Origin of the sequence: Vibrio caribbeanicus ATCC BAA-2122 (genome assembly GCF_000165125.1) — a bacterium.
GTDB lineage: Bacteria > Pseudomonadota > Gammaproteobacteria > Enterobacterales > Vibrionaceae > Vibrio > Vibrio caribbeanicus.
On record NZ_AEIU01000066.1, the window covers coordinates 1 to 53,637 of the forward strand.

49 protein-coding genes and 1 pseudogene are annotated in these 53,637 nt (G+C 42.8%); 34 read left to right on the plus strand and 16 right to left on the minus strand.

Translation table 11 applies throughout. The annotated features are described in order from the left end of the window. Positions 1–99: 99 nt before the first annotated feature. Positions 100–1,107, minus strand: coding sequence for a class II fructose-bisphosphatase (gene glpX, locus RH40_RS07600; protein ID WP_009600853.1), 1,008 nt, complete (start codon positions 1,105–1,107; stop codon positions 100–102). Between the two features lie 297 nt (positions 1,108–1,404). On the opposite strand from glpX, the gene zapB reads away from it, so the two are divergent. Beyond that, positions 1,405–1,647, plus strand: a complete 243-nt coding sequence (gene zapB / locus RH40_RS07605) for a cell division protein ZapB (RefSeq protein WP_009600854.1) — start codon at positions 1,405–1,407, stop codon at positions 1,645–1,647. A gap of 76 nt (positions 1,648–1,723) precedes the next feature. On the opposite strand, the gene metF is transcribed toward zapB, so the two are convergent. The 3 genes from metF to RH40_RS07620 form a co-directional block, all read right to left on the minus strand. Further along, entirely contained in the window at positions 1,724–2,611 is an 888-nt protein-coding gene (metF, locus tag RH40_RS07610) for a methylenetetrahydrofolate reductase (RefSeq protein ID WP_009600855.1), read from the minus strand. A 178-nt stretch (positions 2,612–2,789) separates the two neighbouring features. After that, positions 2,790–5,201: a bifunctional aspartate kinase/homoserine dehydrogenase II gene (locus RH40_RS07615; protein ID WP_009600856.1), complete on the minus strand. Its 2,412-nt coding sequence runs from the start codon at positions 5,199–5,201 to the stop codon at positions 2,790–2,792. Next, entirely contained in the window at positions 5,201–6,367 is a 1,167-nt protein-coding gene (locus RH40_RS07620; RefSeq protein WP_009600857.1) for an O-succinylhomoserine (thiol)-lyase, read from the minus strand. Before RH40_RS07620 ends, RH40_RS07615 begins: the two co-directional genes overlap by 1 nt. A 218-nt stretch (positions 6,368–6,585) precedes the next feature. Here RH40_RS07620 and metJ point away from each other — a divergent pair, with 218 nt between their 5' ends. After that, positions 6,586–6,903: a met regulon transcriptional regulator MetJ gene (gene metJ, locus RH40_RS07625; RefSeq protein ID WP_009600858.1), complete on the plus strand. Its 318-nt coding sequence runs from the start codon at positions 6,586–6,588 to the stop codon at positions 6,901–6,903. Between the two features lie 76 nt (positions 6,904–6,979). On the opposite strand, the gene RH40_RS07630 is transcribed toward metJ, so the two are convergent. Both RH40_RS07630 and rpmE read right to left on the minus strand, forming a co-directional pair. Beyond that, on the minus strand, positions 6,980–8,257 hold the full coding sequence (locus RH40_RS07630) for a malic enzyme-like NAD(P)-binding protein (protein WP_009600859.1): 1,278 nt from the start codon (positions 8,255–8,257) through the stop codon (positions 6,980–6,982). Between the two features lie 259 nt (positions 8,258–8,516). After that, positions 8,517–8,735: a 50S ribosomal protein L31 gene (gene rpmE, locus RH40_RS07635; protein ID WP_006963341.1), complete on the minus strand. Its 219-nt coding sequence runs from the start codon at positions 8,733–8,735 to the stop codon at positions 8,517–8,519. A gap of 262 nt (positions 8,736–8,997) precedes the next feature. Between rpmE and priA the strand changes: the two genes are divergently transcribed. The 10 genes and pseudogenes from priA to cysE all read left to right on the plus strand — a co-directional run bounded on the left by priA (position 8,998) and on the right by cysE (position 19,504). Beyond that, positions 8,998–11,199: a primosomal protein N' gene (gene priA / locus RH40_RS07640; protein ID WP_009600860.1), complete on the plus strand. Its 2,202-nt coding sequence runs from the start codon at positions 8,998–9,000 to the stop codon at positions 11,197–11,199. Positions 11,200–11,546: 347 nt separating this feature from the next. Next, positions 11,547–12,556: pseudogene (gene cytR, locus RH40_RS07645) on the plus strand (DNA-binding transcriptional regulator CytR). A 113-nt stretch (positions 12,557–12,669) separates the two neighbouring features. Beyond that, a complete protein-coding gene (locus RH40_RS07650) occupies positions 12,670–13,218 on the plus strand; it encodes an SPOR domain-containing protein (RefSeq protein ID WP_009600861.1) in 549 nt (182 codons plus the stop codon). A gap of 167 nt (positions 13,219–13,385) precedes the next feature. Next, entirely contained in the window at positions 13,386–13,934 is a 549-nt protein-coding gene (hslV, locus tag RH40_RS07655) for an ATP-dependent protease subunit HslV (RefSeq protein ID WP_009600862.1), read from the plus strand. Positions 13,935–13,962: 28 nt separating this feature from the next. Then, the gene (gene hslU, locus RH40_RS07660) at positions 13,963–15,297 is read left to right on the plus strand and encodes an ATP-dependent protease ATPase subunit HslU (RefSeq protein WP_009600863.1); all 1,335 of its coding nucleotides are present in this window, start codon (positions 13,963–13,965) and stop codon (positions 15,295–15,297) included. 109 nt (positions 15,298–15,406) lie between these two features. Beyond that, positions 15,407–16,378 carry an elongation factor P--(R)-beta-lysine ligase gene (gene epmA, locus RH40_RS07665; protein WP_009600864.1) on the plus strand — a complete coding sequence of 324 codons (972 nt, stop codon included), beginning with the start codon at positions 15,407–15,409 and terminating at the stop codon, positions 16,376–16,378. 130 nt (positions 16,379–16,508) lie between these two features. Continuing rightward, the gene (locus RH40_RS07670) at positions 16,509–16,943 is read left to right on the plus strand and encodes a rhodanese-like domain-containing protein (protein ID WP_009600865.1); all 435 of its coding nucleotides are present in this window, start codon (positions 16,509–16,511) and stop codon (positions 16,941–16,943) included. A 59-nt stretch (positions 16,944–17,002) separates the two neighbouring features. After that, positions 17,003–17,470 (plus strand): protein-export chaperone SecB, encoded by a 468-nt coding sequence (gene secB / locus RH40_RS07675; RefSeq protein ID WP_009600866.1) that lies wholly within the window; start codon positions 17,003–17,005, stop codon positions 17,468–17,470. Between the two features lie 124 nt (positions 17,471–17,594). Next, positions 17,595–18,626, plus strand: a complete 1,032-nt coding sequence (gene gpsA, locus RH40_RS07680; protein ID WP_009600867.1) for an NAD(P)H-dependent glycerol-3-phosphate dehydrogenase — start codon at positions 17,595–17,597, stop codon at positions 18,624–18,626. A 56-nt stretch (positions 18,627–18,682) separates the two neighbouring features. Continuing rightward, positions 18,683–19,504, plus strand: coding sequence for a serine O-acetyltransferase (gene cysE, locus RH40_RS07685; RefSeq protein ID WP_009600868.1), 822 nt, complete (start codon positions 18,683–18,685; stop codon positions 19,502–19,504). Positions 19,505–19,565: 61 nt separating this feature from the next. Here cysE and RH40_RS07690 read toward each other — a convergent pair whose 3' ends face one another. The 3 genes from RH40_RS07690 to argE form a co-directional block, all read right to left on the minus strand. Further along, positions 19,566–20,105: a PadR family transcriptional regulator gene (locus tag RH40_RS07690; protein WP_009600869.1), complete on the minus strand. Its 540-nt coding sequence runs from the start codon at positions 20,103–20,105 to the stop codon at positions 19,566–19,568. A 417-nt stretch (positions 20,106–20,522) separates the two neighbouring features. Continuing rightward, positions 20,523–23,156 carry a phosphoenolpyruvate carboxylase gene (gene ppc, locus RH40_RS07695; RefSeq protein ID WP_009600870.1) on the minus strand — a complete coding sequence of 878 codons (2,634 nt, stop codon included), beginning with the start codon at positions 23,154–23,156 and terminating at the stop codon, positions 20,523–20,525. A gap of 238 nt (positions 23,157–23,394) precedes the next feature. Continuing rightward, positions 23,395–24,531 carry an acetylornithine deacetylase gene (gene argE / locus RH40_RS07700; protein WP_039954430.1) on the minus strand — a complete coding sequence of 379 codons (1,137 nt, stop codon included), beginning with the start codon at positions 24,529–24,531 and terminating at the stop codon, positions 23,395–23,397. A gap of 144 nt (positions 24,532–24,675) precedes the next feature. Here argE and argC point away from each other — a divergent pair, with 144 nt between their 5' ends. From argC to argH, 4 genes are all read left to right on the plus strand, one after another. Then, a complete protein-coding gene (argC, locus tag RH40_RS07705) occupies positions 24,676–25,689 on the plus strand; it encodes an N-acetyl-gamma-glutamyl-phosphate reductase (protein ID WP_009600872.1) in 1,014 nt (337 codons plus the stop codon). Continuing rightward, positions 25,686–26,477, plus strand: a complete 792-nt coding sequence (argB, locus tag RH40_RS07710; RefSeq protein WP_009600873.1) for an acetylglutamate kinase — start codon at positions 25,686–25,688, stop codon at positions 26,475–26,477. Before argC ends, argB begins: the two co-directional genes overlap by 4 nt. An 82-nt stretch (positions 26,478–26,559) precedes the next feature. Beyond that, positions 26,560–27,771, plus strand: coding sequence for an argininosuccinate synthase (locus RH40_RS07715; protein WP_009600874.1), 1,212 nt, complete (start codon positions 26,560–26,562; stop codon positions 27,769–27,771). 218 nt (positions 27,772–27,989) lie between these two features. Continuing rightward, positions 27,990–29,864, plus strand: coding sequence for an argininosuccinate lyase (gene argH, locus RH40_RS07720; RefSeq protein ID WP_009600876.1), 1,875 nt, complete (start codon positions 27,990–27,992; stop codon positions 29,862–29,864). A gap of 185 nt (positions 29,865–30,049) precedes the next feature. Here the strand turns inward: argH and RH40_RS20310 are convergent, their stop codons facing one another. Then, complete coding sequence (locus tag RH40_RS20310) at positions 30,050–30,292, minus strand: DUF3624 domain-containing protein (RefSeq protein WP_009600877.1); 243 nt, start codon at positions 30,290–30,292, stop codon at positions 30,050–30,052. A gap of 64 nt (positions 30,293–30,356) precedes the next feature. On the opposite strand from RH40_RS20310, the gene RH40_RS07725 reads away from it, so the two are divergent. Then, positions 30,357–30,704, plus strand: coding sequence for a RidA family protein (locus RH40_RS07725; RefSeq protein WP_009600879.1), 348 nt, complete (start codon positions 30,357–30,359; stop codon positions 30,702–30,704). A 44-nt stretch (positions 30,705–30,748) separates the two neighbouring features. Here the strand turns inward: RH40_RS07725 and RH40_RS07730 are convergent, their stop codons facing one another. Then, positions 30,749–32,206, minus strand: coding sequence for a dihydrolipoyl dehydrogenase (locus tag RH40_RS07730; RefSeq protein WP_009600881.1), 1,458 nt, complete (start codon positions 32,204–32,206; stop codon positions 30,749–30,751). A 107-nt stretch (positions 32,207–32,313) separates the two neighbouring features. After that, positions 32,314–33,042, minus strand: a complete 729-nt coding sequence (locus tag RH40_RS07735; RefSeq protein ID WP_009600884.1) for a glutathione peroxidase — start codon at positions 33,040–33,042, stop codon at positions 32,314–32,316. A gap of 142 nt (positions 33,043–33,184) precedes the next feature. Here RH40_RS07735 and oxyR point away from each other — a divergent pair, with 142 nt between their 5' ends. Then, on the plus strand, positions 33,185–34,075 hold the full coding sequence (gene oxyR / locus RH40_RS07740) for a DNA-binding transcriptional regulator OxyR (protein WP_009600885.1): 891 nt from the start codon (positions 33,185–33,187) through the stop codon (positions 34,073–34,075). 32 nt (positions 34,076–34,107) lie between these two features. Here the strand turns inward: oxyR and RH40_RS07745 are convergent, their stop codons facing one another. Then, a complete protein-coding gene (locus tag RH40_RS07745; protein ID WP_009600886.1) occupies positions 34,108–36,636 on the minus strand; it encodes a penicillin-binding protein 1A in 2,529 nt (842 codons plus the stop codon). Between the two features lie 132 nt (positions 36,637–36,768). Between RH40_RS07745 and pilM the strand changes: the two genes are divergently transcribed. The 12 genes from pilM to trpS all read left to right on the plus strand — a co-directional run bounded on the left by pilM (position 36,769) and on the right by trpS (position 47,557). Next, on the plus strand, positions 36,769–37,725 hold the full coding sequence (gene pilM, locus RH40_RS07750; protein WP_009600887.1) for a pilus assembly protein PilM: 957 nt from the start codon (positions 36,769–36,771) through the stop codon (positions 37,723–37,725). Further along, positions 37,718–38,287 (plus strand): PilN domain-containing protein, encoded by a 570-nt coding sequence (locus RH40_RS07755; protein ID WP_009600888.1) that lies wholly within the window; start codon positions 37,718–37,720, stop codon positions 38,285–38,287. The genes pilM and RH40_RS07755 overlap by 8 nt, the downstream gene beginning before the upstream one ends. Further along, positions 38,268–38,843, plus strand: coding sequence for a type 4a pilus biogenesis protein PilO (locus tag RH40_RS07760; protein ID WP_009600889.1), 576 nt, complete (start codon positions 38,268–38,270; stop codon positions 38,841–38,843). The genes RH40_RS07755 and RH40_RS07760 overlap by 20 nt, the downstream gene beginning before the upstream one ends. Next, positions 38,836–39,333: a hypothetical protein gene (locus tag RH40_RS07765; RefSeq protein WP_009600890.1), complete on the plus strand. Its 498-nt coding sequence runs from the start codon at positions 38,836–38,838 to the stop codon at positions 39,331–39,333. Before RH40_RS07760 ends, RH40_RS07765 begins: the two co-directional genes overlap by 8 nt. A 12-nt stretch (positions 39,334–39,345) precedes the next feature. Beyond that, positions 39,346–40,689, plus strand: a complete 1,344-nt coding sequence (locus RH40_RS07770) for a type IV pilus secretin PilQ (protein WP_081454982.1) — start codon at positions 39,346–39,348, stop codon at positions 40,687–40,689. A gap of 181 nt (positions 40,690–40,870) precedes the next feature. Then, positions 40,871–41,389, plus strand: a complete 519-nt coding sequence (gene aroK / locus RH40_RS07775) for a shikimate kinase AroK (protein ID WP_009600892.1) — start codon at positions 40,871–40,873, stop codon at positions 41,387–41,389. A 25-nt stretch (positions 41,390–41,414) separates the two neighbouring features. Continuing rightward, on the plus strand, positions 41,415–42,503 hold the full coding sequence (gene aroB, locus RH40_RS07780) for a 3-dehydroquinate synthase (protein WP_009600893.1): 1,089 nt from the start codon (positions 41,415–41,417) through the stop codon (positions 42,501–42,503). Between the two features lie 83 nt (positions 42,504–42,586). Beyond that, complete coding sequence (locus RH40_RS07785; RefSeq protein ID WP_009600894.1) at positions 42,587–44,050, plus strand: AAA family ATPase; 1,464 nt, start codon at positions 42,587–42,589, stop codon at positions 44,048–44,050. Between the two features lie 94 nt (positions 44,051–44,144). Next, the gene (locus RH40_RS07790) at positions 44,145–44,975 is read left to right on the plus strand and encodes a Dam family site-specific DNA-(adenine-N6)-methyltransferase (RefSeq protein WP_009600895.1); all 831 of its coding nucleotides are present in this window, start codon (positions 44,145–44,147) and stop codon (positions 44,973–44,975) included. Positions 44,976–45,073: 98 nt separating this feature from the next. Continuing rightward, complete coding sequence (rpe, locus tag RH40_RS07795; protein ID WP_009600896.1) at positions 45,074–45,745, plus strand: ribulose-phosphate 3-epimerase; 672 nt, start codon at positions 45,074–45,076, stop codon at positions 45,743–45,745. A gap of 5 nt (positions 45,746–45,750) precedes the next feature. Further along, positions 45,751–46,455, plus strand: a complete 705-nt coding sequence (locus tag RH40_RS07800; protein ID WP_009600897.1) for a phosphoglycolate phosphatase — start codon at positions 45,751–45,753, stop codon at positions 46,453–46,455. Positions 46,456–46,540: 85 nt separating this feature from the next. Beyond that, positions 46,541–47,557 (plus strand): tryptophan--tRNA ligase, encoded by a 1,017-nt coding sequence (gene trpS / locus RH40_RS07805; protein WP_009600898.1) that lies wholly within the window; start codon positions 46,541–46,543, stop codon positions 47,555–47,557. Between the two features lie 36 nt (positions 47,558–47,593). Here trpS and trmL read toward each other — a convergent pair whose 3' ends face one another. Both trmL and RH40_RS07815 read right to left on the minus strand, forming a co-directional pair. Continuing rightward, positions 47,594–48,070, minus strand: a complete 477-nt coding sequence (gene trmL / locus RH40_RS07810) for a tRNA (uridine(34)/cytosine(34)/5-carboxymethylaminomethyluridine(34)-2'-O)-methyltransferase TrmL (protein WP_009600899.1) — start codon at positions 48,068–48,070, stop codon at positions 47,594–47,596. Between the two features lie 90 nt (positions 48,071–48,160). Beyond that, the gene (locus RH40_RS07815) at positions 48,161–48,772 is read right to left on the minus strand and encodes a superoxide dismutase (protein WP_009600900.1); all 612 of its coding nucleotides are present in this window, start codon (positions 48,770–48,772) and stop codon (positions 48,161–48,163) included. Positions 48,773–49,129: 357 nt separating this feature from the next. Here RH40_RS07815 and fieF point away from each other — a divergent pair, with 357 nt between their 5' ends. After that, on the plus strand, positions 49,130–50,023 hold the full coding sequence (fieF, locus tag RH40_RS07820) for a CDF family cation-efflux transporter FieF (protein ID WP_009600901.1): 894 nt from the start codon (positions 49,130–49,132) through the stop codon (positions 50,021–50,023). Between the two features lie 241 nt (positions 50,024–50,264). Next, the gene (gene pfkA, locus RH40_RS07825; protein WP_009600902.1) at positions 50,265–51,227 is read left to right on the plus strand and encodes a 6-phosphofructokinase; all 963 of its coding nucleotides are present in this window, start codon (positions 50,265–50,267) and stop codon (positions 51,225–51,227) included. 51 nt (positions 51,228–51,278) lie between these two features. On the opposite strand, the gene epmB is transcribed toward pfkA, so the two are convergent. Further along, complete coding sequence (gene epmB, locus RH40_RS07830) at positions 51,279–52,301, minus strand: EF-P beta-lysylation protein EpmB (RefSeq protein ID WP_009600903.1); 1,023 nt, start codon at positions 52,299–52,301, stop codon at positions 51,279–51,281. 32 nt (positions 52,302–52,333) lie between these two features. On the opposite strand from epmB, the gene efp reads away from it, so the two are divergent. Beyond that, positions 52,334–52,900 carry an elongation factor P gene (gene efp / locus RH40_RS07835; protein ID WP_009600904.1) on the plus strand — a complete coding sequence of 189 codons (567 nt, stop codon included), beginning with the start codon at positions 52,334–52,336 and terminating at the stop codon, positions 52,898–52,900. 190 nt (positions 52,901–53,090) lie between these two features. Further along, complete coding sequence (rraA, locus tag RH40_RS07840) at positions 53,091–53,603, plus strand: ribonuclease E activity regulator RraA (protein WP_009600905.1); 513 nt, start codon at positions 53,091–53,093, stop codon at positions 53,601–53,603. Positions 53,604–53,637: the final 34 nt, after the last annotated feature.

Here is a 53,637-nt window from a genome sequence, read left to right on the forward strand (position 1 = left end):
TAATGCTAGGGTTTTTTCGTTTATGCTATCTAACACATTGATCAAGTTGAACTTCTTTCAATAATGCCAACTTCAAGCTGGCATTGGGATTATTTTTTATTAAAGTACTATATCTCTAATTTCTGCGTCTACTTTGCATAAATCATGGGTAGATTTGATTCTCTGAATAGTACCGCAACGACCGTGAATAAGCAGCGTTTCTGTCGTTGCGAGATTACCATTCCTTTTTACGCCTTCGACTAGGTCTCCTTTAGTGATGCCCGTTGCAGAAAAAACAATATCATCAGAACTGACTAGATCATCAAGTCGAAGTACAGTATTTGGTATGACACCCATTGCCTCACAGCGTTGCTGTTCTTTTTGACTATGAAGCGTATTTTCCTTGTTACTACCTTTTACGTCTGATCTGAGTAACAAGCGAGCCTGCATATCTCCACCTAGTGCTCTTAGCGCAGCAGCGGAGATAACTCCCTCAGGTGCGCCGCCTGTACAATATAGGACGTCAATATCGCACTCTGGTAGGCAAGTCAGTATCGATGCGGCGACATCTCCATCAGGAACAGCAAATACACGTATGCCCATCGATTGCATCTTAAGAATAATATCATCGTGGCGTGGTTTGGCTAATGTGATCACTGTTACTTCATTGAGAGGCTTATTGAGCGCTTTTGCTGCGGCTCTCAAGTTGTCTTCAATTGATTTATTGAGGTCAATGATTCCTTTCAAAGACGGACCTACAGCGAGCTTTTCCATGTACATATCAGGTGCTTTGAGGAAGCTGTCTTTTTTTGCAGCAGCCAGTACACTGACAGCGTTTAGCTGTCCCATGGCTGTCATGCGAGTGCCTTCTATAGGATCAACAGCAATATCGATTGGTTCAGAGCCTGTGCCAAGCCGTTCGCCGATGTACAACATAGGTGCATCATCTATTTCGCCTTCACCTATGACAATCTCTCCACTGATATCAGCATGGTTTAATACATGGCGCATAGCTTCTACTGCGGCTTCATCAGCGGCGTTTTTGTCTCCTCTTCCTAACCACTTATGACCTGCGAGCGCGGCTACTTCGGTTACACGAGCGAAGTTCATGGCTAAATCGATTTTCATTAAGTACTCCAATCTTTGGGCTGTGGATATTAACTTTTTGCGAGTTTAACACAGTAAATTTAATTAACAGCCAAGATGGATTGGTGCGGAGGCAACAAACTTGTTGATATAAAAAGTCACTTTGTGCTTCTAAGTAAAACAATTGTCAAATTGCGCTGTTTTTTTCGTCGAATAGTACAAAAACTGCAAGATAGCGCGTGTTTCTCAGCGTCTTGCTGAGTAGAATGGAAGAAACGGGTCTGGTGGAGAATCCACTTGTTAGAATCCAAATCAGCATATTGAAATAGGTAGGCTAAAATGTCATTTGAAGTGTTAGAAAAACTAGAAGCAAAAATTCAAACTGCAGTAGATACTATTGCTTTGCTCCAAATGGAAGTTGAAGAACTTAAAGAAGAAAAGCAGAAGCTCGCATTTGAAGCAGATGAACTCCGTTCTGATCGCGAAGAGTTAGAACAAAAAGCTCAGCAGATGCAGCAAGAACATTCCGCTTGGCAGGAGCGTATTCGCAACCTGCTAGGTAAAATGGATGAAGTTGAATAAAATTTATAAAAGGAGGCTGAAACGGGTTTTTAGCTTCCTTTTGTTTTCAGCCAAACGAATGCAGTATTTTTAACCGTTATTTCGGCCTGACACCTAACGTATGGCATAGTGCGTATGTCATCTCCGCTCTGTTCAGTGTGTAAAAGTGAAAATCTTTTACTCCTTCTCTACTCAGAGTTCTCACCATATCAATTGCCTGACTGGCTCCAACTAATTGGCGTGTGACTGGGTCATCATCAAGTCCATCAAATTGTTGTGCCATCCATCCTGGAATTTTGACCGCATTTTGCTTTGCAAAACGAGCCGCTTGACGAAAATTAGAGACTGGCAATATGCCGGGGATAATCTCCACATCAATACCAGTGGCAACACAACGATCACGAAAACGCAGATAACTCTCTACATCGAAAAAGAACTGGGTAATTGCCCTACTGGCTCCAGCGTCAACTTTTCTCTTTAAGTTGAGTAAGTCGGCCTGAGCGCTTTTGGCTTCAGGATGGACCTCTGGGAATGCAGCTACCGAAATGTCGAAGTCGTGGCGTGCTTTTAATAGCTCAACTAAGTCAGAGGCATACATGTCTGGCTTTCCGCCATGTGGTGGAATATCTCCTCTCAAAGCCACAATGCTTCTAATACCATTTGACCAATAGTCATCAGAGATTTGCTCTAATTCTGTTCGAGATGCGTCAATACAAGTCAAATGCGGAGCGGCTACTAGGCCAGTTTCAGCCTGAATATCTTTGATAATAGAGTGAGTACGATCCCGTTCTCCAGAGTTTGCCCCATACGTTACCGAGATAAACGTCGGCTCCAATACCTTGAGTCGGTGAACCGAATTCCAAAGTGTGGTTTGCATCTGCTCGTTACTAGGCGGAAAAAATTCAAATGAAACCTTAATATTATCAGAGAGCTCTGCAATATTTTGGTTAAGTGCATCTATGTGGCTGGCGTGTGTGTATCCCATCTTGTTTATCCCTTGTCCTAGCAAAATATCGACGTTTAGACGTCTATATGTCTAAATCATGTGCTGAATAGGGGTTAATGTCAATACTGAATTTATGAATTTTTTTCATAAATAGATTGAACAAAATTAACATTAGGGCCGGGAGGTTAAAAGCGCGGTGTTCACCGCGCTTTTATACTTAGATGAGTTGGGCTAGACGGTTTAAATCAGATTGAATGGCTCCAGCGGTGACCTCTTTACCTGCACCAGGCCCCCGAATAACAAGTGGGTTATCTTTGTACCAAGCGCTTTCTATTGCAAAAATGTTGTCGCAAGGCAGTAAGTTTGCAAGTGGGTGATTTGCTTCAAGGGCCTCGATTGCCACCGTTGCATTACCTTGTTTATTGAGACGAGCAACATATCGAAGCACTTTATTTTGGCTATGAGCTTGCTCTAAGCGCTCTGCCATAGATTGACTGAGTGACTCACTTTTCTCGAAGAAGTCATCCAGTGATATTTTTGCCAGCTCTTCGGGAACTAAGTTTTCGACACACACACTTTCAGGCTCAATATCAAGTCCAGCCTCTCTCGCTAAAATAACCAACTTGCGCATGACGTCAGAGCCATCCAAATCATTTCTGGGATCTGGCTCGGTTAATCCCTGTTGCCAAGCCAATTCGACTAGTTGAGCAAATGGTGTCGTGCCATCGTACTGTTGGAAAAGCCAAGATAGAGTTCCTGAGAAAATCCCAGATAAAGCAACGACAGTATCACCGCTTTCTCTTAAGTCCCTGACTGTATGGTTGATAGGTAAACCAGCACCGACAGTGGCATTATATAACCAATGGCGATTTACTTTAGAGAAAGATTCTTTCACCTGTTGATAAAAATCTGTTGGGGCAGCTCCAGCCACTTTGTTGGCAGAAATAAGATGTATACCTTGTTTGGCTATATTTGGATACTGTTCTGTAAGGCTATGACTTGCTGTTACGTCTAAGATGACAACATCATCATATCCCTCAATGGCCCCAAGCTGATCTATCCAAATATTATTTTCGTGGCGAATGGCCTCGTTTTCAAACAAGTCGTTTGCTTGAGCTGAAGCGATTCCGTTTGGCTCAAACCAATATAGTTGACTTCCGACTATTGCAACAAGCTCAAAATTTAATCCGTGCCTTTCCTCTAGTGTTGCTTTTTGTTGGTTAAATAATTCAAGCCAGCTTGAGCCAATATTTCCTTTTCCACACAAAGCGACAGCTACTCTTTTTTGTGCTTTGAATAGTTGTTGGTGAACCGATTGAACTAGAGTTTGTGTCTCGGTTGCTTTCAGTACAGCAACGATACTCAGTCCTGATACGGCTTCGGTAATAAATTCTATGTTTGAATTCTTAAGCTGCTGGTAGAAGCCAAAGCAATGACTGGCATTTTTGCTAACACCTGCCCCTACAGCAGCAACCATCGAATAACCCTCGTGTAACTTTATCTCTGCGCCAATACCTGCTTCTTGGAGGTAATCAAGCGCTCCTCTAACAACCTCATGAGTATAAGCAAGCCGAAGAGTACGGCTTTCTGTTTGCACTTCGTATGCCAGGGGCTCAACTTGAAGCCTACTGAGTAAGGTAAGGACTTCACTATGACCTTTATTAAAGTCATGTTGAGGTAAAAAATGTAATTGGATGATAAATACTTCATCAAGCGAGGTAATTATTTTAGCTCCCCGGCCCGAAGCAAGGACACGTTCGATTCTTGTTGAGCCTGATTCAGGGAAATGACTACATTTTAAGTTCAAATCCATAGTACTTTGCGACACAGGTTGTAAGGTTCGGTTATGAAGCACAGGTGCCGCGAGCCTGGCGAGTTCACTCGCTTCGTCTAAGCGCAGTAATGGCAGTAAGCATGCATCAGAAACAAGGCGAGGATCAGCACTGTATACACCAGCCACGTCACTCCAGATGGTGACAGCCTTTACGCTCGCTAGTGCGCCGATCATAGTGGCTGAATAGTCTGAACCGTTTCTTCCTAGTAAAACCGTTTGCCCTTGTTTGTCCTGAGCCATAAAGCCCGTGATCACAATACGTTGATGAGTATGTTGTACCAAGAGCTCGTTCAATAAGGGTAAGGAATCCCCCCAATCAATTTCAGGTTGAGTTTTTGCTTCTGCTCTGAGAAAGCATCGTGCATCGACCGAGATTGACGGTAAGTCTTGTTGGCGAAGAAGCGCTGCAAGCAGTCGACACGACCATATTTCACCGTGCCCAAGAACTGAGGCTTGTACCTTTTCCGATAGTGGAAAAGTGAGGTTTGCCAACGTTGATAATTCATCATTGAGTTGAGCTGTTAATTGTTGTTTTTCTTGACCAATAGTGAGCTCTTCAATTAACTTGAGTTGATATTGGCGAATACCCTGCAGTTCAAGGTGTGCTGCTCTTCCATCTATATTGATGGCTTCGGTAAAAGCAATTAAATGATTGGTCGTTTTACCGGCTGCAGACACAACAATAAGATCATTAGGGTGAGAATAATCTTTGATCAGTTTCGCCACACGTAAGTAGCATTGTGAGTCAGCGAGGCTACTGCCACCGAATTTGTGTAATTGTCGATCGGATATCATTAGACTGTCCCCTTAACGGCAGAAAATGCGTGCTTTAGATCAGCAATAAGGTCGTCAGCGTTCTCCAAACCAATTGATAGACGCAGTAACTGCTGAGAAATTCCAGCATCGGCCAACGCTTCTTCTCCCATCGCACGGTGTGTCATTGAGGCTGGGTGGCATACTAGGCTCTCCACTCCACCCAAGGATTCTGCTAATGAAAAAAGTGATAAATGATTCACAAATTGTTTTAATTGTAAAAAGTTTCCGGAAAACTCGAAGCTCAGCATTGAACCAAACCCTTTCTGTTGTTTCTTGGCTATCTCATGTCCAGGATGTGACTCTAAACTTGGGTGGTAGATACAGCCGACTAGCGACTCATCTTTCAAATAGTCGAGAACTACATTGGCGGTCTCTTCGTGAACTTTCATTCTAGCACTTAGTGTTCTGAGGCCACGGAGTGTCATATAACTATCAAAGGGCGTGCCTGTGGCACCAATACAGTTTCCCCACCATGCTAGTGTCTCAGCATGCGTTTTTAGTTTACTAATGACAACGCCACCTATGACATCAGAGTGCCCATTAATAAATTTAGTCGTCGAGTGAATAACAAAGTCAGCGCCCAGCTCAAGTGGCTTTTGTAAGATAGGAGTTAGGAAAGTGTTATCGACTGCAACCAGTGCGCCAACATTGTGAGCAGATAAGCAGAGGCTTTCTATATCGACTACTTTCACTAGTGGGTTAGATGGTGTCTCGATTAGGATGAGCTTCGGCTTTTGTTCCAGTGCTTGTTCGACCGCTTTCTGATCGGATTGATCAATAAAGAGTACTCGAAAGTCTCCTTTCTGAGCACGAGAAGAAAAAAGTCGATACGTACCCCCATAGCAATCATGAGGAGCAATAATTAGGTCTCCTTGCTCGAGAAAAGCCGTTATCCATAGGTTTAATGCAGAAGTACCACAGTTTGTTACCACGGCACCCTCACCCGACTCGAGTTCATAGAGTGCTTTTTCTAATGATCCTCGATTTGGGTTTCCTGAACGGGTGTAGTCATATTGAGGCACGTCACCAAAAGTAGAGAAACTATAATTAGTCGACAAATAGAGCGGAGGGACAACGGCATTAAATTGAGTATCAGATTCAATACCCGTTCTAACCGCAATGGTTTCGACTTTACGCTGAGACATTTGTGTATCCTTACGATCTGAATAATTGGACAACCCCTATTTATTCTGTATCAAGAACGTTACTTTCGGGATCTCTGTGTTAACTGTCACTATACTTTACTTTTGAATTTTATAGACGTCAATATATCTAGACGTCTATATGTCTTTGCTTATGGCTATTAATACCGCTAAAATTGCGGGTAATATTTCTAATCGATGACAACTGGTAAAGGTGCGTAATGGCAAAGTGGAATGGTGAGTATATTAGCCCGTATGCTGAACATGGAAAGAAAAGCGAGCAAGTAAAGAAGATTACGGTGTCTATCCCATTAAAAGTGCTAAAAGTTTTAACCGATGAACGAACTCGTAGACAGATTAATAACCTACGTCATGCGACGAACAGTGAGTTGCTCTGTGAAGCATTTTTGCATGCTTATACAGGGCAACCATTACCAACAGATGAAGACTTGCGCAAGGATCGCCCAGACGATATTCCTGCTCAAGTAAAACAACTTATGACAGAGATGGGGATTGAATTTGAAGCGTTTGATGACTAGCTGGAACATCTGTTTAAGAGGTTAATGAGTTTCATGCTGCAGCCTTTTCAAAAGCTGCAGCATGGACAAAGAGTGTTTACTCTGCCATGTAATTAGCTGGCATATCAATTCGTGCTACACCCGAATCTACAGCAGCCTGAGCAACCGCTTTTGCGACTCTTGGTAGTAAACGAGGATCCATAGGTTTAGGTATGATGTACTCGGATCCAAAGCTCAGGGCGTCAACACCAGCGGCTTTAAGAACCTCCTCAGGAACTTCCTCTTTAGCCAACTCACGGATAGCATCGACTGCGGCTAATTTCATCTCATCATTAATTTCACTGGCACGCACGTCTAGCGCACCGCGGAAAATAAATGGGAAGCACAATACATTGTTTACTTGGTTTGGATAATCACTGCGTCCAGTTCCCATAATAAGGTCATTACGTACCTGATGTGCTAACTCAGGCTTAATTTCTGGATCTGGGTTTGAGCAAGCAAATACAACAGGTTTCTCGGCCATAAGAGCCAATGACTCAGGTGCCAGCAAATTAGGTCCTGATACTCCTAGGAATAGATCCGCGCCTTCGATAACGTCTTCTAAGGTGCGTTTGTCGGTATTGTTTGCGAATAGCTGTTTGTATTCGTTCAGGTCTTCACGGCGGGTATGAATAACACCTTTACGATCTAGCATGTAAATTTTTTCACGCATTGCACCACATTTTATCAGTAGCTCCATGCAGGCTACAGCAGCAGCACCGGCCCCAAGGCAGACAATGGTTGATTCTTCTAGCTTTTTGCCTTGTAGCTCAATAGCATTTAACATGCCTGCCGCGGTAACAATGGCGGTTCCGTGCTGGTCGTCGTGAAAAATAGGGACGTCACATCGTTCGATCAACTGTTTCTCTATCTCGAAACAATCCGGTGCTTTGATATCTTCAAGATTAATACCGCCAAACGTATCTGCAATGTTTGCAACGGTATCAACAAACTCTTCAATTGTGCGATGTTTTACTTCAATGTCGATAGAGTCTAGCCCTGCAAAGCGTTTAAATAATAGTGCTTTTCCTTCCATAACTGGCTTAGAGGCCATAGGCCCAAGGTTACCTAATCCTAGAATGGCTGTTCCGTTTGAGATGACAGCAACCATGTTACCTTTTGAGGTATATTTGTATACATTATCTACGTTTTGAGCGATCTCTCGTACTGGCTCTGCAACACCTGGGCTATATGCTAGGGCGAGGTCTTTCGCTGTCTCTGCTGGTGTGGTGAGTGCTATAGCAATTTTTCCAGGCGTTGGTGATGCGTGGTAGTCTAATGCGTTTTGACGAAATTGCTCTTCGGGAGATAATGTTTTTTGGTTATCGTCGGACATAGGTGTAGGTACTCGTTATTGATTATATGGAAAAGGAAGATTCCATTCTAGAGTAACTCTGTCGACCTGCATAGGTAGGAAAAGGTGTGCAAACGATAAAAAGTCAGAATTTAAAGGTGATAAGACCAGATCAAATTATATCATCTTGTAGGTATGTTAATTTATTTATTGATAATGCTAATAAATGTAAAAAATAGAGTAATAGATACTAAAAAGGACGCCTTGGCGTCCTTTGTGGTATTCGGTTAAAAGCAACCAATTACTTTTTGCTTGATAGTGCACCAAAGCGTTTGTTGAAGCGATCAACACGACCACCAGTATCAACGATACGTTGTTTACCAGTATAGAATGGGTGACATTTGTCACATACGTCTAAGTGGATTGATTCTTTTGTTAGTGTTGAGTTGAACTCAAAAGAATTACCACAAGAACAAGTTGCTTTTACTGCTTTGTATTCTGGATGAATGCCAGCTTTCATGGGAGAACCTCTAAAATATAGGCCGTGTCGCTATCCGATTCTTTGCCGGACACCACACGTAGTTAATTGTCAATTGATGTATACCGCTTGTGAGCCATATCATCAAGGCGCGCTATTTTAATGAATACTAAGCTGCGGATCAACCTATCGATGCCTAATTCGTATTTTTTTTCGTCACTTTAGGTTTTTTCTAGCTCTTCCCTCACTGATTTTTTTGCCATAGACTGAGAGCTGTGGTTTTCACTCATACCTAATTTAATCTATGCAACCAAATATCGCACTTGTGGCGCTGCCTGTTCCGCTCGATAGAGAGTTTGATTATCAAATTCCAGACTACTTATCCCCTTCTATTGGTGGACGTGTATTAGTTTTATTTGGTCGGCAAAAGCTAGTTGGTATCGTAACAGAGTTGAAGAATCACTCCGACGTGCCTGTTGATAAAATTAAGCCTATCATAGAGGTCATTGATGAGAAGTCACTTTGGCCTGAATCTTTATATAATTTACTTTTGTGGTGTAGCCGTTTTTACCAGTACCCATTGGGTGATACCTTTTCGAATGCTTTGCCCGGTGCGTTGCGAAAAGGTAAAGAAGCCAAACTCAGTGCCTCGATTGAATGGCGTTTAACTACACAAGGCCGAGAACAACTTGCGATAGGGTTTGGCCGTGCAGTTAAACAAGCAAAAGTCATGCATATGCTTGAACGAGGTTCTCTCGTACAACACGACATTACTACTCAAGATGTCAGTACCTCGGTTTTAAATAATTTAGCTCAAAAAGGCTGGATTGAATCGGTGGTAACTCAGCCTCATCCAATAAAATGGGGGAGCGATATTGAAGCTGTTGCGGATAAGCCTCAACTCAATACTGAACAAGCAATAGCCATTGCTAGTGTGAATAATAATCATGGCTACCATTGTTATCTTTTAGAAGGAATTACCGGTTCGGGAAAAACGGAAGTTTATTTAAACTTGATTAAGCCAGTATTGGAGCAGGGGAAACAGGCGTTGGTATTAGTCCCTGAAATCGGCCTAACCCCCCAAACTATCAGTCGATTTAGGAACCGCTTTAATGTCCCTATTATGGTTATACATTCCGGTTTGAATGAGACTGAAAGGGTCACAGCATGGTTGAGTGCATATGAGAGTCGCGCTGGTATCGTGATTGGAACTCGCTCAGCATTATTTACCCCCTTTGATGCCCTCGGCATTATTATTGTTGATGAAGAACACGATGCGTCCTACAAGCAGCAAGACAGCCTGAGATATCATGCGCGTGATGTCGCGATTATGCGGGCAAATATTGAAAATATTCCTATTGTGCTTGGTTCTGCAACACCAGCTCTAGAAACGCTCAATAATGCTTTAACGGGTAAATACCACCATCTTACTCTATCGGTGAGAGCAGGAAACGCCTTGCCGACCACAAACAAGCTTTTAGATGTGAGAGGGTTATTTCTTGAAAGTGGTCTTTCTGCTCCTTTGATTGCAGAAATGCGAAAACATCTCGAATTGGGTAATCAGGTTTTACTTTTTCTTAATCGCCGAGGGTTTTCACCTGCATTGATGTGCCATGAGTGTGGGTGGATTGCAGAATGTAAGCGATGTGATGCTTATTACACTTATCACCATTACACTCGTGAAGTTCGCTGTCATCACTGTGGTTCTCAGCAACCCGTTATTCATCAATGCCAGAGCTGTCAATCTAGTCATCTGCTGACAGTAGGCGTAGGTACTGAGCAATTGGAGTGTCAGCTATCGGAATTATTTCCCGACTATAAGTCGATTCGAATCGATCGAGATAGCACGCGTAAGAAAGGTAGCCTGGAGGATGCACTTGATGCCATTCGAAATGGTGAATACCAGATTCTTATTGGGACGCAAATGCTGGCCAAGGGGCACCATTTCCCAAATGTTACCCTAGTCGGGCTCTTAGATGTCGATGGCTCACTCTACAGCAGTGATTTTCGTGCATCAGAGCGTTTAGCCCAACTTTTTATTCAAGTGTCAGGGAGGGCTGGTAGAGCAAGCAAGCCAGGTGAGGTTGTGCTACAAACTCATCATCCAGAGCACCGCTTGCTGAAAACTCTGCTCGTGGATGGATATCACCATTTTGCCAAAGAAGCTTTGATCGAGAGGAAAAATGCTCACTTACCACCGTTTACTTTTCTTACTCTTGTTCGTGCAGAGGCGAATCGTTCAGACTGGGTTGAAGAATTTTTGCGCCAAGTACGCCATATTCTTGAAGCCCACCATTTTTTCAACGTTGGCTGCCAAATCCTTGGCCCAACGCCTGCACCTTTAGCCAAAAAAGCAGGTAAATATCGTTGGCATCTTTTAGTTCAAGCACAAAAACGCTCGATAATGCAGCAGTTACTTCGTGACACCAAAGAAGCCATCGCGTCTTTACCTATGGCAAAGCGAGTTCGTTGGGGGTTGGATATCGAGCCGCATGATATAAGTTGAGCTTTAAAATGTATTATTTCGTAGAAATTGACTAGAAATATCTGTTGATAGAAATCATATTCACCTCTTTTTCATTTATTTGTGACTGAAATCTCACCTTGGCTGCTGGTTTTGTTATGTCCCCCGTAACTTTGTGGTTTGAATTGAATAAACTAGATTATGTGCAATGTGTTGCGTTGAAAGCAGAAGTAATGGATTGATCGTTTGCTTTATAGAGTTTAGTGATAATATTGGTACTAAGTCGCAGCGTAATACAAATCAACGAGTCCGATAATGAGATACATTTTTAGGTCAGTACTTTCGATACAAAATCTGACTAATCGATTAACAAGGAGGGTTAAGACAATATGGCGACAATGAAGGATGTTGCTCAGCTTGCGGGTGTTTCTACAGCGACTGTCTCTCGGGCGTTGATGAACCCTGAGAAGGTATCTTCTGCAACAAGGAAAAAAGTAGAAGATGCGGTCTTAGAAGCAGGTTACTCACCAAATTCTCTCGCTAGGAACCTTCGTCGAAATGAGTCGAAGACCATAATCGCTATTATTCCTGATATCTGCGATTCGTATTACACGGAGATCATTCGAGGAATAGAAGATGCTGCGATGGAACACGGTTATCTTGTTTTACTTGGTGATAGTTGTAAACAAAAAAGACGTGAGAGTTCGTTCGTAAACCTTGCTTTTACAAAGCAAGCGGATGGTATGCTTTTACTGGGTACTGATTTGCCTTTTGATGTCAGCAAACCGGAGCAAAAGAATTTGCCTCCTATGGTTATGGCATGTGAGTTTGCCCCTGAACTAGAATTACCGACGGTTCATATTGACAATCTAACTTCAGCTTTTGAGGCTGTTAACTATCTGACTCAGCTCGGACATAAGCGAATTGCTCAGATCTCTGGTCCAGAGTCTGCCGTCTTGTGTCAATTTAGGCATCAAGGTTATCAGCAAGCTCTCAGACTGCGGGGGTGACTATGAATGCCAACTACTGTGTGTATGGTGATTTTAGTTTTGAAGCTGGTGAAGTGGCAATTAGACAGCTGCTGTCTCTCTCAGACGTACCTACTGCAATCTTTTGTCACAATGATGCTATGGCCATTGGTGCTATTCAAGCTGCTAAAAAGTTGGGATTGAAAATACCACAAGATCTTTCTATTGTTGGCTTTGATGATATCCACTTTGCGCAATATAGCGATCCACCTTTAACCACAATCTCTCAGCCACGGTATGAAATTGGGCGTCAAGCCATGTTAATGATGCTTGAGTTATTGAGAGGTCATGATGTTAGGGCTGGGTCACGTTTGCTTGAGACAAAATTGGTTGTTCGTGGCAGTGCAGCTCCTCCGAGAGTATTCACTTGACGGTGATATTTTAGATTCAATTTTGAAGTAATGCTTCCATTTGCATACTGTCATCTTATCTCAATCTGCATTACCATAGCGTTAGTTAGCAAAAATGGTAATGATACTAAATTGTGGCAAGTAGAGATTATGTAAAACGGGGACGAGGCAACAGGAACCAGCCTAAAAAAAGAAATCAGTCTAAAAGCCGCCGTAAACCGTGGAGAAGCGGCTTATTAGCTTTAATTTTATTGGGAGCATTCGGCTTTGGCTTGTTTACTTTAAGTCAAGATCCTGAACCGGAAGAGGCTAAACCAGTTGCCACTCAGGCTAAGCCAAAGCAGAAGAAAATCTCCTCACTTCCAGCGCCCCCAGAAGAAAAGTGGGGTTACGTGGATAGCCTGCCCAATCGTGAAATTGAGGTAACGGCAAAAGAGCAGGTTGTCTCTAAGATCCCTTACATCATGCAGTGTGGTGCTTATAAGCGTGCTGACCAAGCAGAGGCACGTAAGTTAGACATTGCTTTTCAGGGGCTGAATAGCAAAATTCGTAAAAAAGAAGACAGTAGTTGGTACCGAGTCGTTTTGGGACCCTACAAATTCAGACGCGACGCTGAACGTGATAAGCATAAACTGCAGCGGGCTAAAATCGAACCTTGTGCTATTTGGAAAGAATCTCAATAAAGCGGAAATAGCGAGCCACTTCGGCTCGCTTTTTTTTCGCTGCTCTCATCTAATTAATATTGAGTCATGATGTTTTCAGGAGGCATTGGGTTTGTCACTTGAATTCGTGACATCGAGTCCCTATATATTCTGAAACGAAAGGTAAAAACTATTATGAGGTCCTGCTTGTGACTACTATTGTATCTGTACGTCGTAACAATAAAGTTGTTATTGCTGGTGATGGGCAAGTGTCCCTAGGGAACACGGTTATGAAGGGGAATGCACGCAAGGTGCGTCGTCTCTATAACAATAAGGTTCTGGCTGGCTTTGCAGGCAGTACTGCTGATGCTTTTACTTTATTTGAGCGCTTTGAAAGTAAATTGCAAATGCATCAAGGCCATCTGACTAAAGCTGCTGTTGAGCTAGCGAAAGATTGGCGCAGTGATAGGGCGCTGAGAAAGCTTGAAGCTTTATTAGCTGTCGCCGATGAAACAGCTTCTCTAATCATTACTGGCAATGGCGATGTCGTTCAACCTGAACATGATCTGATCGCTATTGGTTCAGGTGGTAACTTTGCGCAGGCAGCAGCTACTGCCTTACTGGAAAATTCAGAGCTAGATGCTCGTGAAATAGCGGAAAAATCGCTCAAAATTGCGGGTGATATTTGTGTGTTTACTAATCACCATCACACTATTGAAGAACTAGAAATCGTTGAATCAGAGCAAAATCAAAAATAGTGTTTGTGATAATTGAAGGAATTTTAATATGTCTGAAATGACCCCTCGTGAGATAGTGCATGAGTTAAACCGCCATATTATTGGTCAAGACAAAGCCAAGCGTTCTGTTGCTATTGCTTTACGTAATCGTTGGAGACGAATGCAGTTAGAAGAGAGCTTGCGTGCTGAAGTTACGCCTAAGAATATTTTGATGATAGGCCCAACGGGTGTCGGTAAAACCGAAATTGCTCGTCGACTTGCAAAGCTTGCTAACGCCCCTTTTATTAAAGTGGAAGCGACAAAATTTACCGAAGTCGGCTATGTCGGTAAAGAAGTTGAGACCATCATTCGAGACTTGACTGATGTTGCGATAAATATGACTCATCAACAAGCAATGGAGAAGGTAAAGTTTCGTGCTGAAGAGCAAGCTGAAGAGCGTATATTAGATGCTCTACTTCCACCCGCTCGTGATGCGTGGGGGCAAAATGAACAGCAAGAAGAAGGAACATCAAATACTCGCCAAGTCTTTCGTAAAAAGCTGCGAGAAGGAAAACTCGATGATAAAGATATCGAGGTTGATTTGGCAGCACCTCAAATGGGGGTAGAGATAATGGCTCCTCCCGGTATGGAAGAGATGACCAATCAACTTCAAGGTATGTTTCAAAATCTTGCCGGAGACACTAAGAAAAAACGTAAGCTTAAGATCAAAGATGCCCTAAAAGCTTTAACAGAAGAAGAAGCCGCTAAATTAGTCAATCAGGAAGAGCTCAAAGAACAAGCCATTTACAATGTTGAAAATAACGGCATTGTTTTCATTGATGAGATTGACAAAATTTGTAAACGAGGTGAAAGCTCAGGACCAGATGTTTCTCGAGAGGGGGTTCAAAGAGACCTACTTCCTCTGATAGAGGGAAGTACAGTCTCAACTAAGCATGGGATGGTTAAGACGGATCACATTTTGTTTGTGACATCGGGGGCATTCCAAGTAGCGAAACCCTCTGATTTGATACCTGAATTACAGGGACGCCTTCCCATCCGCGTGGAACTTGAAGCCCTGTCAAGTGAAGATTTTAAACGCATTTTAACAGAACCTAAAGCATCACTTACGGAGCAATATATTGCATTGATGCAGACAGAGAACGTCGATATTGAATTCACGGAGGATGGCATTGTTCAAATTGCTGAAGCTGCTTGGACAGTGAATGAAACAACGGAAAATATTGGGGCTCGTCGTTTGCATACTGTTATGGAGCGTTTGATGGATGAAATATCTTTCGATGCAACGGATAAAGCAGGCTCGAAGCTAACTATTGATGCTGACTATGTCAAAACACGGCTTGGTGAGTTTGTTGAAGATGAAGATCTTAGTCGCTTTATCTTATAGAACAAGCGTGTTTAGAAAGCTGGCCCTTTGGTCAGCTTTTTGTTTTTTATAACCTTGAGTTTTCTCTTTTTAAACTTAAAGTTACCTAATTGATAAGTGAGAGTAGTTAATGTTAGACGACTGGAGACCTTCTGCTGATATTTCAAAAATTCGTCAGCGTGCTCAGGTACTACAAAAAATTAGACAATTCTTTTGTCAAAGAAATGTACTCGAGGTTGATACTCCTGCAATGAGTCACTCCACGGTGACAGATATCCATTTAGATACGTTTGAAACACATTTTATTGGTCCCGGTTATGCGAGCGGCAGGAAGTTATTTTTTGCCACAAGCCCAGAGTTTCATATGAAGCGTTTATTGGCTGCGGGTAGTGGATGTATTTATCAATTAAGTAAAGCATTTCGTAATGAAGAGAGCGGCCGTTTTCACAACCCCGAGTTCACGTTACTTGAGTGGTATCGTGTCGGGTTTGATCATCATAAGCTTATGGATGAGATGGCTGATTTATTACAACTTATTCTTCAATGTAAGACGCCGAGCAGGATGACATACCAGACGGCCTTCATTGATACCCTAGGGGTCTGTCCTTTGTCTGATCCTATGGATAAGTTGAAAAGCGTAGCATATGACCTTGGCTTGGAAGATATCGCAAGGGATGAAGAAGACAGGGATACCTTGTTACAGTTACTTTTTAGTATCGGTGTTGAAACAAAGATTGGTCACTCTGATCCGGTTTTCGTCTATGACTTCCCGGCTTCTCAGGCGGCACTTGCAAAGATTAGCCAGGTTGATAAAAGGGTTGCAGAACGTTTTGAAGTCTACTTTAAAGGAATAGAGCTTGCCAATGGCTTCCATGAACTAGAGGATCCCCGAGAACAGTTGCAACGTTTTGAGCGTGACAATCTAAAAAGGGTAGCAAGAGGGGAGGAGTCGCAGCCAATAGATCGTCACTTGATAGCGGCCTTAGAATCAGGTTTACCATCATGCTCTGGGGTCGCGTTGGGTGTTGATAGGTTGGTTATGCTGGCAACTGCAAGTGATCACATTGATCAAATATTAGCGTTTCCTTTTTCTCGTGCGTAAGACAGCTATATATTGTACAGGAGCTTAGAGGTAAATTGATGCACTATTCGGAATTCTCAGCGCAATAGGCTCGCTAACTCCTTTCAAGCTCGGTATACTCAAGGGCTAAAATTTCATTAGAGCGGAAAACATGCAAGAGTACATCGCATTTTTTGAAGAGAACACGCTTCTCTCTCTGGTTTGGGTAGGTTTATTTATTGCTCTTATCATGACCATAATCAAGTCAAGTACCGCAGCTTATAAAGAGATATCAGTTGCGCAGACGACACATTTAATGAACCGAGAAGAGGGTCTTGTCGTTGATATTCGAACCAATGATGAATATCGAAAAGGGCATATAACCGATGCGGTTCACATTTTACCATCGGATATTAAGTCAGGTAATCTAGCGGGACTTGAAAAACGCAAGTCAGACCCAATCATCGTAGTATGTAATACGGGTCACAACGCTCAAGAGAGCGCTAATCTTCTCGCTAAAGCTGGATTTGAAAATGTTAACTTGCTTAAAAATGGTTTAGTTGCATGGCGTGAGGCTAACTTACCTTTAGTTAAAGGTAAGAAGTGATCAGTTCACTGAGAATTTTTCGGAATTAGACGATATATCGTACATTAAAGGATATAAACATGGCTGAAGCAGCACCACAACAAGAAGCTCAAAACTTTGCTATTCAACGTATTTTTCTTAAAGATGTTTCTTTTGAAGCACCTAATTCACCAGATATGTTCCAAAAAGAATGGAACCCTGATGTAAAATTAGACTTGGATACACAAAGCCGTGAGCTTGGCGAAGGCGTTTACGAAGTTGTTCTTCGTTTGACGGTAACGGTTAAAAATGCAGAAGAGAATGCTTTCCTTTGTGAAGTTCAGCAAGGTGGTATCTTTACCGCTGAAAAGATGGAAGCAGGTCAACTGGCGCATTGTTTGGGTGCTTTTTGTCCAAACATCCTGTTCCCATACGCTCGTGAAACGATCTCTAGCTTAGTTGTTAAAGGAACCTTCCCTCAATTGAACTTAGCACCAGTAAATTTTGATGCATTGTTCATGAATTATCTTCAACAGCAAGCACAGCAAGAAGGTGCCGTTGAAGCGTAAGCTTTAACTTTTGGAACTACAAATTAGTTGTTTTAAATGCACAACGTGATGTTTATATGCGCTGTGCATTTTTGTTTCCACGATACTCTAAGCAATGACGTTAGGTTTTAACAAGGCCAAATTAATGAAACATAATAATGACAATAAAAACACTCAAAATGTTGCTATGACGGTTCTTGGCGCTGGTTCGTATGGTACGTCGCTCGCAATTTCTCTCGCGCGCAATGGTGCCGATATCGTTTTGTGGGGGCATCAATTAAAACATATGGAAAGGTTACAAGCCGACCGCGCAAACCATCAATTCCTGCCCGACATTTCTTTTCCTGATTCGTTAATCATTGAGTCTGATTTACAAAAGGCAGTTGCGGCTAGTCGAGATATTTTAGTTGTAGTACCAAGTCATGTGTTTGGCTCAGTATTGGCTCAGATTAAGCCTTTTCTTAATTCAGATTCGCGTTTATGTTGGGCAACTAAAGGGTTAGAGCCAGAAACAGGCCGTTTACTGCAAGATGTTGTTGAGGATGAGTTGGGCGATGGCTATTCTTTGGCAGTATTATCGGGCCCGACTTTCGCCAAGGAATTAGCTCAAGGAATGCCAACGGCAATCTCTGTTGCATCAACAGACAATGGGTTCGTGCAGGACTTGCAAGAAAAAATCCATTGCAGTAAAAGCTTTCGTGTGTATGCCAATAACGACATCATTGGCATGCAGCTCGGTGGTGCGGTTAAGAATGTGATAGCCATTGGTGCAGGGATTTCTGACGGTATTGGCTTTGGTGCAAATGCTCGAACCGCACTTATAACACGCGGCTTGGCAGAGATGACTCGTCTAGGTGTGGCTTTAGGAGCACAATCAGAAACTTTTATGGGCATGGCTGGATTAGGTGATTTAGTGTTAACCTGTACTGACAACCAGTCCCGCAACCGTCGTTTTGGTTTGGCACTTGGCAAAGGTCAGAGTGTTGAGATGGCACAAAAAGAGATAGGTCAGGTTGTGGAGGGGTATCGAAATACTAAAGAAGTCTATACTTTGGCAAGCCATGTTGGGGTTGAAATGCCCATTGTTGAGCAAATTTTTCAAGTATTATATGAAGCAAAGAGTGCTCATGCAGCGGCAGTGGACCTATTAGCTCGGGATAAAAAAACCGAGGGGTAGTGTCTTGATGTTGTTAGCATTCTATTGTTCTTATGAACAGTGAGTTGGTAAAGGATATGAAAACCTGTGAAATCAAAAAAGTTTGGCAAACAATTGTAAAGGAAGCGAGGCAACTATCTGAGCAAGAGCCAATGCTAGCAAGCTTTTATCATGCAACCATTATCAAGCACGATAATCTGTGCGCTTCATTAAGTTACATTCTTGCTAATAAATTGAACACAGCTTCAATGCCAGCAATGGCGGTAAGAGAAGTTATTGAAGAGGCTTTTAATGCCGATGGGACACTCGGTGATGCCGCGGCATGTGATATCTGTGCGACGGTAAATAGAGACCCTGCCGTCGAGATGTACTCAATGCCCTTGCTTTATTTGAAAGGTTTCCATGCTTTACAAGGTTATCGGGTTGCAAATTGGTTATGGAAACAGGGGCGGATCGCACTAGCAACTTATTTACAAAATCAAATTTCAGTTGCCTGCCAAGTCGATATTCATCCCGCTGCACAGATAGGTCAAGGTATCATGCTTGACCATGCGACAGGCATTGTTATTGGTGAAACCGCTGTTGTTGAAAATGATGTCTCAATCTTACAAGATGTAACATTGGGAGGAACAGGGAAAGAAAGTGGTGATCGGCATCCTAAGATACGAGAAGGTGTCATGATTGGAGCTGGGGCCAAAATACTTGGTAATATCGAAGTTGGGGAGGGAGCGAAGATTGGCTCTTGTTCAGTAGTCTTGCAAGCTGTTCCTGCCCACACCACAGCGGCAGGGGTGCCAGCTAAGATCGTAGGTAAGCCAACTACAGACAAACCATCTTTGGACATGGACCAACAGTTTAACGGCCGTAATCAAAGCTTCATTGCTGGGGACGGAATTTAGAGAGGGTTTCCTTTCGTGTTGTTGGGGACTAGCCAACAAAGTCCCCTTTTTATTGTGTTTGTTAGTCTAGGGCGTCGAGTTCGTTAACGACTTCTTTTGCCCACTCAATCCAAGCCTGACGCATGACAAGGTTGCGGCGCAATGTAAGACGCTCTAGGCGTTGCTGTTTGTCTAACGCATTCATATTCGCGTAGTAGCCACGTTCAATTTCTTGATAGTGATTAACCAACTGCTCTGATTCATCAACCAACCCTTTTAGCTGGTTTTTATAGGCAGTAGAGGGCTGCACAGCGCAAGCCATTAGCTTTGCAGAAAACTCATCTCTGACCGTTGGGTGTGCACTTGGCTGCTCAAACCATTCACCTAGAGCAGTACGTCCGGCTGCAGTAATCGAATAAACCTTCCGGTCCGGTTTTCCTTCTTGAGGCTGCAATACACATGTAACTAGATTGTTTTGCGCCATCTTGTTGAGTTCACGATAAACTTGTTGATGGCTGGCTTTCCAAAAATAGCCGATGGTTGCAGAAAATTCTTTAGTGATATCGTATCCAGTGGCATCGCGTGTGCTTAATACGGTTAAGATAACGTGTGGTAATGACATGTCTTCAATCCAAATGGTCAATAAACTTCTTAATACAAACCACTTGACTGCTATTGCGCTTCTGCAGGCGCATTTAACTTAAAGCAACAAGTGGCACCAACAATGTTGGTCATGTCACCTAAAAAAGCCGTTTATCACCTAGGTTCGATAGTAAAAATATCGAAGGCACTTTAGCCTATTAGATTTATAGTGTAGCTAAAGAACGCTTATTATATCTAAATAATAAGCATAGAGTGGAATAGAAGAATAAAATACCCCAAAAAACTGATAAAAGTCTCAGTAGTGAGTCAAAAATAGAGAATTATTTTGCATTCTGTCCATTAATCTCTCAGTTTGAGCCAGATAGTCTCCTGAAAAAGTGGCTCAAACTGATAAAAATGGGGGTGTAGTTTAATAAGCTCCCACCTTTTCTCACCGTTAACCCGTGTTTCTCATTCCCGCCGCAATGCCTGCAATGGTTACCATAAGTGCTTCATCAAGCTCTGGCAGTACGGTTTGATTTTTTCTGGTGCGATAAAGTAGTTCGGCTTGTAACATATTGAGCGGTTCAACGTAGATATTACGCAACCGAATTGATTCTTGACCCCAAGGATCGCTTTGCATCAGATTTTCGTTGTTCTCTACATTCAACACCGTTTGTATATCTTGTGCTAACTGCTTGCGTAACTTATCTCCCAAAGGTTGATATTGTTTATCCACAAGGCGTTCATCGTAGTGTTTGGCTATCTCAATGTTACATTTACTGTATACCATCTCTAGCATCCCTAAACGGGTCGAGAAAAAAGGCCACTCTCTGCACATCTCTTCTAATAGAGCTTGATGTCCTTCGTTGATTGCAGCTTGAATCGCTTCACCAGCTCCAAGCCAAGCCGGAAGAACAAGTCGATTCTGGCTCCATGAGAATATCCAAGGAATGGCCCTCAGACTTTCAACGCCACCTTGTGGATTTCGTTTGGCAGGCCTTGAACCAAGCGGAAGTTTGCCAAGTTCAAGTTCTGGTGTCGCTTGACGGAAGTAAGGGACAAAGTTTTTATCAGCGCGCACGATATTACGATAGGCTCGGCAACTGACTTCCGATAATGTAATCATTAGCGAGCGCCACTGTTCTTTTGGCTCTGGTGGTGGCAGTAGATTGGCTTCTAAAATTGCACTAGCGTATAAACTAAAACTATTCACAGCGACCTCTGGCAATCCCAGTTTGAAGCGGATCATCTCGCCTTGCTCGGTTACTCGTAAACCACCTTTAAGGCTTTTGGGTGGCTGAGATAACAGGGCGGCATGAGCAGGTGCACCGCCACGACCAACCGTTCCCCCACGTCCGTGAAAGAGTGTTAATTCAATACCTTCCTTTTCTGATACTTGAACAAGAGACTCCATCGCATGGTATTGAGCCCAGCCAGCAGACATAACGCCAGCATCCTTAGCTGAATCCGAATAGCCAATCATGACCATCTGGTGGTTTTGGATAAAGCCTCGATATAAGTCGATGTTCATAAGCTGCTGAATTACAGATTCAGCATTATTAAGATCCTCAAGTGTTTCGAAAAGAGGACAGACTTTCATCCGATATGGACAGCCACATTCTTGCAGGAGAAGATGGACAGCTAGTACATCTGAGGCTGTGCGCGCCATGGATATGACGTAGGCCCCAAATGCTTCTTCAGGCTGAGAGGCGATCACTTTACATGTATTTAAAACTTCTTGAACATCGTCTGAAGGTGTCCAGTTGCGTGGTAGTAGAGGGCGTTTTGAGGCCAATTCATTGGTAAGAAATGCAATTTTATCTTGCTCACTCCATTGGCTATAATCACCGAGACCAAGGTAGCGAGTCAGCTCTGCCAGGACGTTTGCATGTCGAGTGCTCTCTTGGCGAACGTCTAAGCGAACTAAATGAACACCAAAAGTTTTTATTCTGCGCAGGGTGTCAAGTAGTGACCCATCGGCTATTATTCCCATCCCACTTTCATGCAGTGACCGATAACAAGCGTAGAGAGGTTGCCACAGTTGATCCACATGTTGAAGTGGTGCCTTTTGAGTTAAGCTTTCTCCGTTGATTTTCGCGTCAAGGATGTCTTTGGTTTCATTTAGCATGCTGCGTAGGTGTTTTAGAATCGCGCGATACGGTTCGTGCTCGTCTGTTCCTGCTAATTTTCTTACGCTATCGTTACACTTTGTCATTGATAGTTCACTGAACAGCTCGTTAATATCATTAAGGTAGAGGTCTGCAGCTTTCCAGCGAGACAATAATAAAACTTCACGAGTTATTTGGTGGGTGACAAAAGGGTTACCATCACGATCTCCTCCCATCCATGATGAAAAGTGTACTGGTCGAGCATGGATCGGAAGGCCTTCTCCCAAATAATCAATAAGTCTTTGGTCAAATTCTCTCAGAAAGTCAGGTACGGCCTCCCACAGCGAATTTTCTACGACTGCAAACCCCCATTTTGCCTCGTCAAGTGGTGTTGGGCGTTGTTTGCGAATCGTATCTGAGTGCCAACTTTGTGCAATCAACTGTTCTAGTCGACGCTCAGTTTTTCTGCGTTCTTTTATCGATAAATCGGCAAGCTCTAACTGCGACAAGCATTTGTTAATTTTTACTAGCTTATTTATCATGGTTCGACGTGTGATTTCGGTCGGATGAGCAGTAAGAACCAGTTCAATATTAAGGTCTTTTATAGCCTGACTGGTATCAGTGTCACTCACTCCTTTTTCTGCCAATTTAGCAAAAAGGGTGCTGAGTGAGTCTGGTTCACAAACATGAGTATCACAATGACGAGAGATGGTATGGTACTGCTCCGCCATATTGGTTAGGTTAAGAAATTGATTAAAAGCGTGTGCAACAGGGGCGAGCTGATCATTTGGCAGGTGTTTTATCTCATCGATAAGGCTTGCTCTATCATCCTTGTTACCAGCCAATGCAGATTTTGATAATTGACGAATGGCTTCTACTTTCTCAAGAAGTGCTTCACCATGTGCATCTTTAATGGTGTTACCTAGTAGGTGTCCCAGCATGCTCACATTACTTCTGAGAGCAGAGTATTTCTCATTCATTACATTCTACCTTGAAAAAAAATTACATCTAACATTCCATATCAGAATATCAATCTAGCGAAAAAGATCCTTTCTAGTCAATTGCCAATCATACCTTTGTGCTATTTTTTTCACCCTAAATTTTGAACTCGAATTGATTGCCACCACCAAGATACTGAAAATTTATTACAGAAATTATCAAGTACCTTGATGTTGCTCAGTGGTAGATACACACACTCTGGTCTTTGGAGTAGGTCGTTTAAAAACAGAATCGGTAGATGGACTTTTTGAGCACCTCTATGGTGGGTTCGATAAACTCGTGGGCGAGATATTCATCGGGTTGATGAGCCTGATCAATCGAACCTGGGCCTAAAACAAGGGTTGGACAAAGCTCTTGAAGGAAAGGCGCCTCAGTGCAGTAGTTTACTGTTTCTGACGGTGTTTCGCACAAACTCTCAACGCTGGTGATAAAAGGATGGTCCTTTGAACATTCATAGCCAGGGATGGGTTCATGTAGTGGGGTAATGTTGATTCGATTTGGCCACTTTGCTTCCAGCTCTTTTAACGCTGAGCGAAGCATGTTATTGAGACCATCAAGACTGATTCCTGGCAAAGGCCTCACGTCATAGTGCAGCTCGCAGCAGCCACAAATTCGATTAGCACTGTCTCCACCATGAATGTGACCTAGATTCATGGTAGGGCTCGGAATTGCAAATCCAGGATGATGGTATTGCTTTATTAGATTATCCCGCAATTTCATCAGGGCAGCTAAGATTTCATGCATGATTTCGATTGCATTAACGCCAAGACTAGGGTTGGAAGAGTGTCCAGATTGTCCGGTAACACGGATAGCATTCGCCACATGCCCCTTATGACCCCTTACTGGAATTAAACTGGTTGGTTCACCGATAATACAATAATCAGGCTTAAAGGGGGCATTGTTAGTAAAGTGTCTTGCTCCGAGCATCGTCGTTTCTTCGTCACACGTTGCCAAAATATAGAGAGGCTTGGTCTGTTGTGCCCAGTCTATTTGTTTTACCGCTTCTATGATGAAAGCAAAAAAACCTTTCATATCAGCTGTACCCAGTCCGTAAAAGCGATGGTTAACCTCGGTTAGAGTATGAGGGTCGTAACTCCAGCGTCCTTCATCAAAGGGTACAGTATCACTGTGTCCGGAAAGAAGTAGTCCCCCCTCACCACTGCCTTTTTTGGCGATGAGATTGAATTTCCCTTTTTCCACCTGAGTAAGTTCAACATCAAAATGTAGGTCTCTTAGCCAAGTCGCCAGTTTTTCAATAACATCCGCGTTTCCCTCATCCCAGTGAGGGTCAGTTGAACTGATTGAGGATGTAGAAATAAGGCCTTGGTATACCTCTCGAAAGCTTGGTAGTTGGATCATTTGTTCAAATTCCTTGTTGACAGTATCTTTTCAAAACTGTAAAAACATAATAAATCATATTTAATGAATAAAAAACCGATAATAAGTTGTTATTTTGTATTTTTAGTCAAACTTTGTCGGCGGGAAATCTGGGTGTTATTCATGCTAAAAACTTCAATCATTGGTGCTAGTGGTTACACAGGAGCAGAGTTAGCCTCGATGGTACAAAATCATCCTAACCTAACGCTAGCGGGTTTATACGTTTCTGCCAATAGTGTGGATGCAGGAAAAAGCATCGCGTCGATACATGCGCGTTTATCAGGTGTGGTAGATGCTGCACTCCTTCCCTTGACGGATATTGATGCGGTTGCAAAACATAACGATGTCATTTTTCTAGCTACGGCTCACGAGGTGAGTCATGACTTGGCCCCTCTATTCTTAGCTAAAGGGTGTCAAGTCTTTGACCTATCCGGTGCCTTTAGAGTTAGTTCGCCTAATTTCTATCGAGAGTATTATGGGTTTATTCACCAGCACGATGAATGGACGTGCAAATCCGCTTACGGTTTAGCCGAATGGAATCAGCAATCCATTCAAGAAAGTCAGATGATTGCGGTACCAGGCTGTTATCCCACAGCGTCGCAGCTTGCTATTAGGCCAGTCATTGACCTGCTTGATTCGAAACAATGGCCGATTATTAATGCGATCAGTGGTGTTTCAGGCGCAGGAAGGAAATCGACATTGGTTAATAGCTTTTGTGAAGTAAGTTTGCAGCCCTACGGCCTGTTTACCCATAGACATCAACCTGAGATTTCTCACCATTTGGGAAATGAAGTCGTGTTTATACCCCATTTAGGTAACTTCAAGCGCGGCATTATTGCCACCATCACCATGAAGTTGTCTCAACAAGAAATGGAAGAGAGTGTGGCTGAAGCTTTTTATTCTGCTTACAAAGATAAGCCAGCGATTCGTTTACTAGAGTCGCAAATGCCATCGATCCAAGGTGTTGAAAATACGCCTTTCTGTGACATTGCTTGGCGTGTTCAAGGACAGCATTTAATTGTAGTCAGTGCGATTGATAATTTGCTCAAAGGAGCGGCTAGCCAAGCAATGCAATGTTTGAATATCCACTATGGATTTCCTGAATTAACAGCTTTATTGCCACAGGTAAGATTATGACAGATAAAAATGTAACCCCATTAGTCATTAAGCTTGGAGGAGCGGCTATCTCATGCTCCGAGACATTGAGCGCGATATTTAGTGCGATTGCAAAATATCAAAGTAGTGCAAAACGCAGCATAGTCATCGTTCATGGTGGAGGCTGCATCGTTGATGATTTGATGGCTAGATTAGATCTCAAACCACGCAAAATTAATGGCCTGAGAGTGACTCCCCAAGAGGACATTGAATTGGTTGCGGGGGCATTAGCGGGTTCAGCGAACAAAGTATTACAGGCGCGAGCTAAAGCTGATGGGCTGAATGCTGTGGGCCTATGCCTTGCAGATGGTGATTTGTGCAAGGTTAGCAAAATTGATGATGAATTGGGTGCAGTAGGAAGTGCTGAACCTGGTAACCCGTCAGTACTCAACGTATTACTTGCCCATGGGGTGTTACCTATCATTAGTTCCATCGGTGTGACTAATGACGGTCAAATAATGAACGTAAATGCAGATCAAGCTGCGGTAGCGGTAGCGGGCGCTCTTGATGCAGAGCTTGTCATGTTATCCGACGTGAGTGGGGTACTTGATGGCAAAGGAAACTTGATTAAGAGCCTAGATAAGCAGCAAGCCAATAGTTTGATACAAGGCCAAGTCATCACTGATGGAATGGTGGTAAAAGTCGAGGCTTCGCTTACCGCTGCAGAAAGTTTAGGGCGTGCCGTCGAAGTTGCGACTTGGCGTTACCCTGAACAATTACCCTTACTATTTTCTGGACAGAGCATAGGTACTCAGTTTTTACCTGAGTAGCTATTTTGTAACGATTTAATAATTAATTTTGAGATAAAAGTAAGTACTGAGACCGAGAACAGTGCGAACTGCGGAGAAAAAAATGAGTAAAGTAAAGATAAATAAAGTCGTTGTTGCGTATTCAGGTGGGCTGGATACCTCGGTCATCATTCCTTGGCTAAAAGAAAACTATGATTGTGAAGTGGTTGCTTTTGTAGCTGATGTTGGTCAGGGAGAAGAAGAACTGAATGGAGTGGAGGAAAAAGCCAAAGCTTCAGGTGCATCGGAGTGTTATGTAGCCGATCTAAAGGAGCAGATGGTTGCAGAGTACATCTACCCGACCCTTAAAACAGGTGCGTGCTATGAAGGCAAGTATTTGCTTGGTACGTCTATGGCTCGTCCCATTATTGCTAAGGCGCAAGTGGAGCTAGCACGCCAAGTTGGGGCAGATGCTTTATGTCACGGTTGTACTGGAAAGGGCAACGATCAAGTTCGTTTTGAGGGGGCGTTTGCAGCACTTGCTCCAGATCTGCATGTGATTGCGCCTTGGAGAGAGTGGGACTTAGTGAGCCGAGAGGAGTGCCTTGATTACTTGGCTGAGCGAAACATACCATGCACAGCTTCCCTCACTAAAATCTATTCTCGAGATGCCAATGCGTGGCATGTTTCCACTGAAGGTGGTGTGCTCGAAAATACTTGGAATGCACCAAATGATGATTGTTGGGTATGGACTGTCGCTCCAGAGAGTGCACCAGATACACCAGAATACGTCACTCTTAAGGTTGAAAAAGGCGAAGTAGTCTGGGTTGACGGTGAAGATATGACGCCATACAACGCGTTGGTTTACCTCAACCAAAAAGGAGCTGAGCATGGTATTGGGCGAATTGACATTGTTGAGAATCGTCTGGTCGGTATGAAATCTCGAGGCTGTTATGAAACTCCTGGAGGTACTATTATGATGGAAGCATTGCGTGCTGTGGAGCAATTAGTCCTCGATAAGACCTCATTTGAGTTCCGGGAAGAACTGGGGGTTAAAGCCTCTCAGTTAGTCTATGATGGTCGTTGGTTTACTCCTTTATGCCAATCAATCCTTGCTGCAAGTAACGAACTTGCACAGGACGTCAGTGGAGAGGTAGTAATAAAGCTGTATAAGGGGCAAGCTACGGTTACGCAAAAGCGTTCAAGTAATAGCTTATACAGTGAAGAGTTTGCAACATTTGGTGCGGATGAGGTATACGATCAGAGCCACGCTGAAGGTTTCATTAGACTTTATTCACTTTCGAGCCGTATTCGAGCGCTTAAAAACCAAAACTAAAAACAGCAAGATACGGAAGATAAGGGTCCACAATGCAAAAGTGGTCCTTTTTCAATTCCCGCTGAATGAATAAATATGTTTTTAATTTGAATTTTTACTTTATTTATTTGGTTTTTTGCCGTAACGTTGGAGCATTAAATTACAAAATTAGTTAATAGAAAAATACAATGCTGGTATAGCAAACTTGCATTGTGAGCAAGGTAAGTGGGAGAAACGCGATGGCATTATGGGGTGGAAGATTTACTCAGGCTGCAGATATGAGATTCAAAAGTTTTAATGATTCTCTGCGTTTTGATTATCGCTTGGCTGAACAAGACATTGTTGGCTCAGTCGCTTGGTCAAAAGCTCTGTTTTCTGTTGGGGTAATTAGCCAACAAGAACAGCAAAAATTAGAGTTAGCACTTAATGAACTGAAGTTGGAAGTCATGGAGAATCCAGAGCAAATTCTCCAAGACGATGCCGAAGATATTCACTCTTGGGTAGAAAAACAATTAATTACCAAAGTCGGCGATTTAGGGAAAAAATTGCATACTGGGCGCTCGCGAAATGACCAAGTGGCCACTGATTTAAAATTATGGTGTCGCCAACAAGGGAAACAGCTTCTGTTGTCTATGGAGCATTTACAAGCTGAAATGGTTAAGGTGGCAAAACAGCATCAAACCACAGTTCTGCCAGGTTATACCCATTTACAGAGAGCGCAACCCGTGACTTTTGCTCACTGGTGTTTAGCCTATGTCGAAATGTTTGAAAGAGATCATTCCAGACTCACTGATGCGCTTTATCGTTTGGATACATGTCCACTGGGTTCTGGTGCTCTTGCCGGTACTGCGTATGCCATGGATAGAGAGCAACTTGCGCATACGCTAGGATTTCGCCGTGCAACACGCAATTCCCTAGACTCAGTATCTGATAGAGATCATGTCATGGAATTAATGTCTATTGCTTCTATCTCTATGCTTCACCTCTCACGTTTGGCCGAGGACTTGATCTTTTATAACTCTGGGGAGTCGAACTTTATTGAGTTAGCAGACACGGTTACCTCAGGTTCTTCACTAATGCCACAAAAGAAAAATCCCGATGCGCTCGAACTCATCCGAGGAAAAACTGGCCGAGTGTACGGCTCTTTGGCCGGTATGATGATGACAATTAAGGCTCTCCCTCTCGCGTATAACAAAGACATGCAAGAGGACAAAGAGGGGCTTTTTGATGCCCTTGATACTTGGAATGATTGTATGGAAATGGCGGCATTGTGTTTTGATGGGCTCAAGATTAACGAAACTCGAACTTTAGAAGCGGCTAAACAAGGTTATGCGAATGCCACTGAGCTGGCAGATTATTTAGTGGCCAAAGGAATTCCGTTTCGTGAGGCTCACCATATTGTTGGTGTTGCTGTGGTAGGAGCAATAGATAAAGGCTGTGCACTTGAGGAACTGTCTCTCAATGACCTACGCCAGTTTTCATCGGTAATAGACAACGATGTTTATGATATTTTGACCATAGAGTCCTGCTTAGAAAAACGCAGTGCATTGGGTGGTGTCGCTCCAAAGCAAATAGCATTTGCAGTCAGTGAAGCTGAAAAGCGTTTGGTTAAGCGCGATACCTCAGATATACGGGTAAGACCTGCACGTCTCACTGATATTGAAGCCCTTGAGAGTATGGTAACGTATTGGGCCAATTTGGGAGAAAATCTTCCTCGTTCGCGAAGTGAACTGATTCGAGATATTGGCTCATTTGCGGTGGCTGAGCATCATGGTGAGGTCACTGGGTGCGCATCTTTGTATGTGTATGATTCAGGATTGGCAGAAATACGCTCTTTAGGTATAGAAGCAGGTTGGCAAGGACAGGGGCAGGGGAGTGCTATTGTTCAACACTTGGTTGAACGCGCTCGTCAAATGGCGATTAAAAAGGTATTTGTTTTGACACGTACACCAGAGTTTTTCATGAAGCAGGCGTTTTTGCCCACGTCAAAAGCTTTACTGCCTGAAAAAGTGCTCAAAGACTGTGAGCAATGCCCAAGACAGCATGCCTGTGATGAGGTGGCACTTGAAATCAACCTCATAGAGTCATCGATCGCGCGTATGAGTGTGGCGTAGTTAGAGCCTTTTGACCTTTGAGATGATTCTTGCAAATAAAAGCAATATTTTTTTGAACTCTCTCAAAAAGCAGTGGTCTACTTAAATACCACTGCTTTTTCTTAGAAGAATCTAAGAAGGCCCCAAACTCTTTTGGTTTCGGGGCTTTTTTCTTTTTTACCGAACACTCGTATTCTCGCCTTTCTTTATTTGAACAATCGCTTTGAGCGCCACACCCAACTCCATAGATGAAGAAATAACAGCCCGAGGAAACAGAAGCATGCCATTAGCAGGGTAATAGACCCAATACTCGTTGGGGTGTCACGAAAGATTAACCACCATGATGGAACACATAGGCAGCACAGAACAAAAAGTTGTTTGATGCAACGTGTACAGCGACCAATTTTTTTCCAAAACCACGGATTATTTTTGCAATACGAGCATGTCATGTTGATACTTATTCGCTAAAATAACGCTTACGAATCATCCTAGTTGATTGAGAAAAAGAAGACAATGATTGAAAGGCAACAAACCAAACAGCGTATGAGCCGAATTGTGAAACATAACGGTGTGATTTATCTCTGTGGCCAAGTTTGCGAGGACGCAACCCAAGGTATTAAAGTACAAACACAAACGATGTTGGATAAGGTTGAGCAATTACTCCTCGAAGCGGGAAGTGATAAAGAGCATATGCTCTCAGCGACGATTTATCTGAAGGACATGCAGCATTTTGCTCAGATGAATGAGGTTTGGGACGCTTGGGTTCCTGAAGGACATGCACCTGCGAGAGCATGTGTGACAGCCGATATGGCGCGTGATGCTTTGTTGGTTGAAATTTCGGTTATTGCGGCAGAAAAATAATGGGCTGAGAAAGGTAGGCCTAGTGACCTACCTTTTCAGGTGTGTTAGCAGCCCGGGCCACAATCAAGACAATGCTTGATCATCTCTGGTCCAAGGTGGAGTTTTGCATTGAGGTCACGCAATGCGGTTCTAACTCCCTCTTCGATAACGGGGTGATAAAAAGGCATGTCGAGCATTTCTGAAATGGTCATCTTATTTTGATGAGCCCATGCTAGCAAATGAGCGAGATGCTCGGCATTTGGGCCGATCATTTCAGCACCTAAGAAGCGTCCCGTTCCTTGTTCACCATAGACGTTGAGTATTCCTTTGTTACGTAGCATTACTCGAGAGCGTCCTTGATTCTCAAAAGAAACGGTCCCTGTAGTAAAACAGCCACAGTTGCCTAATCGCTCTGTTAATTGTTTGTGTGTCTCTCCGACCATAGCGATTTGTGGGTCGGAGAATACCGCTGATATTGCCGAGCGACGAAGGCCTGCACGAATATCGGGGAAACGTCCAGCATTGTCTCCTGCAATTCGCGCCTGATCTGCCGCTTCATGCAGTAATGGAACCTGATTACTTGCATCACCAGCAATGAAAATATGTTTAACAGAAGTCTGCATGGTGAAATTATCCGCAACTGGCACACCAACTTGGTCGAGCTCGATAGAGGTTTTATCAATCGAGAGGTTATCAATATTTGGGCGTCTACCCGTGGCTGCCAAAACATAATCGACGACGAATGTTTCTCTCTCTCCGCTATGATTTAAAAAGATGATTTCAACTTTATCCTGCCCTTCAATCTTTTGCATACTTTCTACCTTTACATCTGCGTCTAAGTAGAACTCTTGCTGGAAGGTTTGATTGGCATAGCTCATGACCTCTGGGTCAGTGAGAGGACCAACTTGTCCTCCTAAACCAAACATTTTTACCTCGACACCAAGACGATGAAGAGCTTGTCCAAGCTCTAAACCAATAACGCCTGGTCCAAACACGGCAACAGATTTAGGAAGGTCATTCCATTCAAAAAGGTCATCGTTAACAATGAGTCTATCACCCAATTCATTCCAAACGTTAGGATAAGCAGGGCGTGAGCCAGTTGCGATTACGATTCTTTTGGCATGCACTAACGTATGGTCGTCAATAGCAAGAGTATGATCGTCAATAAAAGAGGCAAAGCCTGTGATCTTATCTTTGGCTGGGATTTCATCAACGCCTTCAAGAACAAAGCCGACAAATCTATCTCTTTCACTTTTGACCCGAGCCATTACTTCAGGACCGGATATCTTAGTTTCACCTTGAGGATAAACACCAAAACCAGGGGCTTTTTCAATTTGATGGGCACTTTCTGCAGCGGCAATCAGGAGCTTAGATGGCATGCAGCCCACTCTTGCACAGGTTGTACCATATTGGCCACCTTCTATCATCACCACACTATCTGAGTGTGCTTTTGCTGCACGATACGCACCGAGTCCCGCGGTACCTCCACCAATGACAGCGACATCAACATTGATTTTTTTCATAATAGATCTCTCCAGCCGTGGCCAGTAAGTATGGAATAAGTAAGTATAGTGAGGGTTTCCCCGTAGCACCCACGGTTTAAAAGTGGGCGAACGGGGAAGTGCGGGGATTAGCTAAGATAGTTATCGAGCTCTTCACTACCACCGATGTGTTTACCACCGACAAAGACTTGTGGAACCGTAGTGCGACCTGAGATAGCACGCAAACTTACGGTTGTCGCGTCTTTGCCCAATACCACTTCTTCATATTGCAATTCATGGTCAATAAGGCTTTGCTTAGCTTTTGCACAGAATGGGCAACCTGGTTTAGTGAAAACGGTAATAGACTCTTGCGTTTTGTATTCTGGTGCGATGTATTTCAACATAGTGTCAGCATCAGAAACTTTAAATGGGTCACCAGGCTCATTAGGCTCGATAAACATTTTTTCAATCAACCCATTTTTAACCAGCATACTATAGCGCCAAGAACGTTGACCAAAGCCGATGTCGTTTTTGTCTGCTAACATACCCATGCCTTGGGTAAATTCTCCATTACCATCTGGAATGAATCGAATATTATCGGCTTCCTGATCGTTCTTCCAAGCATTCATGACAAAAGTGTCGTTAACAGAAACGCAGACAATTTCGTCAACTCCGTGTTCCTTGAATACTGAGAATAGCTCGTTATATCTTGGTAAATGGGTTGAAGAACATGTCGGAGTGAAGGCGCCAGGTAAGCTAAACACTATGACGGTCTTATCTTTAAATAACTCATCGGTTGTCACATTAACCCAGGCATCTCCTTGTCTAGTCGGGAAAGTAACTTGTGGTATGTGTTGGCCTTCTTTTGATGAGAACATGATTTTTCCTTATAAAGTATTAATAATTGAGAATTTTTATTTTCTTTACGGGCATTATTGTCGAAAGTCTTTGATAGCTCTAATCGTTTAATGCTATGGTTTTGATAGGAGTTTTCTATCTTTATGGAGTAAGCCATATACTATGAATATTCGAGATTTTGAGTACCTGGTGGCGTTGGCCGAGCATAAACATTTTCGCAAAGCGGCAGAGGCCTGCTTTGTAAGCCAGCCCACATTGAGTGGTCAGATTCGTAAATTAGAAGATGAATTAGGGGCGGCATTGTTAGAGCGTAGCAGTCGCCGCGTGTTATTTACCGACGCGGGATTACAACTTGTTGAGCAAGCTAAACGTATCCTAAGCGAAGTAAAAACATTTACAGATATGGCAAGTGGTCAAGCAGGTGAGATGGTAGGTCCGATACATATTGGTTTTATACCAACACTTGGCCCTTATTTATTACCTAAAATCGTCCCGATGCTAAAAGAGAGTTATCCAGACTTAAATTTGTACCTTCATGAGGCTCAAACTCAGCAATTGGTGCGACAGCTTGAGGACGGCAAGCTCGATTGTTTGGTCCTAGCCTCAGTGGAGGAAACAGCGCTGTTTAAAGAGATTGAGCTTTACCAAGAGCCCTTAAGTATTGCCGTCCCTTGTGACCATGAATGGGCCGAGTTAGAGCAAGTAGATATGTTAGATCTGAATGGTAAAACAGTACTTGCATTGGGAGACGGTCATTGTTTGAGAGATCAAGCGCTCGGGTTTTGCTTTGCAGCAGGTGCAAGAGACGATGAGCGCTTTAAAGCGACCAGTCTTGAGACGTTAAGAAATATGGTTGCTGCCGGAGCTGGTATGACATTATTACCTGAACTTTCAGTTCCGAGTGAGCGCAAAAAAGATGGCGTATGTTACCTCAAAGCTGTTAACCCTGAACCATCAAGAAGCCTCGTTTTGGTTTATCGGCCTGGTTCACCACTTCGGGCCCGATTCGAGCAGCTGGCTGCAGCAATAAAGGAAAATTTAACCAATAAGTGAGGTTGATGTACGCACATCAACCTCGTGTCACATTAGAAAAGCTCTTCGCTACCATCTTCTGATGTGTAGATGTTATCGGTTGTTTCGTTGGTCGCGTACTGAGTTGGTTCTGTACCTTCAATGAAGTACTCAAACATCGAGCTATCATCAAATTTATGGGTCAGTAAACCTGTGCTGCGGTCAATTCTAACCCGAACAATATTTGGTGGTAGCTCCTTATGGGTTAGAGGTACGGTTGCCAAAGCATCGTGCATAAAGCTTATCCACGCAGGTTGAGCAGTTTTAGCACCGCTTTCAGCCCCTGTGATAGGGTTCGCATTTAAGTTGCTGTTTGGTGTTGTCTTGCCAAGCATTCTATTGTGGTCATCAAAACCGACCCAAGCAATGGCAACCATACCTGGGGCAAAACCATTGTACCAAGCATCTTTAGAGTCGTTTGTTGTTCCGGTTTTGCCGCCGATATCACGCCGTTTTAACGTCTGGGCGCGCCAGCCTGTACCATTCCAACCATACCCATCACGCCAGCTTCCTCCGTCTCCCCAGATATTACTGTTCATCATCTCTCGAACGAGGAAAGCATTCTGCTCTGAGATAACTTGAGGTGCATATCTTGGTTGAGTTGCATCTAAGTTTACATCTTGTTCTGATATTTCATCGTTTATCTTAATAGTTTCTTCATGCTCACAGTTTTGATGGCAGATCGTTGTTGGATTGGCGCTAAACTCTTTTTCACCAAATGGTCCTTCTACTTTTTCGATATAAAAGGGTTCCACAATGTAGCCGCCATTAGCAAAAACAGAATAGCCTTGTGCCATCTTAATCGGTGTTAGGCTGCCCGCTCCCAATGCTAGAGTCTCTGATCTTGGTAATTGGTCTATATCAAAGCCAAAATGGGTCAGGTACTGACGCGTTTTATCAAGCCCGACTTGGCGCAGTACTCTTACAGCCATGACATTTCTTGATTCGGCAAGCCCTCGACGAAGACGAGCGGGACCTATGTAGGTTGGTGGGGAGTTTTTTGGTCGCCATGCGGTTCCTTGGCTTTTGTCCCACTGATTAATAGGAGCATCATTAATTAAGCTAGCTAGCGTCAGTCCATTATCAATGGCCGCAGAGTAAATAAATGGTTTTATACTTGAGCCTACTTGGCGTAATGATTGGGTAGCCCGATTGAATTTACTGTGAACAAAGTTAAACCCTCCCACTAGAGCCAAAACGGCACCATTTTCTGGATTCATTGCCACGAATGCGGTGTTAGCATTGGGCACCTGACTGAGCTGCCATTGTTTGTCCGTGGACTTGTCAGTTGAGGAAACGTCGGTATGTCTGACCCAAATTTGCTCACCTGACGCTAATATATTACGGGCTTGCTTAGGAGCGGCACTCTGGCTTTTATCCGTCAGGTACTGACGTGCCCACTTCATTCCGTTCCAGTCTATGGTTTGATTTTGATGATTTTTAACTCTAACGATGGCTTTTTTATCCTCAACTTCAACAACAACGGCTGGGATAAGTTCTCCATAAGTGGGCACTTTGTTGAGTGTTGCATCGATTTCTTCTGACGATAAGGCGGGTTCACCTGCTTTCCATAACACCCTTTCTGCACCCCGATATCCATGTCGTTGATCGTATTGCAGTAAGTTTTCAGTTGCTGCATGAGTTGCGGCAATTTGTTGCTTTGAATTAATGGTGGTATAGACATTCATACCAGAAGTGTAAGCTTTTTCTTGGCCGTATTTTTCCACCATCCAAGCACGAGCTAACTCTGCCACATAAGGGGCATCCAGCTCGATTTCAGCACCGTGATAGCTTGCGACAATGTTCTCAGAGCGAGCTTGATTGTACTCTTGTGCAGTGATGTACTTTTCATCGAGCATGCGCATAAGAACGATATTTCTCCGTTTTGTTGCGCGCTCAAGTGAATAAATAGGGTTCATTGTTGACGGTGCTTTGGGCATACCTGCTAACGTGGCTATCTCACTCAATGAAAGGTCTGCTAGCTCTTTACCGAAATAGGTTTGTGCGGCCGCTCCAAAACCGTAAGAGCGGTAGCCAAGAAAGATTTTATTAACATAGAGAGCCATGATCTCTTGTTTTGTTAATAGTTGCTCAATATGAACTGCGATAAAAATTTCTTTGATTTTTCGCATTATTTTCTTCTCATTGGAGAGAAAGAAATTTCTTGCCAACTGCTGGGTAATTGTACTTGCACCTTGAGAAGCGGATCCCGACATCACGATTGCAGAGGCTGCGCGAACAATGCCAATTGGGTCAAAGCCAGGATGTTCATAGAATCGACTATCTTCGGTCGCGATTAAAGCCTCAATGAGATGCTCTGGGATATCACCGTAGGCTACTGGGATACGACGTTTCTCACCAAACTGTGAGATCAGTTTTCCATCTTGGCTAAAGACCTGCATTGGCGTTTGCAAGTTGACGTCTTTAAGCGTAGCTACGTCTGGTAGCTGTGGCTTCACATATAAATAGAAGCCAAAAATCGTACCGACTCCCAAAATAGTGCAAACCAATGTGAATATGAATAGTCGCTTTATGAACTTCACCGGATATTCCCTGATTTATTGGGTTCACAACCTGCCAACCCTTGTAGTTTGAGCTAATCGAGTAGCTCTTTAATATATGTGCTCGTAAAACCAACCATTTAGACATCTAGACCGCGCAAGAGGCTAAGGCAAATGGGTAAATCGCTAGTTACAGGTATTGATATTGGGCACCACAGCATCAAAGTTGTGGTACTCAAGCTGTACAAGGACACTTATGAACTTGTGGACCATCAAGAGCTCCCAGTCGAGAGTGATATTCTCTCCGATAATCACAAGACAAATTATCAGAAAATTGTAAAGAAACTAACAGAACTAAGGAAGCGTTTACCACTATTTAGTCATAAAGTCGCACTCGCGATCCCAGATAATTTGATAATAAGCAAAGAATTACAATTAGATAGCACGTTGAACTCAGAAGAGGTTGAGTATGCGATACGACAAATATTTTCTCAACAAACGACATTAGATGGTGACAAATTAGCCATAGATTATATTTATATTGGAGAAGATAGCTACAATTCGAGTCATTTATTCCGAGTGTTTGCTGCTAAAAAGGAAGACTTACTTGCTCCAATTGATATGGTAAAAAAATCAGGTTATCAACCGATTTTGATGGATGTAGAGGGATACTGTCGAGCGTTGATATGTCACCTTGTCGCTCAAAAGTTTGCGAGAGAAGACTGGCTTTTAGTCGATATTGGCCTCAATCGTATTTCAGTATGCGCTTTTGCATCAAAGAAAATGCCAATCTGCGTCGATTTTTCCATAGAGCGTTTTGCAGACAATGGCGACATTGAAAAACGTAATGCTTACCTTGCCGAAAGGGTCAAAGTGAATCTTACTACGATGGACTCTTTGCGTGATACCGCGATTAGCTTTGTGTGGTTAGCGGGTGGCGGGGCTCTTAGTCAAGGCCTCGAAGTAGCGCTGTCACTTGCGTTAGGTCTCCCATGTGAGCGGTTCTATCCTTTTGGGGTGTTTGAAAAACAACCCAGTTCAATATTGGGGAAGGAGCACTCTCAATGCATTTATGCGACGGCCATAGGTATTGCTTTGCGAGGACTCGCTTGGATGAGTGACCATGATTGAAATTAATCTGGCTCCATGGCGAGAGAGAAAACGAAAGCAGGATAAACTTAGAGCTGCTTTGATCGTTATTAGCTCTATCTTGTTTTCATGTGCGCTGCAACTGACATGTGTTGTTTATTTAAATCATCAATCAAATAAACAGCTTGTGAGGGTGAATACGTTAAAAGAACAGTATCAATCTATTCATACTCAACAAAAAAAAGTTAGCTTAATGATTGATACTTTGGCTCAGGCACAGAGTCAGATCGATCGGATAAAAAAATTAAAAATACATCATTTGGCTTTTGTATTCTTTTGTAAAGCACTGGATCTGTTGGTTCCAAATGGCGTATTTCTAGACCATTTCTACTACCAAAATGGACGTGTTGAACTGTCTGGGGTCGGTGAGTCGTCTCGCCATCTAAACGATTTTTTTAAACGACTCGAAGAGGTGCCAGGTGCCTATATGGTTAAATTTCTTTCGTTTGAAACCAGTGCAGAAAGCAATGAATATAAGGAGTTTAATATTACTTTTTCGCTGCTAAAAAGAGAAAAGGTTAGCAATGAAAAAAGTACTCAATAATACATTGGCTGGCGATAAAATCGCTTCCGCTTTGATGTTTATTTCATCTTTTTTTGTGGTGCAAGCCTTTGGCTATATGATCAATATCAGACCGGTCATCGACGACATTGAACGTTTGACGGCTCAGGAAAAGACCCAGCAAGAACGTTTAATATCTGAACATCATGCTTTACGCGATCTATTGGCAAAGAAGCTAGCCTTTGAAAATGACCTGACTCAACACCAATCGCAAGCTGATTTCATGCCTTTTTATCGCACGGAACCGATCCTCGCAGATATTACTGAGCAAGGCAGGCTTCATGGGCTTCAATTTACGAAACTTGAATTGGATAGTGAAGAACATTTAGAAAATTATCAACGTTCATTGGTACATTTTGAGTTGCAGGGGGAGTATCGGAACATAGTCAATTTTGTTCTATCGACTGATGAAAAGTATGCCAATTTTGTGTTTGAAAAAGTGATACTCAAACGTTCAGAGTTAAAAGGTAGACCAGTATCTATGGTCGCAATATCTTATTTATATCACCCTATCGTGAACAAGAATGCTGATGATTAGAAGACTGTTCTGGTTATTAACTTCAGTTTTTCTGAACGTTTGCCAAGCCAACGATGATCACTTGGAACCAATATTGGATACAATGAAAATGGTTTCTGAAAACACATCTCTCGTTGGCCAATATCGGACGCAAAAGTCGGGTGTGGATAATGCGTATGTTTCCAACAAACAGATCTTTGCTCTCCCAAGTACAGACTCCCAGTCTAAAAATGTTTGTCGCAGTGATGCCCTGAACGCTGATATTGCTGACGTAAAGATAGACTTTGACTATGAATTGAGCGGTATTTTGTATTCAACCGGTGGCTATTATACGGCATTGCTCAAATCTATTTCTGGCCATTCTCTGATTGTTAAAACGGGACAACGAGTTGGAAACGCACAAATTGTTCAGATAACAGAGAATAGTCTTAGATTTCACCGGAGGCAGCTTAACTCGCTTGGTTGCTGGGAAGAGCATGACTTCGAACGGTCAATAAAACAGTCAGATTAGGGAAATAATGTCATGAAGATACTTCGGAGATCTGTTTATTGCTTGTGGTATTTGTCCAGCTATTCCGTATTGATCTCTTTATCCTCGGTATGTTTATCTGCATCCAAAAGCATAGAACCTTTTCATGTGGTCAACGCTAACTCTGCTTTTCAACAAAATCAGGGCTTAGTATCAATGACATTTCAGGATGCTCCCTTACGTGATGTTCTGTATTTATTTGCAGAACATAACGACTTTAATCTTGTTTTGTCAGATTCAGTATCTGGTCAAGTGTCTATCAAGCTGGATCATCAACCATGGCAGCAGGCGCTTGATATTTTGTTGTACTTAAAAGATCTAGTAAAAGAGGTTCATGGTGACGTCATGATTATCTTGCCCAAAGAAGAGATGAGTGCTGCAGAAAAAGCTTCGATATCACCAATGGATCAAGAGTCACTGAACGACCCATTGATAACAGACGTCATTATTTTCGAACATGCAAATGCTTCTGAAGTCGCAGGTATTCTCTCTGGAGAAGGTTCTTTGGCGATGCTTTCCAGTAATGGCAAGCTCAGTGTTGATGAGCGAACCAATGCCATCATCATAAGAGATAAAAGTGTGAACATCGATTCAATAAGGCAGGTCATAGCACGTTTGGATCGGCCAATAAAACAAGTACAAATTGAGGCTTATATTGTCACGATCCAAGAGGGTAACCTAGAAGATCTGGGGATTCGCTGGGGAATTCAGACCCAGCCGAATCAGCCAAGCATGATATCTCAAGTGAATGAAGCGATGTTGGATGTAGATTTGTCCATGGTTGCTCCAAGTCCATCAAACACGGCATTTAGAATGGCTAGGTTAAGTCAAAATATTTTACTTGATATGGAGTTATCAGCATTGCAAAAAGAGTCTAAAGCTGAGGTTATCTCAAATCCCAAGCTACTTACAACCAATAAACGGCCTGCTTATATAGAACAGGGTAGTGAAATCCCTTATCTAGAGGCTGCGTCTAGTGGTGCGGCGAGTATTGCTTTTAAAAAGGCGGTATTGAGTTTGAAGGTGACACCAAAGATCACCTCAAAGAATGATTTGCTGCTCGATTTGCAAGTGACACAAGACAGACCAGGCAATCCGATTAATACCGGGAGTGGTCAAGCAGTTGCCATTGATACCCAGCGAATTGGGACTCAGGTGCTTGTTAAAGATGGAGAAACGATAGTTTTGGGAGGCATTTTTCAACACAGCCTGAGTAACGCTGTAGACAAAATCCCATTGCTCGGTGATGTCCCTTTATTGGGTGCATTATTTCGTCGCAATTACTTGCAAGAAAATAGAAGTGAGTTGCTGATTTTTGTTACGCCAAAGGTGCTCTAACGACAAGATTTCCCTCTATTGCAAAAATTAAGTTGCATTAAGGCCACCTTATCTAGATAATTTCGGGTCTTATCACGAATTATCTGTGAGGAATAGGTGCCACAAGCATCTCCATTGCTGGTTTTAGCTAGCTATTCTTGTGGTGATGTCATTGAATTAACGTTGTAAGTTACTGCTTAACATGGCTGAGAAACGCAATATTTTCCTTGTTGGTCCTATGGGAGCCGGCAAAAGCACGATTGGTAGACATTTGGCTCAACAGCTTCACATGGAGTTTGTTGATTCTGATACCGTAATAGAAGAACGCACTGGGGCTGATATCGCTTGGGTCTTCGATGTTGAAGGCGAAGAAGGATTTCGAGATCGCGAAGAAAAAGTGATAAATGATCTTACCGAGGAGCAAGGGATCGTTCTTGCGACAGGTGGTGGTTCGATCAATAGCAGAGAAAACCGTAATCGTCTATCGGCACGCGGAATCGTTGTATATCTGGAGACAACTATCGAAAAGCAGTTGGCTCGAACAAATCGCGATAAAAAACGTCCCTTGCTTCGTACTGATAACCCTCGTGAGGTACTAGAGAGCCTCGCTGGTGAGCGCAACCCTCTTTACGAAGAGATTGCAGATTACACAGTTCGTACTGACGATCAAAGTGCGAAAGTGGTAGCCAACCAGATTGTAAAAATGCTAGAAGAACGTTAAGACTTTTAGCAACTGGAGAAATACCATGGAACGGATTACGGTCAATTTAGGTGAGCGTAGCTATCCAATCTCAATTGGCGCTGGATTATTCAATGATCCAGCGCAACTTTCTTTTTTAGGACAAAAACGCCAAGTAGTTGTCATTTCAAACGTCACAGTTTCCCCTATCTACGCTTCGAAGATAGTCCAATTGCTGCAAGGCTTAGACTGTAATCCTGCGGTACTTGAACTTCCTGATGGTGAGCAATATAAATCATTAGCGACGTTTAATCAGATCATGGACTTCTTATTAGAAGGAAATTATGCCCGTGATGTTGCCATTATTGCGCTCGGTGGGGGGGTGATAGGTGACTTGGTCGGCTTTGCTGCTGCGTGTTATCAACGTGGTGTAGATTTTGTCCAAATCCCCACAACACTATTAGCACAAGTTGATTCATCGGTAGGAGGAAAGACAGCGGTTAATCACCCTCTAGGGAAAAACATGATCGGCGCTTTCTATCAGCCTCAAGCTGTTGTTATCGATATTGAATGTTTGCGTACACTTCCCAAACGGGAATTTGCCGCAGGTATCGCCGAAGTCATCAAGTACGGTATTATTTACGATCAGGCTTTTTTTGTTTGGTTGGAAGAAAACCTTCATCAGCTGTATGACTTGGAAGAAAAAGCATTAACCTATGCAATTGCGCGTTGCTGTGAGATAAAAGCAGAAGTAGTTGCTAAGGACGAAAAAGAGTCCGGTATTCGTGCTTTGCTAAATCTTGGGCATACTTTTGGACACGCTATCGAAGCAGAGCTCGGATATGGAAATTGGCTACATGGAGAGGCAGTTTCATCTGGCACTGTGATGGCTGCAAAAACGGCTGAAATACAGGGTTTGATTACAGAGCAGCAACTTGAGAGAATTATCACTATACTGAAAAAGGCGCAACTTCCCGTTCATACTCCGGATACCATGACCTTCGACGATTTTATCAAACATATGATGCGTGATAAAAAAGTCTTATCTGGTCAATTACGTCTCGTTCTGCCTACGGGTATTGGTACCGCTGAGGTTGTAAAGGGTGTTCCAGATGCCGTTATCAAGCAGGCTATCGATTTTGCGCGCACTAAATAGATCTTTTTGTGTGATCTCTTTTAATAAAAGTTGATAGGCCTTCGCATTAAAGAGGAAGTTCTTGTTTTGATTAGGATAGGGTAATGAGCGTAGCGCACGATCCACGAGTTTTGGAGTTTAAGACTCAGACAGAGCTGTTGGGACGTTTACAGTTACTGACCAATTTTGGCTCTAACTTGGTAACGGTAGGTGGCGAGAAAGGCGCGGGCAAAACCTGGCTTGTTCACTACTACCTAGAGGCTTGGGCGCAAGATAAGAATCAAGCGCTTTTGATGTGTTACCCCAATCAAGACGATAGTCAGCGTCGTTCAACCATACTGAATCAGCTGATCTCAGAACCTTCATATAGCCCGACCGACTCTTTAGTGGAATCTTTTACGCGCAATATGCAAGGTGAACATTGTGATATCGTTATTGCGATAGATGATGCTCACCTGCTGAGCGAATCATTTGTTACTGAACTTTGGATGCTGGTCATTGAAGCGCAAGCGAACCCTAGTTGGACCATCAATGTTCTTTTATTTGCCCAGGCTAATGCGCTAGATGCGTTGCTTACTCGCCTTGGCTATGGTCAAGACCAAAAGCCAATAGATCTAGAAATTGAATCGTTCACTCAAGATGAAGCCGATCTGTTTTTTGAGCAATTAGTGATCCGCTTTGTTGATGATGATATGGAAAAGCGTGTGCGAAATGCCTACCGCAACGTTGAGCTTCGACCCGGTGAAATCATGGCACTAGGAGAACAAAAAGTGGAAAAAAGAATTATTATTCGCTCAATAGTTGGATCCCCAATCAATATTGCTCTGTTGAGCCTAACCTTATTGGTTTTGATTGGTGGTGGCTATTGGTGGTTGATGTTACAGCCGTCCGCTGAAGAGCAAGCACAACAGGTGTCAGAGTCCATGGAGCAAACAGTGATACCAACATTAGCGGATCAAGCACAACAGAAGGTTGAAGAAGCAGTAGAGTCTGAGTTAGAAGATCCCATGTTAGATCAAGGTAGCGTTGAGATGGACGATATTGCATTACCTCCTGAGGTGGCAGAGGTTAATTCTCATGTTGGCAACCAAGAGGAAGAGCATCAAAGGGTGATTATATCCTCAGATGTTGTGGATGCATTGATGGAAAGCCCCTCTCAATCGGACAGTCAAGATGAGACAATGTTGCGTGATCAAAAGATTGAAACAGGGCCACAAACGTCAGAGCAGACAGTGACTCCTGACCAACCAAACATTAGTTTTTCTTTTACAAAAGAAGAGCTGAATAGCTTTTCGCCCAGAAGTTATACTTTACAATTGGCGGCGGTGCGCTCATTGCAAGAAGTTCAAGTTTTTTTGGATAAACATAGTCTTTCTAATCAGGTGTTTATTTATCCGACCAATAGAAATAATAATGAATGGTATATCATTACCTATCAGAATTACCCAACGATTCAAGTCGCACGAGATGCTGTAAGAAGTTTGCCGGCAGATGTACAGAACTTAGACCCTTGGGCTAAATCTCTCGGCCAAGTTCAGCGTGAAATACGCAACACGCTGAATCGTTAGAACATCAACTTATCAACGAAATTTGCCTGAGATTAATTGCGGAATGTGGTACATTGCGCAGCTTCAAGTTTTGGCTGGATGAATAGAGTAATCAATGAAAAAACAGCGTGCCTTCCTTAAATGGGCAGGTGGAAAATACGGACTTGTCGGGGATATCAAGCGTCATTTGCCAGAGTCTAAAAAGCTGGTAGAGCCGTTCGTAGGTGCTGGCTCTGTTTTCCTAAATACAGATTATGAAAATTACCTATTGGCCGACATAAATCCCGACCTCATCAATTTATACAATTTACTTAAAGAGCAGCCAGAATTGTATATATCGGAAGCAAAGCGCTGGTTTACTGATGAGAACAATAAAAAAGAATTTTACCTAGACGTGCGTCGGCAGTTCAATTCAACTGATGATGTTATGTATCGTTCTTTGGCTTTCCTGTACATGAATCGATTTGGGTTTAATGGATTGTGTCGCTATAACAAAAAAGGCGGGTTTAACGTACCTTTTGGCTCTTACAAGCGTCCCTATTTCCCCGAAGCTGAGTTGGAGTTTTTCGCTGAGAAAGCCAAACGTGCGACTTTTTTATGTGAGGGGTACACCCAAACTTTTAAAAAGGCTCGTAAGGGTAATGTGATTTACTGTGACCCGCCCTATGCACCGCTTTCGACGACAGCAAACTTTACCTCTTATGCTGGCAACGGATTTAGTCTTGATGACCAAGCGGCTTTAGCCGACGTGGCTGAAAAGACGGCTTTGGACAAAAATATATCTGTTTTGATTTCTAACCACGATACGACACTGACTCGACGCTTGTACCATGGTGCACAATTGAATGTTGTCAAAGTGAAACGAACAATTAGCCGAAATGGCGCTGGACGCACAAAAGTTGATGAGTTACTTGCCTTGTTTAGTCCAGATCAAGAATTGAGCTAACATCCTTGTTTCATCTCTATCATCTATTAAAGAGCTTAGGTAAACTAGCGATTATTATTTATTCTGTATGTCATTTACCTATAGGTTAGAGGTTGGGTATGAAAGATTTCCTTATTGCACCATCAATTCTATCTGCTGATATGGCTCGTTTGGGTGAGGATGTTGAAAAAGTTCTCTCTGCGGGTGCAGATGTCATTCATTTTGATGTAATGGATAACCATTATGTACCGAACCTGACCTTTGGTGCCCCTATCTGTAAAGCTTTGCGTGATTATGGCATAACAGCACCGATAGATGTTCATTTGATGGCCAAACCTGTTGATCGGCTTATCCCTGATTTTGCTAAGGCTGGAGCTTCAATGATTACGTTTCACATTGAAGCCTCTGAGCATGTTGATCGTACCTTACAGTTAATTAAAGAGTGCGGGTGTAAGGCTGGTGTTGTTTTGAATCCAGCAACTCCTTTGTCGAGCCTAGAATATATTATGGATAGGTTGGATCTGATTTTATTGATGTCGGTTAACCCAGGTTTTGGAGGTCAGTCGTTTATTCCGAGCACCTTGGATAAATTACGCTCAGTGCGTCGACTTATTGAACAATCAGGTCGTAATATTCGTTTGGAAGTCGATGGCGGTGTCAAGATTGACAACATCAAAGAAATTGCAGAAGCTGGCGCTGACATGTTTGTTGCTGGCTCAGCAATTTTTGATCAGCCCGATTACAAGCAAGTGATTGATCAGATGAGAACACAATTGTCAGAGGTAAAATAGGTAACATGCAGCTAAATTACGAACTTATTGCCTTTGATTTGGACGGTACATTGCTTGATAGTGTACCAGATTTAACCCTTGCCGCTCAGAAAACATTAGCAGCACTGGGGTTTCCATCAGTGGCGGAAGAGCAAGTTCGCGACTATGTAGGTAATGGTGCAGATATTTTAATTGCACGAGCTCTCAGTCAGAATATCGAGATTGACCCGAGCATAACAGAGAGCACAAAAAAAGAAGCTCGAAAGCTCTTTGATCATTATTACGCCAAGGGTGGTCACGCTCTAAGTCATTTATATCCTGGTGTGAGAGAGACGCTTTATAAATTACACGAGATGGGCCTCAAACTTGCTTTGGTGACCAATAAACCATCAGAATTTGTTCCTGAGATATTAAAACAACATCAAATTGAACATTTTTTTATTGATTGCCTAGGTGGAGATGCTTTTGCTGAGAAAAAGCCGAACCCGGTTGGATTACATTGGTTAATGACTCAGCACAATATCACACCACAGAAAATGTTAATGGTTGGGGATTCTAAGAATGACATACTGGCGGCAAAAAATGCTGGCTGTTTGTCGTTTGGACTGACTTATGGCTACAACCATGGTGAACCAATATCGTTATCTAACCCTGATTTTGTCGCTGATAATATTAGCGAGCTGATTGGCGTGGTTGCTGCTTGTACCAAGCTTGAACAACACCTCTTTTAAAACAGGTTCTAATCAGTACACTAAGTGAATCACACGACTAAGTGTGGTGTTCAGTTTTATCTAAAGAAGCCAAAGGAAAAATTTCATGAGCAAACCCATTGTATTAAGTGGTGTCCAACCATCAGGTGAACTAAGTATCGGTAACTACTTGGGTGCTCTTCGTCAGTGGCAACAGATGCAAGATGATTACGATTGCCAATATTGCGTTGTGGATTTGCATGCCATCACTGTGCGTCAGGATCCGAAGCTTTTGCATGAAGCCACTCTAGATGCTTTGGCTATTTGTCTTGCTGTGGGGGTTGACCCACAGAAGAGCACTTTGTTTATCCAGTCTCATGTACCTGAGCACGCGCAGCTTGGTTGGTTACTTAATTGTTACACCCAAATGGGCGAACTAAGCCGCATGACCCAGTTCAAGGATAAATCCGCTCGCTATGCCAATGATGTTAATGCAGGGTTATTTGGTTATCCAGTTTTGATGGCAGCCGATATTTTACTCTATGGTGCTCATCAAGTGCCAGTAGGAAATGATCAGAAGCAACACCTTGAATTAGCTAGAGATATCGCGACAAGATTTAATAACATCTACTCACCTGAGAATCCAATCTTCACTGTTCCTGAGCCATACATCCCTACGGTAAATGCTCGAGTCATGAGTTTGCAAGATGCTACTAAGAAAATGTCGAAATCGGATGATAATCGAAAAAATGTCATTACATTATTGGAAGAACCCAAATCGATTATCAAAAAAATCAATAAGGCACAGACAGATACCGACACACCACCTCGAATTGCCCATGATTGGGATAATAAAGCTGGAATTTCTAATTTAATGGGGCTCTATTCCGCAGCAACCGGAATGAGCTTCGCTGAAATAGAGAGACAGTATCAAGGAGTTGAGATGTATGGTCCGTTCAAGAAAGACGTTGGAGAAGCCCTGGTAACCATGCTTGAACCGATACAGTCTGAATATCAGCGTATTCGCCAAGATAGAAGTTATATGAATGAAGTAATGAAACAGGGTGCGGAAAAAGCGTCTGCAAGAGCAGAGCAAACGCTACAGGCGGTCTATAAAGCAGTGGGTTTTGTTACTCGCGCATAACTGATGCCCAAGTCCGCTGAATGTTTGAGAGGGGCTTCAGGTTGCCCCCTGAAAGCCCATCTGACGCCATGCTTCAAACGCGATGATGGCGACTGCATTGGATAAGTTTAGGCTTCTTGCATCGGGCATCATTGGAATTCTAAGACGTTGTTCTGCAGGTAAACTGTCAATGATGTCCTCTGGTAACCCCCTGGTTTCTGGCCCAAACAAAAGCACATCCCCTTGTTGAAATTGGGCATCGACGTGATGACCAGACGCCTTGGTTGTGCATGCAAACAGACGAAACCCTTGCCGGTTTTCGTTGAGGTATTGTAAAAAGGCTGGGTAATCTTTGTGCCGGGTAACTCTAGCCAAATCGTGGTAATCAAGACCGGCCCTGCGAACTTTTTTTTCCTCTAAATCGAAACCAAGAGGCTCAATTAGGTGCAAATTTGCACCACAGTTTGCGCAGAGCCTAATAATATTACCTGTGTTAGGGGCAATCTCTGGTTCGTATAAGGCGATATCAAACATATGAATGGTACCATGAAGAGTTAAAATCTGGAGGAGAGTATAAGGCGACTAGGAAAAGCCGCCAAGAGTTATTGATGTTAATGAATTGAATTACACGCTCATTGCGGCTTCATAGTTGGCGTTAACGGCATCCCAATCCACAACATTCCACCAAGCATCGATGTATTCTGGACGGCGGTTTTGATAGCTGATGTAATACGCGTGCTCCCAAACGTCCAAGGCAAGAATAGGTTCGCCTTTGTCTTGAGCTACATCCATCAGAGGATTGTCTTGATTACTGGTAGATGTGATGACCAACTTTTTATCTTTTACGATTAACCAAGCAAAACCTGAACCGAAAGTATTAATGGCTGCTTGAGCAAATTGTTGTTTAAACTCATCGAAGCTGCCGAAGGTGGAAAGCAGTTCTTGCTTTAGTTTACCTTGTGGTTCTCCACCGCCATTTGGGCTCATACAATTCCAGTAAACGATATGGTTGTAGTAGCCACCACCGTTATTACGGATAGCAGGAGCGTGCTTAGAGATATTGGCAAAGATGTCTTTTAAAGATAAAGATGCAAGCTCAGTTCCTTCTACTGCACTGATAAACTTATCAAAGTAGGTGCGGTGGTGCTTACTGTAGTGCACTTCCATTGTTTTTGCGTCAATATAAGGTTCGAGTGAATCGTAAGCATAAGGTAGTTCTGGAAAGGTGTGAGACATAGTGAATCCTCCGTAATTTAGTGGTGACACTTTAATTGATAATAGATCTCATTATCAACTGAAAATTTGTAAGGTTATTATTTTTGAGTGTCTGGAAATATAATAGTCACTTTTAATCCACCAAGCATACTATGCTCAGCTTCATACGCCCGCTGTGCTGCAATAGTAATCTGCGAACATTTAATGTAGTGCTCATCCTTTCAAATCGCTCTTTATAATGATAGAAACTGAGGGAATGATACGTGTACAGAATACGAAGAGGTTTTTCAAAGTTTCAGTTCTAAGAATGTTGTTGAAAGGCTCAAATTTCGATACTGTATCTACCCGACAACCTTCTTAAAAATCCTAGATATTAAAATGCAGCAAGAATACGCACGTCTCGTAACGCTCGCGGCTTTGACTGCGACGATAGTCGCAAGCTTTTTATTAGTCGTTAAGGTCGCAGCTTGGTGGGTAACAGGCTCTGTTAGTTTACTTGGCGCATTAATTGATTCAATGCTCGACATTGCCGCTTCATTGGTTAATTTATTGATAATCCGGTATTCGCTGCAGCCAGCAGATAAGGAGCATACATTTGGTCACGGTAAGGCGGAATCTCTTGCGGCATTAGCCCAAGCCATGTTCATTTCTGGCTCTGCCATTTTTCTTATTTTAAATGGTATTGAGCGCTTTTTTAAGCCACAAGCACTCAATGCTCCAGAATACGGTATCTCGGTAAGTCTGTTTAGTTTTATTGTTACTCTCGGTTTAGTCATTTTTCAAAAACGTGTGGTGGCAAAAACCGGAAGTCAGGCGATTGCAGCGGATTCTCTCCATTACCAGTCAGACCTTTATATGAATGTGGTCATTACCGTTGCGCTCGGTTTAAGTTGGTTTGGTCTGACCCAAGCCGATTCGGTATTCGCTATCCTCATTGGCGTTTATATCCTTTACAGTGCGTTTAAAATGTTGCAAGAGGCAACACAGACCTTGCTTGACCGTAATCTACCTGATGAAGAGCTCGAAGCGATTAAGTTGTGTTGCATGAATGTGGAGGGTGTGTTGGGTGTCCATCATTTAAGAACACGAATTTCTGGGCCAACTCGCTTTATCCAACTTCATTTGGAGTTAGAGGACAAGATCCCTCTTATTGATGCGCATTCTATTTCTGATGATGTTGAGGCATGTTTATTAAGGCTATTTCCGCAGGCTGATATATTGATTCACCAAGATCCGAGCTCGGTGGTGAATAATGAACAACTCATATCGTGACAAAGTGTCATTCCTTGTCTATTTTTCGTTTCATAGTGCTTTGTGAAAACGGATACGCCAACGTATTGGCTTAGATGTAAAAGTATTACATAAGTAAAAAAGTTACATTAATAAGTGCAAATAAAAGTAGTATTCCTTGATTCTAACGGTAACATAAAGGGTATTGGCGAGTTCTGTGGCTTTACTTCTGAAAGTAGCCAACATAAAAATGAAATAAGATTTCTAAATATTGAGGCTGAGCATGATTAAAAAGATCGGTGTCCTGACGAGTGGTGGTGATGCGCCGGGAATGAACGCAGCTGTACGCGGTGTCGTTCGCACGGCTTTATCTGAAGGTCTGGAAGTTTATGGTATTTTTGATGGTTATCTGGGCCTTTACGAAAACAGGATTGAAAAGTTAGAGCGCTCTAGTGTTTCAGATGTGATTAACAAAGGTGGTACATTTCTTGGTTCTGCTCGATTCCCTGAATTCAAACAAGTAGAAGTTCGACAAAAAGCCATTGATAACCTCAAACAACACGGAATCGATGCCTTAGTTGTTGTTGGTGGAGATGGATCTTATATGGGGGCAATGAAATTGACGGAAATGGGTTATCCATGTATTGGATTACCTGGCACGATCGATAATGACATTGCAGGTACCGATTATACAATAGGTTATCTCACTGCGCTCAATACCGTGATAGATGCGATAGACAGACTGCGAGACACCTCTTCATCTCACCAACGCATATCAATTGTTGAGATTATGGGTCGTCATTGTGGTGATTTGACATTGATGTCAGCAATCGCAGGAGGGTGTGAATATATCATTACGCCAGAAACTGGTTTAGATAAACAAAAGCTGATCAATAACATTCAAGACGGTATTGCTAAAGGAAAAAAACACGCCATTATTGCACTTACTGAGCTTATGATGGATGCCAATGAGCTGGCAAGAGAGATCGAAGCCGCAACAGGCAGAGAGACTCGCGCGACGGTTCTTGGGCATATCCAACGTGGTGGACGCCCAACTGCATTTGATCGAGTACTAGCGTCTCGTATGGGTAATTATTCTGTTCACTTGCTCATCGAGGGGTACGGCGGTCGGTGTGTCGGTGTGCAAAAAGAGCAGTTAGTTCATCATGATATATCCGATGTGTTGGAAAAAATGACACGTCCCGTTAGAGAGGACCTTTATAAGGTTGCCGAGGAATTATTCTAAGTCTCTTTCAAGCCAGAGCCAGTTTTTAACTGGCTCTGACGCTAAACTGTCTCATTCTAGATGTAAGTCCAATGGTGTTTTACTTTTTCTCCCTCCAACCTCTCGAGTCAGTTTGGGTACCAAGTATCCAGAAACTCTCTCTATCAGTTCGGCCATAATCTCTCTCGCTCTTTGATCTGAAATAAAGAAATGCGTGGCACCTTGTACTTTGTCGAGAACATGCATGTAATAGGGCATTACTCCTGCATCAAAAAGTGTCTGGCTAAGCTGGACTTGAGCATCAGCATTATCATTTACACCTTTGAGCATGACTCCTTGATTGAGCAAGGTCACATTGGCGGCTTTGAGCTTTTGAAGAGCTTGTTTAAGTTCAATATTTATCTCGTTCGCATGATTAACATGCGTAACTAGTATGGTGGTAAGTCGGTTATTTTCTATTAATTCAATCAATTCTGATGTTATACGTGCTGGAATAACGACAGGCAAACGTGAGTGAATGCGAAGTCGTTTGACGTGCGAAATCTTGGCTATTTCTGAAAACAGCCACCTTAGCTCATCATCTTTCGCCATTAAAGGATCCCCACCTGATAATATGACTTCGTCAATTTCTTTGTGTAGGGAAATGTAGCGTAAGCTTTGCTGCCATACTGACTTTGTCCCTTTGTTTTCACTGTAAGGGAAATGACGCCGAAAACAATAACGGCAATTGATCGCACAGCCACCTTTGACGATCATTAATACTCTATTGTGGTATTTATGCAGTAATCCCGGTATTTCGTTGCTTTGCTCTTCTAACGGGTCTGAAGAATATTCAGGATGGATGTTAAATTCATCAATAAGAGGGAGGACTTGACGTAGCAGGGGATCGTTTGGGTTACCTTTCTCCATTCTATCGATAAAACTCTGTGGAACTCTTTGTGCAAACAGCTTACGAGCACGAAAGCCGGCACTCCATGGCTGCGGATCAATTTGCAGTTGTTTAAGTAAGGTTTCAGGGTCTGAGATCCCATTCGCCAGTTGATTGATCCAGTTTTGCTCAACAGAAGCGAGTTTTCGGGTTATGATATGTTGCATAAACTTTAGCTCTAGATATGTACGAGGATAAAATGGCTACTGTAAGCACCAATGAATTCAAAGGCGGCCTAAAACTGATGTTGGATAACGAGCCTTGCGTTATCTTGGAAAATGAATATGTGAAACCTGGCAAAGGCCAAGCATTTAACCGTGTTAAAATTCGCAAACTCCTGTCTGGTAAAGTACTAGAAAAAACGTTCAAATCTGGTGACACTTGTGAAGTTGCCGATGTTATGGATATTGACTTAGATTATCTATATAGCGACGGTGAATTCTACCACTTTATGAACAATGAAACTTTTGAGCAGATAGCGGCAGATATTAAAGCTGTTGGTGATAATGCAAAATGGTTGGTTGAGAATAACACATGTATGCTGACTCTTTGGAATGGAAATCCTATTGTGGTAACACCACCGAATTTTGTTGAACTAGAAGTTGTAGATACTGACCCTGGTTTGAAAGGTGATACACAAGGCACAGGCGGCAAGCCAGCCACGCTTTCTACTGGCGCAGTTGTTCGTGTTCCGCTGTTTATTTCTATCGGTGAAGTCATTAAGGTAGATACACGCTCTGCTGAATATGTTGGACGTGTAAAGTAAAGTTCTGATGAGAGTATACAAAGGCCACACTTAGTGGTCTTTTTATTAGTAATTTGCTGTAAATGAAAGATCTATGCTTTGAGTATGGAGCAGAGTTCAAATATTATTCAGTTAATGTATTTTGCTCATTGCATTGACTTAATGACCTTATATACTCGGTAAAGAGTTTGAACCATCAGGAAGAACCACTATGGAATACAACACCTCCGCTTTGTGTGACATTTATTCAGAACAGGTAGACGTTGTCGAGCCGATGTTCAGTAATTTTGGTGGCCGTGCCTCTTTTTCAGGTCAGATTACCACGGTTAAATGTTTTGAAGATAATGGTTTGATTCGTGAAACTTTGGAGCAAGATGGTATTGGCCGGGTGCTTTTAATTGATGGTGGAGGTTCATTACGTCGTGCTTTAGTCGATGCTGAGGTGGCGGCTTTGGCAGAGGAAAATGAATGGGAAGGTATCGTGGTTTACGGTTGTGTACGTGAAGTGGATGAACTTGAAGAGATGAATATCGGTATTCAGGCTATTGCATCAATTCCTGCCGGTTCACCTACTACTGGAACTGGTGATACCGATGTTCCTGTTAATTTCGGTGGTGTTACTTTTTTGCCAGAGGATTATCTATACGCAGATAATACCGGCGTTATTCTTTCACAAGAACCACTTGATGTTAGCCTAGATATCGAAGAAGACGACGATAGCTGATGGCTTAATCTTCCGAGCTTAGATGGGTTCTTCT

Bases quoted from the DNA above. Each gene is read 5' to 3' on its own strand.
- glpX (WP_009600853.1), bottom strand. From the start codon at position 1,107: ATGAAAATCGATTTAGCCATGAACTTCGCTCGTGTAACCGAAGTAGCC.
- zapB (WP_009600854.1), top strand. From the start codon at position 1,405: ATGTCATTTGAAGTGTTAGAAAAACTAGAAGCAAAAATTCAAACTGCA.
- metF (WP_009600855.1), bottom strand. From the start codon at position 2,611: ATGGGATACACACACGCCAGCCACATAGATGCACTTAACCAAAATATT.
- RH40_RS07615 (WP_009600856.1), bottom strand. From the start codon at position 5,201: ATGATATCCGATCGACAATTACACAAATTCGGTGGCAGTAGCCTCGCT.
- RH40_RS07620 (WP_009600857.1), bottom strand. From the start codon at position 6,367: ATGTCTCAGCGTAAAGTCGAAACCATTGCGGTTAGAACGGGTATTGAA.
- metJ (WP_009600858.1), top strand. From the start codon at position 6,586: ATGGCAAAGTGGAATGGTGAGTATATTAGCCCGTATGCTGAACATGGA.
- RH40_RS07630 (WP_009600859.1), bottom strand. From the start codon at position 8,257: ATGTCCGACGATAACCAAAAAACATTATCTCCCGAAGAGCAATTTCGT.
- rpmE (WP_006963341.1), bottom strand. From the start codon at position 8,735: ATGAAAGCTGGCATTCATCCAGAATACAAAGCAGTAAAAGCAACTTGT.
- priA (WP_009600860.1), top strand. From the start codon at position 8,998: ATGCAACCAAATATCGCACTTGTGGCGCTGCCTGTTCCGCTCGATAGA.
- hslU (WP_009600863.1), top strand. From the start codon at position 13,963: ATGTCTGAAATGACCCCTCGTGAGATAGTGCATGAGTTAAACCGCCAT.
- epmA (WP_009600864.1), top strand. From the start codon at position 15,407: ATGTTAGACGACTGGAGACCTTCTGCTGATATTTCAAAAATTCGTCAG.
- RH40_RS07670 (WP_009600865.1), top strand. From the start codon at position 16,509: ATGCAAGAGTACATCGCATTTTTTGAAGAGAACACGCTTCTCTCTCTG.
- secB (WP_009600866.1), top strand. From the start codon at position 17,003: ATGGCTGAAGCAGCACCACAACAAGAAGCTCAAAACTTTGCTATTCAA.
- gpsA (WP_009600867.1), top strand. From the start codon at position 17,595: ATGAAACATAATAATGACAATAAAAACACTCAAAATGTTGCTATGACG.
- cysE (WP_009600868.1), top strand. From the start codon at position 18,683: ATGAAAACCTGTGAAATCAAAAAAGTTTGGCAAACAATTGTAAAGGAA.
- RH40_RS07690 (WP_009600869.1), bottom strand. From the start codon at position 20,105: ATGTCATTACCACACGTTATCTTAACCGTATTAAGCACACGCGATGCC.
- ppc (WP_009600870.1), bottom strand. From the start codon at position 23,156: ATGAATGAGAAATACTCTGCTCTCAGAAGTAATGTGAGCATGCTGGGA.
- argC (WP_009600872.1), top strand. From the start codon at position 24,676: ATGCTAAAAACTTCAATCATTGGTGCTAGTGGTTACACAGGAGCAGAG.
- argB (WP_009600873.1), top strand. From the start codon at position 25,686: ATGACAGATAAAAATGTAACCCCATTAGTCATTAAGCTTGGAGGAGCG.
- RH40_RS07715 (WP_009600874.1), top strand. From the start codon at position 26,560: ATGAGTAAAGTAAAGATAAATAAAGTCGTTGTTGCGTATTCAGGTGGG.
- argH (WP_009600876.1), top strand. From the start codon at position 27,990: ATGGCATTATGGGGTGGAAGATTTACTCAGGCTGCAGATATGAGATTC.
- RH40_RS20310 (WP_009600877.1), bottom strand. From the start codon at position 30,292: ATGACATGCTCGTATTGCAAAAATAATCCGTGGTTTTGGAAAAAAATT.
- RH40_RS07725 (WP_009600879.1), top strand. From the start codon at position 30,357: ATGATTGAAAGGCAACAAACCAAACAGCGTATGAGCCGAATTGTGAAA.
- RH40_RS07730 (WP_009600881.1), bottom strand. From the start codon at position 32,206: ATGAAAAAAATCAATGTTGATGTCGCTGTCATTGGTGGAGGTACCGCG.
- RH40_RS07735 (WP_009600884.1), bottom strand. From the start codon at position 33,042: ATGTTCTCATCAAAAGAAGGCCAACACATACCACAAGTTACTTTCCCG.
- oxyR (WP_009600885.1), top strand. From the start codon at position 33,185: ATGAATATTCGAGATTTTGAGTACCTGGTGGCGTTGGCCGAGCATAAA.
- pilM (WP_009600887.1), top strand. From the start codon at position 36,769: ATGGGTAAATCGCTAGTTACAGGTATTGATATTGGGCACCACAGCATC.
- RH40_RS07755 (WP_009600888.1), top strand. From the start codon at position 37,718: ATGATTGAAATTAATCTGGCTCCATGGCGAGAGAGAAAACGAAAGCAG.
- RH40_RS07760 (WP_009600889.1), top strand. From the start codon at position 38,268: ATGAAAAAAGTACTCAATAATACATTGGCTGGCGATAAAATCGCTTCC.
- RH40_RS07765 (WP_009600890.1), top strand. From the start codon at position 38,836: ATGATTAGAAGACTGTTCTGGTTATTAACTTCAGTTTTTCTGAACGTT.
- RH40_RS07770 (WP_081454982.1), top strand. From the start codon at position 39,346: ATGAAGATACTTCGGAGATCTGTTTATTGCTTGTGGTATTTGTCCAGC.
- aroK (WP_009600892.1), top strand. From the start codon at position 40,871: ATGGCTGAGAAACGCAATATTTTCCTTGTTGGTCCTATGGGAGCCGGC.
- aroB (WP_009600893.1), top strand. From the start codon at position 41,415: ATGGAACGGATTACGGTCAATTTAGGTGAGCGTAGCTATCCAATCTCA.
- RH40_RS07785 (WP_009600894.1), top strand. From the start codon at position 42,587: ATGAGCGTAGCGCACGATCCACGAGTTTTGGAGTTTAAGACTCAGACA.
- RH40_RS07790 (WP_009600895.1), top strand. From the start codon at position 44,145: ATGAAAAAACAGCGTGCCTTCCTTAAATGGGCAGGTGGAAAATACGGA.
- rpe (WP_009600896.1), top strand. From the start codon at position 45,074: ATGAAAGATTTCCTTATTGCACCATCAATTCTATCTGCTGATATGGCT.
- RH40_RS07800 (WP_009600897.1), top strand. From the start codon at position 45,751: ATGCAGCTAAATTACGAACTTATTGCCTTTGATTTGGACGGTACATTG.
- trpS (WP_009600898.1), top strand. From the start codon at position 46,541: ATGAGCAAACCCATTGTATTAAGTGGTGTCCAACCATCAGGTGAACTA.
- trmL (WP_009600899.1), bottom strand. From the start codon at position 48,070: ATGTTTGATATCGCCTTATACGAACCAGAGATTGCCCCTAACACAGGT.
- RH40_RS07815 (WP_009600900.1), bottom strand. From the start codon at position 48,772: ATGTCTCACACCTTTCCAGAACTACCTTATGCTTACGATTCACTCGAA.
- fieF (WP_009600901.1), top strand. From the start codon at position 49,130: ATGCAGCAAGAATACGCACGTCTCGTAACGCTCGCGGCTTTGACTGCG.
- pfkA (WP_009600902.1), top strand. From the start codon at position 50,265: ATGATTAAAAAGATCGGTGTCCTGACGAGTGGTGGTGATGCGCCGGGA.
- epmB (WP_009600903.1), bottom strand. From the start codon at position 52,301: ATGCAACATATCATAACCCGAAAACTCGCTTCTGTTGAGCAAAACTGG.
- efp (WP_009600904.1), top strand. From the start codon at position 52,334: ATGGCTACTGTAAGCACCAATGAATTCAAAGGCGGCCTAAAACTGATG.
- rraA (WP_009600905.1), top strand. From the start codon at position 53,091: ATGGAATACAACACCTCCGCTTTGTGTGACATTTATTCAGAACAGGTA.